General features: G+C 71.8%; 53 protein-coding genes (1 of these 53 only partly in view). 34 read left to right on the top strand and 19 right to left on the bottom strand.

Going from position 1 to position 56,473, the window contains the following annotated elements; genetic code table 11:
* The 9 genes from TR50_RS03790 to TR50_RS46465 all read left to right on the top strand — a co-directional run.
* Positions 1 to 427, top strand: partial view of a gluconeogenesis factor YvcK family protein gene (locus TR50_RS03790; protein WP_236654270.1) — the final stretch only. It extends 530 nt beyond the left edge of the window; 427 of the gene's 957 nt are visible here — the last part of the coding sequence; its start codon lies off the left edge, out of view; its stop codon occupies positions 425 to 427.
* On the top strand, positions 418 to 1,398 hold the full coding sequence (whiA, locus tag TR50_RS03785; protein ID WP_042363807.1) for a DNA-binding protein WhiA: 981 nt from the start codon (positions 418 to 420) through the stop codon (positions 1,396 to 1,398). Before TR50_RS03790 ends, whiA begins: the two co-directional genes overlap by 10 nt.
* Positions 1,399 to 1,695: 297 nt before the next feature.
* The gene (gap, locus tag TR50_RS03780) at positions 1,696 to 2,700 is read left to right on the top strand and encodes a type I glyceraldehyde-3-phosphate dehydrogenase (RefSeq protein WP_042413888.1); all 1,005 of its coding nucleotides are present in this window, start codon (positions 1,696 to 1,698) and stop codon (positions 2,698 to 2,700) included.
* A gap of 157 nt (positions 2,701 to 2,857) precedes the next feature.
* Positions 2,858 to 4,075, top strand: a complete 1,218-nt coding sequence (locus tag TR50_RS03775; RefSeq protein ID WP_042413884.1) for a phosphoglycerate kinase — start codon at positions 2,858 to 2,860, stop codon at positions 4,073 to 4,075.
* A gap of 11 nt (positions 4,076 to 4,086) precedes the next feature.
* Positions 4,087 to 4,884: a triose-phosphate isomerase gene (gene tpiA / locus TR50_RS03770; RefSeq protein ID WP_042414577.1), complete on the top strand. Its 798-nt coding sequence runs from the start codon at positions 4,087 to 4,089 to the stop codon at positions 4,882 to 4,884.
* 128 nt (positions 4,885 to 5,012) lie between these two features.
* On the top strand, positions 5,013 to 5,252 hold the full coding sequence (secG, locus tag TR50_RS03765) for a preprotein translocase subunit SecG (protein ID WP_042363812.1): 240 nt from the start codon (positions 5,013 to 5,015) through the stop codon (positions 5,250 to 5,252).
* Positions 5,253 to 5,494: 242 nt separating this feature from the next.
* Positions 5,495 to 5,782, top strand: a complete 288-nt coding sequence (locus TR50_RS03760; protein ID WP_042363813.1) for an RNA polymerase-binding protein RbpA — start codon at positions 5,495 to 5,497, stop codon at positions 5,780 to 5,782.
* Positions 5,783 to 5,867: 85 nt separating this feature from the next.
* The gene (locus tag TR50_RS03755; RefSeq protein WP_236654247.1) at positions 5,868 to 6,407 is read left to right on the top strand and encodes a PadR family transcriptional regulator; all 540 of its coding nucleotides are present in this window, start codon (positions 5,868 to 5,870) and stop codon (positions 6,405 to 6,407) included.
* 68 nt (positions 6,408 to 6,475) lie between these two features.
* Complete coding sequence (locus TR50_RS46465; RefSeq protein ID WP_052440671.1) at positions 6,476 to 7,240, top strand: hypothetical protein; 765 nt, start codon at positions 6,476 to 6,478, stop codon at positions 7,238 to 7,240.
* A 7-nt stretch (positions 7,241 to 7,247) separates the two neighbouring features.
* Here TR50_RS46465 and TR50_RS03745 read toward each other — a convergent pair whose 3' ends face one another.
* From TR50_RS03745 to tkt, 9 genes are all read right to left on the bottom strand, one after another.
* A complete protein-coding gene (locus TR50_RS03745; protein ID WP_236654246.1) occupies positions 7,248 to 8,690 on the bottom strand; it encodes an APC family permease in 1,443 nt (480 codons plus the stop codon).
* A gap of 111 nt (positions 8,691 to 8,801) precedes the next feature.
* Positions 8,802 to 9,440, bottom strand: coding sequence for a GNAT family N-acetyltransferase (locus TR50_RS03740; RefSeq protein ID WP_042413881.1), 639 nt, complete (start codon positions 9,438 to 9,440; stop codon positions 8,802 to 8,804).
* Positions 9,441 to 9,460: 20 nt separating this feature from the next.
* Entirely contained in the window at positions 9,461 to 9,898 is a 438-nt protein-coding gene (locus tag TR50_RS03735) for a PIN domain-containing protein (RefSeq protein WP_042413878.1), read from the bottom strand.
* Positions 9,895 to 10,149 carry a ribbon-helix-helix domain-containing protein gene (locus TR50_RS03730; protein ID WP_042413875.1) on the bottom strand — a complete coding sequence of 85 codons (255 nt, stop codon included), beginning with the start codon at positions 10,147 to 10,149 and terminating at the stop codon, positions 9,895 to 9,897. Before TR50_RS03730 ends, TR50_RS03735 begins: the two co-directional genes overlap by 4 nt.
* 84 nt (positions 10,150 to 10,233) lie before the next feature.
* Positions 10,234 to 10,974, bottom strand: a complete 741-nt coding sequence (gene pgl, locus TR50_RS03725; RefSeq protein WP_042414569.1) for a 6-phosphogluconolactonase — start codon at positions 10,972 to 10,974, stop codon at positions 10,234 to 10,236.
* Between the two features lie 35 nt (positions 10,975 to 11,009).
* Positions 11,010 to 12,038, bottom strand: a complete 1,029-nt coding sequence (gene opcA, locus TR50_RS03720; protein ID WP_042413872.1) for a glucose-6-phosphate dehydrogenase assembly protein OpcA — start codon at positions 12,036 to 12,038, stop codon at positions 11,010 to 11,012.
* Positions 12,035 to 13,555 carry a glucose-6-phosphate dehydrogenase gene (zwf, locus tag TR50_RS03715; protein ID WP_042414567.1) on the bottom strand — a complete coding sequence of 507 codons (1,521 nt, stop codon included), beginning with the start codon at positions 13,553 to 13,555 and terminating at the stop codon, positions 12,035 to 12,037. The genes opcA and zwf overlap by 4 nt, the downstream gene beginning before the upstream one ends.
* 71 nt (positions 13,556 to 13,626) lie before the next feature.
* Positions 13,627 to 14,745, bottom strand: coding sequence for a transaldolase (gene tal / locus TR50_RS03710; protein WP_042413869.1), 1,119 nt, complete (start codon positions 14,743 to 14,745; stop codon positions 13,627 to 13,629).
* A 32-nt stretch (positions 14,746 to 14,777) separates the two neighbouring features.
* The gene (gene tkt / locus TR50_RS03705) at positions 14,778 to 16,868 is read right to left on the bottom strand and encodes a transketolase (RefSeq protein WP_042413867.1); all 2,091 of its coding nucleotides are present in this window, start codon (positions 16,866 to 16,868) and stop codon (positions 14,778 to 14,780) included.
* A gap of 292 nt (positions 16,869 to 17,160) precedes the next feature.
* Between tkt and TR50_RS03700 the strand changes: the two genes are divergently transcribed.
* Together TR50_RS03700 and TR50_RS03695 are read left to right on the top strand one after the other, a co-directional pair.
* Complete coding sequence (locus TR50_RS03700) at positions 17,161 to 18,102, top strand: heme o synthase (RefSeq protein ID WP_042414564.1); 942 nt, start codon at positions 17,161 to 17,163, stop codon at positions 18,100 to 18,102.
* Positions 18,103 to 18,185: 83 nt separating this feature from the next.
* Entirely contained in the window at positions 18,186 to 18,512 is a 327-nt protein-coding gene (locus tag TR50_RS03695) for a hypothetical protein (protein ID WP_152648234.1), read from the top strand.
* 82 nt (positions 18,513 to 18,594) lie between these two features.
* Here the strand turns inward: TR50_RS03695 and TR50_RS03690 are convergent, their stop codons facing one another.
* Both TR50_RS03690 and TR50_RS03685 read right to left on the bottom strand, forming a co-directional pair.
* Complete coding sequence (locus tag TR50_RS03690; protein WP_042413865.1) at positions 18,595 to 19,566, bottom strand: COX15/CtaA family protein; 972 nt, start codon at positions 19,564 to 19,566, stop codon at positions 18,595 to 18,597.
* A 105-nt stretch (positions 19,567 to 19,671) separates the two neighbouring features.
* A complete protein-coding gene (locus TR50_RS03685) occupies positions 19,672 to 21,003 on the bottom strand; it encodes a thioester domain-containing protein (protein WP_042413863.1) in 1,332 nt (443 codons plus the stop codon).
* 405 nt (positions 21,004 to 21,408) lie between these two features.
* Here TR50_RS03685 and TR50_RS03680 point away from each other — a divergent pair, with 405 nt between their 5' ends.
* The 4 genes from TR50_RS03680 to TR50_RS03665 are packed head-to-tail and all read left to right on the top strand — an operon-like array spanning position 21,409 to position 26,853.
* On the top strand, positions 21,409 to 22,443 hold the full coding sequence (locus TR50_RS03680) for a UDP-glucuronic acid decarboxylase family protein (RefSeq protein WP_063774984.1): 1,035 nt from the start codon (positions 21,409 to 21,411) through the stop codon (positions 22,441 to 22,443).
* Between the two features lie 19 nt (positions 22,444 to 22,462).
* Positions 22,463 to 24,313, top strand: coding sequence for a glycosyltransferase family 2 protein (locus TR50_RS03675; RefSeq protein ID WP_042414556.1), 1,851 nt, complete (start codon positions 22,463 to 22,465; stop codon positions 24,311 to 24,313).
* A 40-nt stretch (positions 24,314 to 24,353) separates the two neighbouring features.
* On the top strand, positions 24,354 to 25,463 hold the full coding sequence (gene galE / locus TR50_RS03670; RefSeq protein ID WP_174514799.1) for a UDP-glucose 4-epimerase GalE: 1,110 nt from the start codon (positions 24,354 to 24,356) through the stop codon (positions 25,461 to 25,463).
* 58 nt (positions 25,464 to 25,521) lie between these two features.
* The gene (locus tag TR50_RS03665) at positions 25,522 to 26,853 is read left to right on the top strand and encodes a UDP-glucose dehydrogenase family protein (RefSeq protein ID WP_042413859.1); all 1,332 of its coding nucleotides are present in this window, start codon (positions 25,522 to 25,524) and stop codon (positions 26,851 to 26,853) included.
* A 251-nt stretch (positions 26,854 to 27,104) separates the two neighbouring features.
* Here the strand turns inward: TR50_RS03665 and TR50_RS03655 are convergent, their stop codons facing one another.
* From TR50_RS03655 to TR50_RS03645, 3 genes are all read right to left on the bottom strand, one after another.
* Positions 27,105 to 28,841 (bottom strand): right-handed parallel beta-helix repeat-containing protein, encoded by a 1,737-nt coding sequence (locus TR50_RS03655; RefSeq protein WP_052440667.1) that lies wholly within the window; start codon positions 28,839 to 28,841, stop codon positions 27,105 to 27,107.
* 124 nt (positions 28,842 to 28,965) lie between these two features.
* Positions 28,966 to 29,685, bottom strand: a complete 720-nt coding sequence (locus TR50_RS03650) for an ABC transporter permease (protein ID WP_042414540.1) — start codon at positions 29,683 to 29,685, stop codon at positions 28,966 to 28,968.
* A 41-nt stretch (positions 29,686 to 29,726) separates the two neighbouring features.
* Complete coding sequence (locus TR50_RS03645; RefSeq protein WP_042413854.1) at positions 29,727 to 30,656, bottom strand: ABC transporter ATP-binding protein; 930 nt, start codon at positions 30,654 to 30,656, stop codon at positions 29,727 to 29,729.
* Positions 30,657 to 30,799: 143 nt separating this feature from the next.
* Between TR50_RS03645 and TR50_RS03640 the strand changes: the two genes are divergently transcribed.
* From TR50_RS03640 to TR50_RS47860, 10 genes are all read left to right on the top strand, one after another.
* The gene (locus TR50_RS03640; protein WP_042414537.1) at positions 30,800 to 31,549 is read left to right on the top strand and encodes a helix-turn-helix transcriptional regulator; all 750 of its coding nucleotides are present in this window, start codon (positions 30,800 to 30,802) and stop codon (positions 31,547 to 31,549) included.
* A complete protein-coding gene (gene sufB, locus TR50_RS03635; protein WP_042413852.1) occupies positions 31,546 to 32,958 on the top strand; it encodes a Fe-S cluster assembly protein SufB in 1,413 nt (470 codons plus the stop codon). Before TR50_RS03640 ends, sufB begins: the two co-directional genes overlap by 4 nt.
* 59 nt (positions 32,959 to 33,017) lie before the next feature.
* The gene (sufD, locus tag TR50_RS03630; protein WP_042413849.1) at positions 33,018 to 34,223 is read left to right on the top strand and encodes a Fe-S cluster assembly protein SufD; all 1,206 of its coding nucleotides are present in this window, start codon (positions 33,018 to 33,020) and stop codon (positions 34,221 to 34,223) included.
* Entirely contained in the window at positions 34,220 to 34,546 is a 327-nt protein-coding gene (locus TR50_RS03625; protein WP_042413847.1) for a non-heme iron oxygenase ferredoxin subunit, read from the top strand. The genes sufD and TR50_RS03625 overlap by 4 nt, the downstream gene beginning before the upstream one ends.
* A gap of 4 nt (positions 34,547 to 34,550) precedes the next feature.
* Positions 34,551 to 35,315 carry a Fe-S cluster assembly ATPase SufC gene (gene sufC, locus TR50_RS03620; RefSeq protein WP_042376018.1) on the top strand — a complete coding sequence of 255 codons (765 nt, stop codon included), beginning with the start codon at positions 34,551 to 34,553 and terminating at the stop codon, positions 35,313 to 35,315.
* A complete protein-coding gene (locus TR50_RS03615) occupies positions 35,312 to 36,568 on the top strand; it encodes a cysteine desulfurase (RefSeq protein WP_042413842.1) in 1,257 nt (418 codons plus the stop codon). Before sufC ends, TR50_RS03615 begins: the two co-directional genes overlap by 4 nt.
* A gap of 33 nt (positions 36,569 to 36,601) precedes the next feature.
* Positions 36,602 to 37,057 (top strand): Fe-S cluster assembly sulfur transfer protein SufU, encoded by a 456-nt coding sequence (gene sufU / locus TR50_RS03610; protein ID WP_042413840.1) that lies wholly within the window; start codon positions 36,602 to 36,604, stop codon positions 37,055 to 37,057.
* Between the two features lie 92 nt (positions 37,058 to 37,149).
* Positions 37,150 to 37,437 carry a metal-sulfur cluster assembly factor gene (locus TR50_RS03605; protein WP_042363931.1) on the top strand — a complete coding sequence of 96 codons (288 nt, stop codon included), beginning with the start codon at positions 37,150 to 37,152 and terminating at the stop codon, positions 37,435 to 37,437.
* Positions 37,438 to 37,522: 85 nt separating this feature from the next.
* On the top strand, positions 37,523 to 38,614 hold the full coding sequence (locus TR50_RS03600) for a hypothetical protein (protein ID WP_042413837.1): 1,092 nt from the start codon (positions 37,523 to 37,525) through the stop codon (positions 38,612 to 38,614).
* Between the two features lie 66 nt (positions 38,615 to 38,680).
* Positions 38,681 to 39,136, top strand: a complete 456-nt coding sequence (locus TR50_RS47860; protein ID WP_052440665.1) for a DUF6343 family protein — start codon at positions 38,681 to 38,683, stop codon at positions 39,134 to 39,136.
* A gap of 136 nt (positions 39,137 to 39,272) precedes the next feature.
* Here the strand turns inward: TR50_RS47860 and TR50_RS03590 are convergent, their stop codons facing one another.
* Entirely contained in the window at positions 39,273 to 40,562 is a 1,290-nt protein-coding gene (locus TR50_RS03590; RefSeq protein ID WP_052440663.1) for an MFS transporter, read from the bottom strand.
* Between the two features lie 240 nt (positions 40,563 to 40,802).
* Here TR50_RS03590 and TR50_RS03585 point away from each other — a divergent pair, with 240 nt between their 5' ends.
* The 3 genes from TR50_RS03585 (at position 40,803) to TR50_RS03575 (ending at position 44,523) form a co-directional block, all read left to right on the top strand.
* Positions 40,803 to 42,506: a hypothetical protein gene (locus TR50_RS03585; RefSeq protein WP_152648233.1), complete on the top strand. Its 1,704-nt coding sequence runs from the start codon at positions 40,803 to 40,805 to the stop codon at positions 42,504 to 42,506.
* A 94-nt stretch (positions 42,507 to 42,600) separates the two neighbouring features.
* Positions 42,601 to 43,743 (top strand): acyltransferase family protein, encoded by a 1,143-nt coding sequence (locus tag TR50_RS03580; RefSeq protein WP_042413834.1) that lies wholly within the window; start codon positions 42,601 to 42,603, stop codon positions 43,741 to 43,743.
* A gap of 105 nt (positions 43,744 to 43,848) precedes the next feature.
* Positions 43,849 to 44,523: a double zinc ribbon domain-containing protein gene (locus TR50_RS03575; RefSeq protein WP_042413819.1), complete on the top strand. Its 675-nt coding sequence runs from the start codon at positions 43,849 to 43,851 to the stop codon at positions 44,521 to 44,523.
* A gap of 22 nt (positions 44,524 to 44,545) precedes the next feature.
* Here TR50_RS03575 and TR50_RS03570 read toward each other — a convergent pair whose 3' ends face one another.
* Entirely contained in the window at positions 44,546 to 46,048 is a 1,503-nt protein-coding gene (locus TR50_RS03570) for an APC family permease (protein WP_042413816.1), read from the bottom strand.
* Positions 46,049 to 46,143: 95 nt separating this feature from the next.
* Between TR50_RS03570 and TR50_RS03565 the strand changes: the two genes are divergently transcribed.
* Together TR50_RS03565 and TR50_RS03560 are read left to right on the top strand one after the other, a co-directional pair.
* A complete protein-coding gene (locus TR50_RS03565; RefSeq protein WP_042413812.1) occupies positions 46,144 to 46,773 on the top strand; it encodes a TetR/AcrR family transcriptional regulator C-terminal domain-containing protein in 630 nt (209 codons plus the stop codon).
* Between the two features lie 188 nt (positions 46,774 to 46,961).
* Complete coding sequence (locus TR50_RS03560) at positions 46,962 to 48,107, top strand: hypothetical protein (RefSeq protein ID WP_042413809.1); 1,146 nt, start codon at positions 46,962 to 46,964, stop codon at positions 48,105 to 48,107.
* A 425-nt stretch (positions 48,108 to 48,532) separates the two neighbouring features.
* Here TR50_RS03560 and TR50_RS03555 read toward each other — a convergent pair whose 3' ends face one another.
* On the bottom strand, positions 48,533 to 50,254 hold the full coding sequence (locus TR50_RS03555) for a PucR family transcriptional regulator (RefSeq protein ID WP_236654245.1): 1,722 nt from the start codon (positions 50,252 to 50,254) through the stop codon (positions 48,533 to 48,535).
* A 196-nt stretch (positions 50,255 to 50,450) separates the two neighbouring features.
* Between TR50_RS03555 and pruA the strand changes: the two genes are divergently transcribed.
* The 3 genes from pruA (at position 50,451) to TR50_RS46460 (ending at position 54,341) form a co-directional block, all read left to right on the top strand.
* Complete coding sequence (gene pruA, locus TR50_RS03550) at positions 50,451 to 52,079, top strand: L-glutamate gamma-semialdehyde dehydrogenase (protein WP_042414523.1); 1,629 nt, start codon at positions 50,451 to 50,453, stop codon at positions 52,077 to 52,079.
* A gap of 167 nt (positions 52,080 to 52,246) precedes the next feature.
* Positions 52,247 to 53,176, top strand: a complete 930-nt coding sequence (locus tag TR50_RS03545; protein WP_042413806.1) for a proline dehydrogenase family protein — start codon at positions 52,247 to 52,249, stop codon at positions 53,174 to 53,176.
* Positions 53,177 to 53,387: 211 nt separating this feature from the next.
* Positions 53,388 to 54,341: a hypothetical protein gene (locus tag TR50_RS46460; protein WP_052440658.1), complete on the top strand. Its 954-nt coding sequence runs from the start codon at positions 53,388 to 53,390 to the stop codon at positions 54,339 to 54,341.
* A gap of 21 nt (positions 54,342 to 54,362) precedes the next feature.
* On the opposite strand, the gene TR50_RS03535 is transcribed toward TR50_RS46460, so the two are convergent.
* Both TR50_RS03535 and TR50_RS03530 read right to left on the bottom strand, forming a co-directional pair.
* Entirely contained in the window at positions 54,363 to 55,166 is an 804-nt protein-coding gene (locus TR50_RS03535) for an NAD(P)-dependent oxidoreductase (RefSeq protein WP_042413803.1), read from the bottom strand.
* 62 nt (positions 55,167 to 55,228) lie between these two features.
* Entirely contained in the window at positions 55,229 to 55,492 is a 264-nt protein-coding gene (locus TR50_RS03530) for a helix-turn-helix domain-containing protein (RefSeq protein WP_042413799.1), read from the bottom strand.
* A gap of 103 nt (positions 55,493 to 55,595) precedes the next feature.
* Between TR50_RS03530 and map the strand changes: the two genes are divergently transcribed.
* On the top strand, positions 55,596 to 56,366 hold the full coding sequence (gene map, locus TR50_RS03525) for a type I methionyl aminopeptidase (RefSeq protein WP_042413795.1): 771 nt from the start codon (positions 55,596 to 55,598) through the stop codon (positions 56,364 to 56,366).
* Positions 56,367 to 56,473: the final 107 nt, after the last annotated feature.

The following is a 56,473-nucleotide window of genomic DNA, read 5'->3' as shown; positions in this document are numbered from 1 at the left end:
GGTGCAGGCGGTGCACGCCGCGGACTGGGTCGTGCTCGGCCCCGGTTCCTGGTTCACGAGCGTCCTTCCGCATCTGATGGTCCCTCAGCTGCGCGACGCGGTGGCCGGGACGCCGGCCCGCAAGGTGCTGGCGCTCAACCTGGTCGCCCAGCCCGGCGAGACCGAGGGCTTCTCGCCGCAGCGGCACCTGGAGGTCTTCCTGGAGCACGCCCGCGGCGTCGAGCTGGACTTCGTCCTCGCGGACTCCGCGGCGGTGGGCGCCGTCGCGGACTGCGAGGCCCTGCGGGACGCGGCGAAGCGCCTCGGCGCCGAGCTCGTCCTCGCGCCCGTCGCGGCGAGCGACGGCGCGCGACACGACCCGGAGCTTCTGGCCGCAGCGTACGACCGGATCTTCAGAACGCATGGAAGGATCGCGCCATGGCGATGACGGCAGCTGTGAAGGACGAAATCAGTCGGCTTCCCGTCACCCGGGCTTGCTGCCGCAAGGCAGAGGTGTCGGCGATCCTCCGCTTCGCGGGCGGTCTGCACATCGTGAGCGGACGCATCGTGATCGAGGCCGAGCTGGACACCGGGGTAGCGGCAAGGCGGCTGCGCAAGGACCTGCTGGAGATCTTCGGACACTCCTCGGACCTGGTGGTGATGGCCCCCGGCGGGCTGCGCCGCGGCAGCCGGTACGTGGTGCGGGTGGTCAAGGACGGCGATCTGCTGGCCCGGCAGACGGGTCTGGTGGACGGGCGCGGACGCCCGATCCGGGGTCTGCCCCCGGCGGTTGTCTCCGGCGCGACGTGCGACGCGGAGGCGGCCTGGCGGGGAGCGTTCCTCGCGCACGGCTCCCTGACGGAGCCGGGCCGCTCCTCCTCACTGGAGATCACCTGCCCGGGTTCGGAGGCGGCGCTCGCGCTGGTCGGCGCGGCCCGTCGGCTCGGCATCCCGGCGAAGGCCCGGGAGGTCCGCGGCGTGGACCGGGTGGTCATCCGTGACGGTGATGCGATCGGCGCGTTGTTGACGCGCCTGGGTGCGCACGAGTCCGTGCTCGCCTGGGAGGAGCGGCGCATGCGCCGCGAGGTCCGGGCGACGGCGAACCGGCTGGCCAACTTCGACGACGCGAACCTGCGCCGTTCGGCGCGGGCCGCGGTCGCGGCGGGCGCGCGGGTGCAGCGGGCGCTGGAGATCCTCGGCGACGACGTGCCGGAGCATCTGGCCGCCGCCGGGCGGTTGCGCATGGAGCACAAGCAGGCGTCGCTGGAGGAGCTGGGCTCCCTCGCCGACCCGCCGCTGACGAAGGACGCCGTCGCCGGCCGCATCCGTCGCCTGCTGGCGATGGCGGACAAGCGCGCGAGCGAACTCGGGCTGCCGAACACCGAGCAGAGCCTGACGGAGGAAATGGTCGCCGGCTGAGGGTTCGCTCCCGCAGGTCGTTGCACTACCCAGGGGCGCGGGGAACTGCGCGACAAGCCACGGCGTGCGGACGGTCCCGCAGCAACAGGGCCATCCGCACGTCACTGGTTTCTCGCGCCGTTCCTCGCGCCCCTTGGGTTTGCAACTGTCTTTACTGCCAAAAGTGCGGTGTCCACAAGCCGGGCGGATGTGCTCAAGAACACCTTGCGGAGGTAGGGTCGTAAGCGGTCGGGGACATCCCAAAATTTCCAGCTCGTCGGCCGGCGAAGGCCGACGTACCAGCGAGGAGATCGGTTCGTGACGATCCGGGTAGGCATCAACGGTTTTGGCCGAATCGGCCGCAACTACTTCCGAGCGATCGCGTCCCAGGGCGCCGACATCGAGATCGTCGGTGTCAACGACCTGACCGACACCAAGACCCTGGCGCACCTGCTGAAGTACGACTCGACCCTGGGTACCTTCCACGCCGAGGTCACCCACACGGATGACACCATCACCGTCGACGGCAAGACCTTCAAGGTCACCGCCGAGCGCGACCCCGCCAACCTGCCCTGGCGCGAGCTGGGCGCGGACATCGTGATCGAGTCCACCGGCCACTTCACCAGTGCCGACGGTGCGAAGAAGCACCTGGAGGCCGGCGCCAAGAAGGTCCTCATCTCCGCCCCGGCCTCGGGCGAGGACATCACCATCGTCATGGGCGTCAACGACGACAAGCTCGACGTGGCGACGCAGAGCATCATCTCCAACGCCTCCTGCACCACCAACTGCGTGGCGCCGCTGGCGAAGGTGCTGCACGAGGCGTTCGGGATCGTCACCGGCTTCATGACGACCGTGCACGCGTACACCAACGACCAGGTCACGCTGGACTTCCCGCACAAGGACCTGCGTCGTGCGCGCGCCGCCGCGCTCAGCATCATCCCGACGTCGACCGGCGCCGCCAAGGCCACCGCGCTGGTGCTGCCGGAGCTGAAGGGCAAGCTGGACGGCACCTCGCTGCGCGTCCCGGTGCCGACCGGTTCGATCACCGACCTGGTGGTGACCCTGCAGCGCGAGGTCACCAAGGACGAGGTCAACGCCGCCTACCAGAAGGCCGCCGAGGGGCAGTTGAAGGGCATCCTCGCCTACAACGAGGACCCGATCGTCTCCCGGGACATCGTCAACTCGCCCTACTCCTGCATCTTCGACGCGCCGCTGACCATGGTCCAGGGCAACCAGGTCAAGGTCTTCGGCTGGTACGACAACGAGTGGGGCTACTCCAACCGCCTCGTCGACCTGACCGTCGCGGTCGGCGACCAGCTCTGACGAGCGAGGACGACGGGTAAGCCGGTGTGAGGCAGGCAGGGTCCGGGCGATATCGTCCGGACCCTGTGTGCGTGCGCTGCACCCATCGACCGAGTTGACCGAGTTGACCGAGAAACGCCCACGCCCCCGAGAACCAGAAGAGGGATTCAGCCCGACCATGCAGACCATCGACGACCTGATCGCCGGCCCCGGTGTCGCCGGCAAGCGCGTGTTCGTCCGCGCCGACCTGAACGTGCCGATGTCGGACGGCCTGATCACCGACGACGGCCGCATCCGCGCCGTGCTGCCCACCATCGTGAAGCTGGTCGAGGCCGACGCCAAGGTGATCGTCGCCTCGCACCTGGGCCGCCCGAAGGGTGCGCCGGACCCGGCGTTCTCGCTGCTCCAGGCGGCCGAGCGGCTCGCCGAGCTGCTGGGCAAGCCGGTCGCGTTCGCCCAGGACACCGTCGGCCCGGCCGCCCACGACGCCGTGAAGGGCCTGGAGCCCGGCCAGGTGGCCGTGATCGAGAACCTGCGCTTCAACCCCGGCGAGACCAGCAAGGACGACGCCGAGCGCGGCGAGTTCGCCGACCAGCTCGCGGCCCTCGCCGACCTCTACGTCGGCGACGGCTTCGGTGCGGTGCACCGCAAGCACGCCTCCGTCTACGACCTGCCCGCGCGCCTGCCGCACGCGGCCGGCCTGCTGATCGGCACCGAGGTGGGCGTGCTCAAGCGCCTCACCGAGAACGTCGAGCGGCCCTACGTCGTCGTCCTCGGCGGCGCCAAGGTCTCCGACAAGCTGGCCGTGATCGACAACCTGCTCGGCAAGGCCGACCGGATCCTGGTCGGCGGCGGCATGATGTTCACCTTCCTCGCGGCCCAGGGCCACGAGGTCGGCAGCTCGCTGCTGCAGGAGGACCAGATCCCGGTGGTCCGGGAGTACCTGGCCCGCGCCGAGCGCGAGGGCGTGGAGTTCGTGCTCCCCGTCGACGCGCGCGTCTCGGGGAGCTTCCCCGACCTCAAGACCAAGGCCCCGGTCGACGACGTCGAGGTCGTCGGCGTGGACGCCATGCCGGCGGGCAAGATGGGCCTGGACGTCGGCCCGAAGACCGAGGAGCTGTTCGCGGCGAAGCTCGCGGACGCGAAGACGGTCTTCTGGAACGGCCCGATGGGCGTCTTCGAGCACCCCGCCTTCGCCGACGGCACCCGCGCCGTCGCGCAGGGCCTGCTCGACTCGGACGCCTTCACCGTCGTCGGCGGCGGCGACTCGGCCGCGGCCGTGCGCACGCTCGGCTTCGACGAGTCGAAGTTCGGCCACATCTCCACGGGTGGCGGCGCCAGCCTGGAGTACCTCGAAGGCAAGACCCTGCCGGGTCTGGCCGCACTGGAGAAGTGAGCAGCCACGACATGACCGACGCCAACGTGACCCGCAAGCCGCTGATGGCCGGCAACTGGAAGATGAACCTCAACCACCTCGAGGCCATCGCCCACACCCAGAAGCTCGCCTTCGCCCTGAACGACAAGGACTACGACGCGGTGGAGGTGGCGGTGCTGACGCCGTTCACCGACCTGCGTTCGGTGCAGACCCTGGTCGACGGCGACAAGCTGAAGATCAAGTACGGCTCCCAGGACATCTCCGCGCACGACTCCGGCGCCTACACGGGCGAGATCTCCGGCCCGATGCTGGCCAAGCTGAAGTGCGCCTTCGCGGTGATCGGCCACTCGGAGCGGCGCCAGTACCACGGCGAGAACGAGGAGATCGTGAACGCCAAGGTCAAGGCCGCGTTCCGGAACGGCATCACGCCGATCCTGTGCGTGGGCGAGGGCCTGGACGTCCGCAAGGCCGGTGACCAGGTCGCCTACACCCTGGCCCAGCTCGACGGCGCCCTCGCGGACGTCCCGGCCGAGCAGGTCGCCACGATCGTCGTCGCCTACGAGCCCGTCTGGGCGATCGGCACCGGCGAGGTGGCCACCCCCGAGGACGCGCAGGAGGTCTGCGGCGCGATCCGGGCCCGTCTGGCCGAGCTCTACAGCCAGGAGGTCGCGGACGCCGTCCGCGTCCTGTACGGCGGCTCCGTCAAGGGCTCCAACGCGGCCGGGATCATGGTCCAGCCCGACGTGGACGGTGCGCTCGTCGGCGGCGCCTCGCTCGACGCGGAGGAGTTCGTCCGCATCGTCCGCTACCGTGACCAGGCGACTTCCTGAGTCCGACCCGAGGCTGTGAAGTGAGCGGCTTTCCCCGTAGGCTGTCGCCTGCCTAAGGTGGTAGGGCTCGACCGTATAGGCTCGAGCCCTGCTGCCAGCAGTCCCGCATCGACAAGATAGGTCCGGCTGTGATCCTCGGTTTCTCCATCGCGCTGATCTTCTTCAGCGTGATGATGGTCATCCTGGTCCTGCTCCACAAGGGCAAGGGCGGCGGCCTGTCCGACATGTTCGGCGGAGGCATGTCCTCCACCGGTGGTGGTTCCGCGGTGGCCGAGCGCAACCTGGACCGCATCACCATCTTCATGGGCGTCGGCTGGTTCGTCTGCATCATCGTTCTCTCGCTGCTGATGAAGGCCAAGAACGGCTGAGTTCCAGCAGCTCAGCGGGGTGAAGTCAGGAGTTCTGACGGAGCGTCGCCTCCACGCCTATCATGGGTGACAGTCGTCACCGACGCGGGTGTGGGGCGACGCTTATGCGTTCCGTACACTAGGACGACCTTCGCCCGGGGCGAGTCGCCGGGACGACTTTCGCAGTACCGCACCATCACGCAGGGAGTCAGACCGTGGCAAGTGGCAATGCCATCCGTGGCAGCAGGGTCGGTGCCGGCCCGATGGGAGAGGCCGAGCGCGGCGAGTCCGCCCCGCGCCTGCGTATCTCCTTCTGGTGCGCCAACGGGCACGAGACGAAGCCGAGCTTCGCCTCCGACGCCCAGATCCCGGACACCTGGGACTGCCCGCGCTGCGGCTTCCCGGCCGGCCAGGACGAGGAGAACCCTCCCGCGCCGCCGCGTACGGAGCCCTACAAGACCCACCTCGCCTACGTGCGCGAGCGCCGTAGCGACGCCGACGGCGAGGCGATCCTGGCCGAGGCGCTGGCCAAGCTCCGCGGCGAGATCTGAGCGGTGCTCCTGCGGAGGCCTGCTCGGACGGGACGTCACGTCCTTCGGGCAGAGGGCCTCTTGTCGGTGCACATACGATTCTCTGGTGGATGCTGAGTCGCTGCCGACGTCGTCGTGGGCCGTGCTCGGTCTGCTCTCCTTCGGGCGGGAGTTGACGGGCTACGAGATGAAGAAGTGGGCTGAGCAGACGCTGTCTCACTTCTACTGGAGCCCCTCGTCCAGCGACATCTACCGGGAGTTGTTCCGCCTCGAGGCGGCGGGCTACGTCGCCGTCGACACCCTCCCGGGTGAGTTGGGCGCCAAGCGGCGCTACCGGCTCACCCTCTCCGGCGAGGACGCCCTGCGCGGATGGGTCTCCCGTGCGCCGCTCCCGGCCGCGTTCCGACTCTGGCTGGGCCACCTCCAGGACCCCGCCCGCCTGCGCGAGTCGCTTCGCGCCGCCCGCGCCGTCGCGGACAAGCTCCGCGCCCACGCGGAGGCGGACGCGCTCAGCCTGACCGACAGCCCCGAACTGTCCCACGCCGCCTGCGCGCTCCGCCTCGCGGCCCGCGCCCACGCCGCCGAACGCGACCGCCTCGACGCCGCCCTGCGGGAGTTGGACGCGCACAGCGACCGCTCGGACTGAGCCGGTCCCTTCCCCTGCCCCGCGTACGGCACTTGAGCCCCCGGGCGGAGATCCCTAGCGTAGGCGCCATGCTTTCTGACGCCACCTCCACCGCCGTGGCGGCCGCGCGGCGGCTCCTGCTGACCGGTGCCTGGGATCTCGCGCTCGCCCTGCTGGAGGGTGTCGACACAGCCGAGGGAGCCGACGGAACCGAGGGAGCCGACGGAGCCGGCGGAGCCGGCGGGGACGGCGTGGCCGCGTTGCGGGCACAGATCCTGGTCGAGCGGCACTGGTGGCGTCTCGACGATCCGGCCGCGGCGCTGGCGGCGGTCGGGGCGCTGCCGGAGGGCTCGCCGCAGGCGTCGTTTCTGCGCGCCCAACTCGCCTACACCTGGCTGCTGTTCGGTGTGGAGGCAGGAGCGGCGGCCGGTGCGGGCGCGGGCGCGGAGGAGGGGACGGCCGAGGCGGGGTTCCGGGCCGCCGCGGAGGGGCCGGCGACGGCCGGGTGGGGGACGTTCTGGCTCGGCGTGCTGCGGCAGAACATCGCCGACGACGACGCGGCCGCGCGCCCGTACTTCGACGAGAGCCTGCGACTCTGCCGCGCGGAGGGCGACCCGCTGCTGGAGTCCTACGTCGTGCGCCACCTCTCCGGCTACGAGCCGGACCCGGTGCCCCTGCTCCGTCGTTCGCTGCACCTGCGGGCGGCGCTCGGCGCCCGCCCACAGCTGGCGGCGGCGCAGATGTCGCTCTGGCAGGAGCTGCCCGAGGGCCCCGAGGGCGACCTGCTGCGGGAGGCGGCGCTGTCGACGGCTCGGGAGCTCGGGCTGACCTGGATGCTGAAGTTCCTCGCGTGACCGGTGGTCAGAGCGCCACCGTCTCCGGCTCCCTCGCGTCCGCCGTCGCGGTGGCGGACGCCGGCCCGGCCGTCGTGTTGCGCCGCCTGCGCCAGGCCAGCGGGAAGTAGAGCAGCGTCGACGCGCCCACGGCGAAGAGGCAGTACGTCACCGCCTGCGTGCCGTTCTGCGCGTACTGCTGCCAGGCCGCCCACGCGCACACGCCGGTCAGGCTCAGCGTGATGAGGGTCAGTGAGAGCGCGCCGCCCGGGATCCGGTACGGGCGCTCCAGCTCCGGCTCCCGGACGCGCAGCGCGATCAGCGCCGCGACCTGGAGCAGCAGGGAGATGTTGGTCAGGAAGACGTCCACGATGATCAGGTTGCTGAAGCTGCTGAGGCAGAACAGGGCGTAGATCACCGAGGAGCCCACGATGGAGACCACCGGCACCTGCCGCCGTGCGCTGCGCTTCGCGACCCACTGCGGGAAGTAGCCGTCCTCCGCCAGGACGAAGGGCAGGCGGGCGTTGGAGGCGAGGAGCGCGGAGAACATCGCCACCGAGGCGAACATGCCGCCGACGGTGACGGTGATCTGGAGCCAGGGCCCGGCGAGGGCCTTGGCGACGTCGGAGAAGGATCCGCTGTCCCAGTTCCGCCACCCGGCCGGGCCGTTCGCGCCGACGGCGAGGGAGGCGAGGGCGGGCAGCAGGTAGCCGACGGCGATGAGGACGACGGAGACGGCGAGGGCCTTGGGCAGGTGCCTGCGCGGGTCCTCCATCTCGCCGGCGACGGTCGACACGCTGTCCCAGCCGCTGTAGTTCCACATGGCGAGGAAGAGCCCGGCGCCGAAGGCGTTCCACATCGACTGGTCCGGGGCGCTGGTCATCGTGCTGACCGGGTCGGTGCCGTGGGTCAGCAGGTGCGCGAAGCCGACGACGCTGAGCAGCAGCATCGGGGTGAGGCAGACGATCGCGAACAGGACGGAGGAGTCGCCGACCCAGGCCGCGCCCATCAGGTTCACCAGGGTGAAGACGGCGATGACGGCGAGGCAGATGAACCAGTTCAGGTCGAAGGCGAAATGGCCGACGGTGAACAGCACGTGCTGGCCGGGGGCGACCCAGGCGGCCATGGACTGGAGGTAGCTGGTGAACAGCACCGGATAGACCGCCATGTCGACAAAGCTGCACAGCCAGCGCAGCACGCCCTGCTGGAAGCCCCAGAAGTCGCCGAGTCCGCGGCGGACCCAGTGGTAGAAGCCGCCGTCGACGGGGATCGCGGTGCCGAGCTCGGCGCAGACGAGCGCGTGCGGGATGCTGTAGATCAGCGGCGTGACCAGGATCAGCAGCAGGCCCATGCCGGGGCCGGAGGTGGAGAAGAGTCCCTCGATGCCGTAGGCGCCGCCCGAGACGCTGAAGAAGATCAGCGCCACCAGCGGCATCAGCTTCACCCGGCGGGGTGAGGGCAGAGACGTCACGGCCGGAACTGCGGCGGTCGGTGGCATTCCCACCCCGATCTAGCAAGTGTCGAACTAAGGAGCGGAAGGATTATCTCCGTGTTTCCGCTGGTCGGGGCAGTTGGCAGCCCGTCAGTCGTCCGTACACATGCGTGACACGTTGTCGGCCGGACGCCACATGGTCGGGATCTCGGGCGCCTCGGGCGGGAGGGCGAGCCGCCCCGTGACACGGAAGCCGAAGTGCTCGTAGAGCGGCACGTTCGCGAGGTTGCTGGACTCGAGGTAGGCGGGCAGTCCGGCCGCGTCCGAGCGTTCCAGCCCGGCTCGCAGCAGCGCGGCGCCGACGCCGCGGCCCTGGAGGTCCGGTTCCACGCCGAGGATGTAGAGGTACCAGTGCGGCTCGCGCGGGTGCGCCTGCCAGCAGGCGCTCTGGAACGCGCTGCCGTACCCGATCCGCCGCCCGTACCCGCGCAGGAAGCCGGGCGCGGTGATCAGCTGCCGGCTCAGCGGATCCCGCCAGTGGTGCGGCGGCAGCCAGACGGCACCGCCGACGACGGCCCCCTGACCGTCCTCGGCGAGCTGCACGCCGCCGTGCCTCAGCGCCTCGTACCGCAGGATGGTGTCGAAGATCCGCTCGATCCGCCGCAGCCGGTCCCGCTGGTCCGGCAGCGACCACAGGAACTGCGGGTCCTCGTAGAACGCCCGCGCGAGCACGCCCACGAGCTCGACCAGGTCCGCATCCGTCGCCTGACGCACCGTCACTTCTCCCATGGGGGAGGAGTCTAGGCCGTTCAGAGGCCGTCGGGCAGCACGCGGAAGGACGGGTGTGCGGTGAGCGGGCGGATGGCCCGGAAGTCACGCCGGTCCAGGGTGAGCACGGCGTCCGTCCGGAACTCGGCGGCGAGGGCCGCGTTGACGGCGTCGGCGAGATCGAGGTCGAGGTCCGCGTACCGGCGCATCACCTGGCGGGCGGTAGCCAGCAGTTCCACCGTCACCTCCGGAACGAGGAAGCGACCGCGCTGGGCCTGGTCGACGATGCGGTCGAGGAGCGCGTCACGGAACTGCGGGCCGCCGATCCGGCGGGCCAGGTGGTCGGCCTCGGCGACGATCAGTGGCGAGATGACGACGAGTCCGGCACTCTCCAGCGCCTTCAGGGCCGCCCCCTGCTCCGGGTGGCTGCGGTCGGACGCGGCGAGGAGCGCGGAGGTGTCGGCGACGACGAGGATCACGAAGGGCTCCGCTTGCTCCGCTCGTACGCGGCCGCCTTCTCGCCCCATACGTCGGAGGCGGTCGCGGCCGGGGCCTCACCGCTGATCATGGGCCAGTCCAACGGCTCGGCCCAGACGCGCTTGGAGAGCGCGGCGAGGTGGATCGCCTCGCGGATTATCTCGGCCTCGGGCACGCCTTCACGAGCGGCGGCCTCCTTGATGACGGCCAGATCCTCGGCCTCGGCGTAGACGGTCGTGCGCTTGAGAACCATATGTGTATGGTAACGCACGCATACATCCGAGGGTCCAAGAAGGCCGCCTCCCGGGATCGGGAGGCGGCCTCTGCTGCCGGAGCCCTACGCGACGTCCGGCGGGTAGAGCTGGGGCGGGATCTTGGATGCCGCCGCGCGGTCGAGGAGCCAGAGGGTGCGCCGGCGGCCGACCGCGCCCGAGGCCGGGGCCTGGATCGGGCCGGGGCCCGAGAGGGCCATGGCGACGGCGTCGGCCTTGTCGTCGCCGGCGGCCAGCAGCCAGACCTCGCGGGCGTGGCGGATCGCCGGGAGGGTGAGCGAGACGCGGATCGGCGGCGGCTTGGGCGAGCCGTAGACGCCGACCACGGTCAGCTCGGTCTCCCGCACGCCCGGGTGCTCCGGGAAGAGCGAGGCCACGTGCGTGTCCGGCCCGACGCCCAGCAGCAGCACGTCGAAGCTCGGCACCGCCACCCGGTCGGTCGGCGACGCCGCCTTGGCCAGCTCCGCCGCGTAGGCGGCGGCCGCCGCGCCCGCGTCGTTGCCGAACAGGCCGCCGGAGGCCGGCATCGGGTGCACCCGCGCCGGGTCCAGCGGGACCGAGTCGAGCAGCTCGGCGCGCGCCTGGGTGTCGTTGCGCTCCGGGTCGCCCTCCGGCAGGAACCGCTCGTCGCCCCACCACAGGTCCAGCCGGGACCAGTCGATGGCGTCCCGGGCGGGGGAGGAGGCGACGGCGGCGAGCAGCGCGTTGCCGTTCCGGCCGCCCGTCAGCACCACCGAGGCGGAGCCGCGCGCGGACTGCGCGTCCACGATCCGGGTGATCAGCCGCGCCGCCGCGGCAAGGGCCATCAGCTCCTTGTCGCGGTGGACGACCAGCTGCGGCGTCACTTCTGCGTCCGCGAGGGCGAAGCGGTCTTCTTCGCCGTCTTGGACGCGACAGGAGCGGCGGCCGCCTCCGGGGCGTCGACGACCTCGCGGGTGGACGAGGAGGAGTGCAGGTTCTCCACGCCGTACCGCACCGCCGACGCGTAGATCAGGTCCGGGTCCAGACGGCGCAGCTCCTCGGCGATGAGCTCCGAGGTCTCGCGCCGCTTGAGCGCGACCATCCGGTCCGGCTGGCCGGGCATGGACAGCTTGGCCAGCAGGCCGTCGGGACGGTCCAGGCAGACGTCGCCGTCCACGGTGTGCATCCGCACGGCCGTGATGCCGGGGCCCTCGCTGACCTTGCGCTCGACCTTGATCTTCAGCCGCTCCGCCAGCCACAGGGCCAGCAGCTCGGTGGAGGGGTTGTCGGACTCGCCCTCGACCGTCGCCGAGTCGACCCGGACGTGCTTCTGGTCCAGGGCCGCGGCGAGCATCGAACGCCACGGGGTGATCCGGGTCCAGGCCAGGTCGGTGTCGCCGGGCGCGTAGGAGGCGGCCCGGGTGGCCAGCTGCTCGACCGGGCTCTCCGCCGCGACGGCGTCGGTGATCCGGCGCTGGGCCAGTGTGCCCAGCGGGTCCTTCGACGGGTTGACCGGCGCGTTCTCCGGCCACCAGACGACGACCGGGGCGTCCGGCAGCAGCAGCGGCAGCACGACCGACTGCGCCTGCGTGGCCAGCTCGCCGTGGAGCCGCAGCACGACCGTCTCGCCGGTGCCCGAGTCGGAGCCGACCCGGACCTCGGCGTCCAGGCGTGCCTGGGACCGCGCCCGGGGCGAGCGCCCCGGACGGCGGATGACGGCCAGGATGCGCGAGGGGTGCTCGCGCGAGGCGTCGGAGGCGGCCTTGAGCGCGTCGTAGGCGCTGCCCTCGTCGGTGACGATGACGAGGGTGAGCACCATGCCGACGGTCGCCGTGCCGATGGCCCGGCGGGCGTCGATCAACGCCGCGTTGATCTTGCTGGAGGTGGTGTCCGTGAGATCGATCTTCATGGCCGGCGCCAGCTCCTGCCGTCTCGTGCGAGCATCTCGTCCGCCTCGGCCGGGCCCCAGGTGCCGGCCTCGTACTGTGCGGGCTTGCCGTGGGCGTCCCAGTACTTCTCGATCGGGTCCAGGATCCGCCAGGACTCCTCGACCTCCTGGTGGCGCGGGAACAGGTTCGCGTCCCCGAGCAGCACGTCCAGGATCAGGCGCTCGTAGGCCTCCGGGCTGGACTCGGTGAAGGACTCGCCGTAGGCGAAGTCCATCGTCACGTCCCGCACCTCCATGGAGGTGCCCGGAACCTTCGAGCCGAAGCGCACCGTCACTCCCTCGTCCGGCTGGACGCGGATGACCAGCGCGTTCTGGCCCAGCTCCTCCGTCGCCGCGGCGTCGAAGGGCAGGTAGGGGGCCCGCTGGAAGACCACCGCGATCTCGGTGACGCGGCGGCCCAGCCGCTTGCCGGTGCGCAGGTAGAACGGCACACCCGCCCAGCGGCGGTTGTTGATCTCCAGCTTGATGGCGGCGAAGGTGTCGGTCTTGGACTTGGGGTTGATCCCCTCCTCCTCGAGGTAGCCCGGCACCTCCTCGCCGCCCTGCCAGCCGTGCGCGTACTGCGCCCGCACGGTGTGCTTGCCCAGGTCGTCGGGGATCTTGACCGAGGTCAGCACCTTGAGCTTCTCCGCCACCAGCGCCTTGGGGTGGAAGGAGGCGGGCTCCTCCATCGCGGTCAGCGCCATCAGCTGGAGCAGGTGGTTCTGGATGACGTCACGGGCGGCGCCGATGCCGTCGTAGTACCCGGCGCGACCGCCGATGCCGATGTCCTCGGCCATGGTGATCTGCACGTGGTCGACGTAGCCGCGGTTCCAGATCGGCTCGAACATCGCGTTGGCGAAGCGCAGCGCCAGGATGTTCTGGACCGTCTCCTTGCCGAGGTAGTGGTCGATCCGGAAGACCTCGTCACGCGGGAAGACCTCGTGCACGACCTTGTTGAGCTCCTGCGCGGAGGCGAGGTCGTGACCGAACGGCTTCTCGATGACGGCGCGGCGCCAGGAGCCCTTCGGAGGGTCCGCCAGGCCGTGGGCCTTCAGCTGCTGCACCACCTGCGGGAAGAACTTCGGCGGGACGGAGAGGTAGAAGGCGAAGTTGCCGCCCGTGCCCTGCTCCTTGTCCAGCTCCTCGATCGTCGCGCGCAGCTTGTCGAAGGCGGCGTCGTCCACGAACTCGCCCTGGACGAAGCGCATGCCCTTGGCGAGCTGCTGCCAGACCTCCTCGCGGAAGGGCGTGCGCGAGTGCTCCTTGACGGAGTCGTGCACGACCTGGGCGAAGTCCTCGTCCTCCCAGTCGCGGCGGGCGAAGCCGACGAGCGAGAAGCCCGGCGGCAGCAGGCCGCGGTTGGCCAGGTCGTAGATCGCCGGCATCAGCTTCTTGCGCGACAGGTCGCCGGTGACCCCGAAGATGACCAGGCCCGACGGCCCCGCGATACGCGGGAGCCGTCGGTCCGCCGGGTCACGCAGCGGGTTGATCCACACATTGGTCTCGCCGAAGTTCTCCGGCGCCACGTCGTCCAGGACGGGGTCGTCGGACACCGCTGCGGGGTCGGTCACTTCGTCGCGCCACCCTTCGCGTCCAGGGACTGCTGCACCGTCTCCAGCAGCTCCTTCCAGGAGATCTCGAACTTCTCGACGCCCTCGTCCTCGAGCACCTGGACGACGTCGTCGTAGGAGATGCCGAGCGCGGCCACCTGGTCCAGGACCGCCTTGGCGTCGGCGTAGTTGGGGGTCACGGTGTCGCCGCGGACCACGCCGTGGTCGGCGACGGCGTCGAGGGTGGCCTCCGGCATGGTGTTGACCGTGCCCGGGGCGACCAGGTCCACGACGTACATGGTGTCGTCGTAGTTCGGGTCCTTGACGCCGGTGGAGGCCCACAGCGGACGCTGCGGCTTGGCGCCCGCGGCGGCCAGCGCCTTCCAGCGGTCGCTGCTGAACACCTCTTCGTACGCCTGGTAGGCGAGGCGGGCGTTGGCGATGGCGGACTTGCCCTTGAGCGCCAGCGCCTCCTCGGTGCCGATCTTCGTCAGGCGCTTGTCGATCTCCGTGTCCACGCGGGAGACGAAGAAGGAGGCGACCGACTCGATCGTGGACAGGCTGTGGCCGTTCGCCTTGGCCTGCTCCAGACCGGTCAGGAAGGCGTCCATGACGGCCTTGTAGCGCTCCAGCGAGAAGATCAGCGTCACGTTGACGCTGATGCCCTCGCCCAGCACCGCGCTGATGGCCGGCAGGCCCGCCTCGGTGGCCGGGATCTTGATGAAGGTGTTCGGACGGTCGACCAGCCACCACAGCTGCTTGGCCTCGGCGATCGTCGGCGCGGTCTCGTGCGCCAGACGCGGGTCCACCTCGATGGAGACCCGGCCGTCGCGGCCGTTGCTCGCGTCGTAGACCGGGCGCAGCACGTCGGCCGCGTCGCGGACGTCGGCGGAGGTCATCATCCGCACGGCCTCGTCGACGGTGACACCGCGCACGGCCAGGTCGGCCAGCTGGGCCTCGTAGCCGTCGCCGGAGCCGATCGCCTTCTGGAAGATCGACGGGTTGGTGGTCACGCCCACCACGTGCTTGTCGCGGACCAGCTCGGCCAGGTTGCCGGAGGTGAGCCGCTTGCGGGACAGGTCGTCCAGCCAGATCGCCACGCCTTCGTCGCTGAGGCGCGCCAGGGAGTCAGTCATTTTGAAGCTCTTTCCTCTGCGATACGTACGGTTCAGCGACCGGCTGCGGCGATGGATTCCTTCGCTGCGGCGACCACGTGCTCGGGGGTGAAGCCGAACTCGTGGAAGAGCACCTTGGCGTCGGCGCTGGCGCCGAAGTGCTCCAGGGAGACGATGCGGCCGGCGTCGCCGACGAAGCGGTACCAGGTGAGCGCGATGCCGGCCTCGACCGCCACGCGCGCCTTGACCGACGACGGCAGCACGCTGTCGCGGTACTCCTTGGTCTGCTCGTCGAACCACTCGACGCACGGCATGGAGACCACGCGGGTCGGGATGCCCTCGGCCTGGAGCGTCTCGCGGGCCGCGACGGCCAGCTGGAGCTCCGAGCCGGTGCCGATGAGGATCACCTGCGGGCTTGCCGCGTTCCCGTCGGCGTCCACGGCCTCGCTGTGGACGTAGCCGCCCTTGGCCGCGTCCTCGTTGCGGACGTAGGTGGGGACGCCCTGACGGGTCAGCGCCAGGCCGTGCGGGGCCGGGTTCGCGGTGTGGCGGCGCGTGATCTCCTCCCACGCCACCGCGGTCTCGTTGGCGTCGGCCGGACGGACCATGTTCAGGCCCGGGATCGCACGCAGCGCGGCCATGTGCTCGACCGGCTGGTGGGTCGGGCCGTCCTCGCCCAGGCCGATGGAGTCGTGCGTCCACACGTAGGTGACCGGCAGCTTCATCAGCGCGGCCAGGCGGACCGCACCGCGCATGTAGTCCGAGAAGGTCAGGAACGTGCCGCCGTAGACGCGGGTGCCGCCGTGCAGCGCGATGCCGTTCATCGCCGAGCCCATGGCGTGCTCGCGGATGCCGAAGTGGATCGTGCGGCCGTACGGGCTCGCCTCCGGCAGCGGGTTGCCGACCGGGAGGAAGGACGAGGAGGCGTCGATGGTGGTGTTGTTCGAGCCGGCCAGGTCGGCCGAGCCGCCCCACAGCTCGGGCAGCACCTTGCCGAGGCCCTGGAGCACCTTGCCGGAGGCGGCGCGGGTGGCCACGGAGGAGCCGACCTCGAAGCCGGGGACGGACTGCTCCCAGCCCTCCGGCAGCGCGCCGGCCTGGATGCGGTCGAACAGGGCGGCGCGCTCCGGGTTGGCGGTGCGCCAGTCGGCCAGCTGCTTCTCCCACTCGGCGTGGGTCTCGGCGCCGCGATCGCCGACCTTGCGGGCGTGCGCGAGCACCTCCGGCTCGACGACGAAGGACTGCTCCGGGTCGAAGCCGAGGACGCGCTTGGTGGCGGCCACCTCGTCCGCGCCGAGCGCGGAGCCGTGGGCGGCCTCGGTGTTCTGCTTGGTCGGGGCCGGCCAGGCGATGATCGTGCGCATCGCGATGATGGACGGCTTGCCGGTCTCGTTCCGGGCGGCGGTCAGCGCGGTGTTGAGCGCGTGCACGTCGATGTCGCCGCTCTCGGCGGGCTCGATGCGCTGGATGTGCCAGCCGTACGCCTCGTAGCGCTGGAGGACGTCCTCGGAGAAGGCCGTCTCGGTGTCGCCCTCGATGGAGATGTGGTTGTCGTCGTAGAGGAAGACGAGGTTGCCGAGCTTCTGGTGGCCGGCCAGCGAGGAGGCCTCGGAGGCGATGCCCTCCTCCAGGTCGCCGTCGGAGACGATCGCCCAGATGGTCTGGTCGAACGGGGAGGCGCCCTCGGGCGCCTCCGGGTCGAACAGGCCGCGCTCGTAGCGGCTGGCCATGGCCATGCCGACCGCGTTGCCGACGCCCTGGCCCAGCGGGCCGGTGGTGGTCTCGACGCCGACGGTGTGGCCGTGCTCGGGGTGACCCGGCGTCAGCGAGCCCCAGGTACGGAAGGACTCCAGGTCCGCAAGGGTCAGGCCGTAGCCGGACAGGTAGAGCTGGATGTACAGCGTGAGCGAGGTGTGGCCGGGGGACAGCACGAAGCGGTCACGGCCGACCCACTGCGCGTCCGCCGGGTCGTGGCGCAGAAAGCGCTGGTAGATCAGGTACGCGGCGGGGGCCAGGCTCATCGCCGTGCCGGGGTGACCGTTTCCGACCTTCTGGACCGCGTCCGCCGCCAGAACGCGCACGGTGTCCACCGCGCGCTGGTCGAGTTCGGTCCATTCGAAGGTGTTACTCGGCGTCGTGCTCACCCTGAATCAGGGCTCCTTCCGTAACGTCTTCCGACTCGCGCCAAGACCGACGACGGCGGCGGTTACTTGTCACAGTGCGTTGACCCTCTTTACAGACGCGAGCCTACCGCTGATGGATGCGTGCGTTCCCGCTGAACGAGGCAGACCGGTTACGGGCCGCGAGCGCTGTTCGCTCCGCGTTCACCCTGCTGAACACGGCGTTTGTCCCGACACGGCCCCCCGCCGCAATAGCGGAGATATGGAGCGTCTAAGGTGGCGTGGTACTGCTGAGCTTCATCAACCAGGGGTGTTCGTGACCGCCGTCGAATCCCGTCCGGCCGGTCTGGTCGAGGGGACCCCCGGGCATCGGCCGCTGACGGCCCGCCTCGGGGCCTTCATCGCACTGACCAAGCCGCGGATCATCGAGCTGCTGCTGATCACCACCGTTCCGGTGATGTTCCTGGCCCAGCGCGGTGTCCCGGACCTGCTGCTGGTGCTGGAGGTCGTCGTCGGCGGCTACCTGTCCGCCGGTGGCGCCAACGCCCTCAACATGTACATCGACCGCGACATCGACGCGCTGATGACGCGCACCGAGCGCCGCCCGCTGGTGACCGGCATGGTCTCCCCCCGTGAGGCGCTGGTCTTCGGCATCGCGCTGGCGATCGGCTCGACGCTGTGGTTCTGGGCCCTGGTCAACCCGCTGAGCGCGGCGCTCTCGCTGGCGGCGCTCCTTTTCTATGTCGTCGTCTACACGATGGGCCTCAAGCGCCGGACGGCGCAGAACATCGTCTGGGGCGGGATCGCCGGCTGCATGCCGGTCTTCATCGGCTGGTCCGCCGTCACGAACTCGCTGTCCTGGCCGCCGGTCGTGCTCTTCCTGGTCATCTTCTTCTGGACGCCGCCGCACTACTGGCCGCTGTCGATGAAGGTCAAGGACGACTACGCGAACGCCGGCGTGCCTATGCTGCCCGTCCTCGCCACGAACGAGGCCGTGGCCAAGCAGATCGTCGCCTACAGCTGGGTCATGGTCGCGGTCTCGCTGGCGCTGTGGCCGCTGGGCCACACCAGCGTGGTCTACCCGGTCACCGCGGTGGTGCTCGGCGCGCTGTGGCTGAAGGAGGCGCACGGGCTGCTGTCCCGCGCGAAGGCCGGGATCGTGGGCGCGAAGCTCAAGGAGATGCGGCTGTTCCACTGGTCGATCACCTATCTGACGCTGCTGTTCGTCGAGATCGCGATCGACCCGTTCCTGAAGTAGTTCTTCCCCCTGGGCCCCGATGTGCAATAACGCACATCGGGGCCCAGTCGTGTGTCGGCATACCGCTGAGTAATCTGCTGTCTATGACCACCGAAGAGACCACCGCCGTCCTGTCTCCCAGGGACGAGAAGCGCGCGCAGCGCATCGCCAAGAACGTCAAGGCCTTCGCCGCCGCGCACGGTGGCAGCGCGGACGGCGTCGTCGAGTACGTCGGCAAGATCGCGACCCGGATCGCGCTCGTCGGCGCGGACGGTCAGTGGGGCGACCAGGTCGCCCCGTCCATGGCCGTGGCGGAGCGCGCGGTGGAGCTCGCGGGCGTCACCAAGCACGACAGCTTCGAGGGCGAGCTGGGCCTGAAGGTCAAGACCGGCGAGTACGAGTGGCGCCGCATGGCCGGCATCCAGATCTGAGAGTCCCCGGACACGCGAGAGCCCCCCGGCCAGCGGTCGGGGGGCTCTCGCGTATCCGGTCGTATCCGGTCGTATCCGGCTGTCAGGCGGTCGCCACCAGCGCCTCGATGTCGGCGGGCCGGTCCAGCGAGCCGACGTGGGGCCGCACGCGCAGCGAGAGGTGCAGCCGCAGCACGGCGACCCAGCACAGCGCCGCGCCGAGCATGTGGATGCCCACCAGCAGCTCCGGCACGTGGGTGAAGTACTGGACGAAGCCGAGCACGCCCTGCGCCAGCAGCACGACGAGGAAGCCCTTGGCCAGGCGGCGCGGAGCGGCCGGGGCGTCCACCGCCATCAGCACGAAGATGAGGGCGACGGCCAGGCCGACGGAGATCATGGCGAAGTCGGCGTGGAACTGGGTGATCTTGTCCCAGTTGAACGGCATCCGCTTGACGTCGCTGCTGTCGCCCGGGTGCGGGCCGGAGCCGGTGACCAGGGTGCCGGCGGCGATCAGCAGCGCCGTCACGGCGACGGTGACGCGGGACAGGTGGATGATCGGGCGGCCGACCGTGCGTACCGGCTCGCCGTCGCCCTCCCGGGTGCGCTGCCACATCGCCAGCGAGGCGAGGATCTGCAGCATCGACAGCAGGAAGTGGCAGGAGACCACGTAGGGGTTCAGGTGCGTCAGGACCGTGATCCCGCCGACGACCGCGTCGCCGACGATGATCCAGAACTGGAACCACCCGAGGCGCGTGACCTCCCTGCGCCACGGCTTGGCGCACCGCGAGGCCAGGATCGCGAGGCCGACCACGATGCAGATGACGTCGGTCAGCATGCGGTTGCTGAACTCGATGACACCGTGGACGCCCATGGCGGACGTCGGCGCGAGCGTCGTCGAGGTGCAGGTCGGCCATGTCGGGCAGCCGAGGCCCGAGCCCGTGAGGCGGACCGCGCCGCCCGTCACGATGATCAGCACGCTGCACACCAGCGTGGCCAGCGCCGCGCGGCGGACCCACTGGTCCGGCACGGTCACCCGCTCGGCGAGGTAGGAGAAGGGGGTACGCACGACGTCCATCGTAGGTGTCGCTTTTCGAGAACTTTGCCCGGGGTGACGCGTCCCACGAAAGCCGATGTCAGGCCGTCGTGGGACGCGTCACGCGCGGGGCGCCCCGCCGGGCCGTCAGGCCGTGTGGCGACCGCGGCGCTTGCGCACCACCAGGACCGCCGCGCCGCCGAGCAGGACGCAGCCCGCGCCGACGCCCGCGATCACCGGGGTCGCGCTGCTGGCGCCGGTCTCGGCCAGCGGCGGGTGCGAGGGCGAGGAGGACGGGGTGGGCGCGGGCGACGGCAGGTGGCTGCCGCCGGTGGGCCGGCAGGTCAGCGCGCCGGTGAAGGTCCTGCTGAAGTTCGGGCCGGTCACGGTGATCGTGTACTTCTGGCCCTCCTTCTCCTTGACCAGCACGGTCCTGGTCGCACCCGGCGCGACGGTCACCGAGGTGGCGCCGACCTTCGCGGTCCAGGGCTGGTCGCCGCCGTTGGTCAGGGTGACGTCGACGCCGCCCTGCCCGCAGTTCTCCTCCGCGCTCGCGGCCGGGACGGATCCCTGCGGGGCCCACTGCGCCTGCGCCGACGCCGTGACCGAGACCGGCGCGGTGCCCGCGAGGATCATCGTCTGGCTGGAGCCGTCGACGGCCTTGAAGGCGCGGCCGACCGGCAGGGCGGTGGTGGTCGACGCGTCCAGCTCGGCGGAGCCGGCCGCGGCGCCCTTGGGCACGTCGACGTAGAGCTTCTCGCCGTTGACCGCGCCGGTGACGGGCTTGCCTGCGCCGTCGACCAGCTTCACGCCGGCCGGGCCGCTGAGCGCGACGTCGACGGAGGAGCCGCTGGTGGTGACGGTCACCGGGCCGAGCATCCCGCTGCGGCCGGCGACGGAGGCGGGGGAGAGGGCCAGCGAGGGGGCCGGCTCGGCGGTGTCCTGGGCGTGCTGCTCCAGCCAGGCGGTCAGCTCGGCGGCGTCGTGGTTCTCCGGCTGCGCGTCGACGTGGTCGGAGTAGTGCCAGATCGCGGCCTGGGTCCCGGCGGCGGCCTGGTCGTCCGTCAGGCCCGGCACGCCGATGTCGCCGCCCAGCACCGAGGGGGAGAGCACCGGGTAGGAGTGCTGCAGGATCCACTGGATCTTGCCGCGGTCCGGGTTCTGCGAGAGCGTCGACTGCGCCCAGCCGGTCTCCCGGTACTGGACCCCGTCCTGCGTGTCGTGGTGCAGGTCGATGCAGTAGACGGCGAGCTGCCGGCCGCCGTCCTGGAGGGCGACCGTGCCGCCGTAGGCGACGCCGCCGTCCACGTCGACCTTGCCGGCGTGCAGGAAGCCGCCGAGCACCGCGGTGGCGCCGCCGTCCTGGTCGGCGTGCGCCGTGCCCGCGACCGCCGGCGACGAACCGAGCGCGAAGACCCCCGCGGTCAGCAGGCCCGCTGCGACGCGGACCGCCCCTCCACGGGCCGAGAATCCCAACATCCTGTTACGTACCTCTCCCCTTGCGCGGACCGAGGCGCCGACCGCTCGGTCCACGCCATGCCCAGGAAGCGTTCTTGGACATGTCAAATCCGGCGGGATGCGGCTGGGCCGTCACAGCGCTCTCGGTGATGGCGGGATCGTAGTGACTCCTGAGTAGTCGTGCGAGCGGTTCGGCAGCTTTTCTGAGGGACTGTTACATGCGTGCCGAAGACGCCCGATCTGACGGGTTGTCCGCCGGCGTGAAGATAACAAATGGACTCAATCGTTCCGGACAAAAGGGATATCCCACGACGATTGCGACCGCAGAACGTTGACACTTCGTTCACATCTTCCTTACGTTCCAAGCTCGCGGTGGTGCGTGTGAGGCTGCCGTTGCACCTGAGCACGACAAGGGGAGGCGCGGTCATGCGCGTACTGGTCACCGGCGGGGCAGGATTCATCGGCTCGCATCTGTGCGAGCGACTGATCGCGCGCGGGGACCAGGTGGTCTGCGTGGACGACCTCTCCTCCGGCCGTCACGACAACATCGCCGACCTGCTCGGCTCGGACCGCTTCGAGTTCCTGCACCAGGACATCACCGAACGGCTCGACGTCGAGGGCTCGGTGGACGCGGTGATGCACCTGGCCAGCCCCGCCTCCCCGCCGGACTACCTGCGCCGGCCCCTGGAGACCCTCGCCGTCGGCAGCCGCGGCACCGAGAACGCCCTGCGCCTGGCCCACCGCCACGGCGCGCGCTTCGTGCTCGCCTCCACCAGCGAGGTCTACGGCGACCCGGCGATCCACCCGCAGTGCGAGGACTACTGGGGCAACGTCAACCCCGTCGGCCCGCGCAGCGTCTACGACGAGGCGAAGCGCTACGCCGAGGCGGTCACCTTCGCCTACCGGCGCGCCCTCGGCGTGGACACCGGCATCGTCCGCATCTTCAACACCTACGGTCCGCGCATGCGCGCCGACGACGGCCGCGTCGTCTCCAGCTTCCTGGTGCAGGCGCTCAGCGGCGAGCCGCTGACCATCTACGGCGACGGCAGCCAGACCCGCAGCTTCTGCTACGTCGACGACCTGGTCACCGCCCTGCTCGCGATGATGGAGAGCGGCGAGGCCGGTCCCATCAACTGCGGCAACCCGCAGGAGCGCACGGTGGCCGAGCTGGCCACGCTGGTCGGCGAGATCGCCGGATGCCCGGTGGTGACCGAGCATCACGACCTGCCGCAGGACGACCCGACGCGCCGCCGCCCCGACATCGCCCTGGCCCGCACCCGCCTCGGCTGGTCCCCGCAGATCGAGATCGAGGACGGACTGCGGCGCACCGCCGCCTGGTTCGCTTCCCGCCCCGAGGAGGTCGCGGCCGCCGCCGCCGACCTGCGCGGCGGTCAGCTGGGCGCGCCGCACGACGCCCAGCCCGGCGGGCACGACCAGCACGCCGCCCTGCTGGCCGGCTGAGCCGGGGCCGTCCGTGGTGATGTCGTCGCCTTCGCGACAGGACGAGAGCCGCCGGTCCGCGTCCGACCCGCTGGCCCTGGAGATCCGCGAGCTGTCCGGCGGCAACGTCAGCGACATCCGGCCCAGCGGCCCCACCTTCGGCGACAAGCTGGAGCTCCGGGCCCTGGACGCCGGCCTGATGACGCCCGCGCTGCGGCGCGGCGACCGGATCCAGATCGCGCTGATGTCCGTCGGCTGGATGGTCTGCTTCGTCTTCTTCTGGCAGTGGTGGCTCCAGCCGCAGAACCGCAGCAGCTGGACCGGCATGGTGCTGAACAGCGCCGTGCTGCTCTACGTCACCGCGATCCCGCTCTACTTCCTGCTGTCGGTGGCCTGGCTGCGCAAGCCGGACCCGAAGTCGCCGGTGCCGGAGCTGCGGGTGGCGTTCGTGGTGACCAAGGCGCCGTCGGAGCCCTGGGAGACCGCGCGCCGCACGCTCGAGTGCATGCTGGCGCAGGACTACCCGCACGCCTACCACGTCTGGCTGGCCGACGAGGACCCCACCGACGAGGTCGTCCAGTGGTGCCGGGACCACTACGTGGGCATCTCCACCCGCAAGGGCGTCGAGGCGTACCACCGTGCCACCTGGCCGCGGCGCACCCGCTGCAAGGAGGGCAACCTCGCCTACTTCTACGACGGCTACGGCTACGAGTACTACGACGTGGTCGCCCAGCTCGACTGCGACCACGTGCCCGAGCCCGGCTACCTCGCCGCGATGGTGCGCCCGTTCGCCGACCCCGCCGTCGGCTACGTCGCGGCGCCCAGCATGTGCGACGCGAACGCGGACGTCTCCTGGGCCGCGCGCGGCCGCCTCTACCGCGAGGCCGTCTGGCACGGTCCGGTGCAGCTCGGCCACAACGGCGGTCTCGCGCCGATGTGCATCGGCTCCCACTACGCGGTGCGGACCCAGGCGCTGCGCGAGATCGGCGGCATCGGTCCCGAGCTCGCCGAGGACTTCTCCACCACCTTCCTGCTCAACTCGGCGGGCTGGCAGGGCGCCTTCGCCATCGACGCGGAGGCGCACGGCGACGGTCCGCTGACCCTCGCGGACGCGCTGACCCAGGAGTTCCAGTGGTCGCGCAGCCTCACCACCGTGCTGTTCGGCCTGCTGCCGCGGCATCTGCCGCGGATGCGCGGCGCGCTGAAGGTGCGGTTCGGCTTCTCGCTGGTCTACTACCCGCTCAACGCCACGGTGCTGACGTCCGGGCTGCTGCTGGCGCCGGTCGCGGTGCTGCTGGGCATCCAGTGGGTGCACATCGACTACCTGTCCTTCGTGCTGCACATGGCCTCGGTCTCGGTCTGGCTGCTGCTGCTGGTCCGGCTGCTTAGGCGGCGCGGCCTGCTGCGGCCGGCCTCGGCGCCCGTGCTCAGCTGGGAGAACTGGCTGTTCACGCTGACCGGTTGGCCGTACGTGGTGCGCGGCGTGGTGGCGGGGGCGATGAGCGTGATCCGCCCGAAGCAGATCACCTTCAAGGTCACCCCCAAGGGGTTCGACGGCATGCCCGAGCTGCCCGCCAAACTGCTCACCCCCTACCTGGCCTTCACGCTGTTCCTCTCGTCGGTGGCCCTCTACGGCGAGTACCGCGGCCACGTCCTCGGCTACGTGCTGCTGTGCATCTTCGCCGCGACCTCCTACAGCGCGGTCAGCGTCCTGGTGCCGCTGCTGCACATCCGCGAGGCGGCGCGGGCCGCCGGGGCGCGGTGGAGCAAGGCGCTGCGCACCGCGCGGCTGCCGCTCGCCCTGGGCCTCGCCACCCTGGTTCCGCTCGGCTTCGCGGTGGCGCACTACGTGCCCCACATCGCGGCCGTGCTGAACGTGCACCTGCCCTAGTCGATCCCACCGGCCAGAACTCCGAGAGGCCAGACCAGAGATGTCAACGCGTTCCGAGTCCGCCCCCACGGTGCTGGTCACCGGCGGGGCCGGTTTCATCGGCAGCCACACCTGCGTGGAGCTGCTGCAGCACGGCTACCGGGTCGTCGTCGTGGACGACCACTCCAACAGCTCGCCCGAGGCGCTGCTGCGGATCGAGAAGACCGCCGGCCGGTCCCTGGACGCGGTGCACATCCTCGACATGCGCGACGCCCGGGCCCTCGCCGAGGTCTTCACGGCGCACCGGATCGACGCGGTGGTGCACTTCGCCGCGAAGAAGGCGGTCGGCGAGTCGGTGCAGATCCCGCTCGACTACTACGAGGTCAACGTCGGCGCGACCGTCTCGCTGCTACGGGTGATGCGGGAGCACGGCGTGGAGCGCCTGGTCTTCTCCTCGTCCTGCTCCATCTACGGCGACGCCCGTCCGGTGCCGCTGGACGAGAACGAGCCGGCGCGCCCCACCAACCCGTACGCCCGCTCGAAGTGGATGTGCGAGCAGGTCCTCGCCGACACCTGCCGGGCCTGGCCTGAGCTCTCCGCGCTGGCGCTGCGCTACTTCAACCCCGTCGGGGCCCACCCGTCCGGCCTGCTCGGGGAGGACCCGCGCGGCGTCCCCAACAACGTCATGCCCTTCGCCATGCAGGTGGCGGTCGGACGCCGGGAGCTCCTGAGCGTCTTCGGCGGCGACTACCCGACCGAGGACGGCACCGCGGTGCGCGACTACATCCACGTCGTGGACGTCGCCGACGGTCACCGGGTGGCGCTGGAGCAGTTGGGCGTCCGGCCCGACGGGGACGGCACGTCCGGCACGTCCGGCACGTCCGGCGCGTCCGGCCCGGCCGGAGCGGCCGGCGCCGGCCTGCGGGTGCTGAACCTCGGCACCGGCGTGGGCACGTCGGTGCTGGAGCTGGTCGCGGCCGTCGGCCGCGCCTGCGGACAGCCGATCCCGCACGAGATCGTCGGACGCCGCGAGGGCGACGTCACCCGCCTGGTCGCCGACCCCGGCGCGGTCGCCGCCGCATGGGGCTGGCGGACCACGCGCACCCTCGACGACATGTGCGCCGACGCCTGGCGCTTCCAGCAGGCGAACCCCATGGGCTACGGCGCCTAGCACCGCGCCCGCCTCTCTGCGAACCATCCGCCTGAACCACCGGCTGAGGAGAACAACCATGCGGATCACCGTCATCGGGACCGGCTACCTGGGCGCGGTGCACGCGGTCTGCATGGCCCAGGCCGGTCACGAGGTGCTGGGCCTCGACCTGGACGCCGCGAAGATCGACGCCCTGTCGTCCGGGCGGGCGCCGTTCTTCGAGCCCGGCCTGCCGGAGCTGCTCGCCGAGGGGCTGGCCTCCGGCCGCCTGGCCTTCACCACGGACCCGGCCGAGGCCGCCGCCTTCGGCGAGGTGCACTTCCTCTGCGTCGGCACCCCGCAGCAGCCGGGCTCGAACGCCGCCGACCTGCGCTACCTGCACGCCGCGGTCGAGTCGCTCGCGCCGCACCTGCACCGGCCCTGCCTGGTCGTCGGCAAGTCCACCGTCCCCGTCGGCACGGCCGCGGCCCTCGCGGCGAAGCTCGCCGAGCTCGCTCCGGTCGGAGCCGAGGCCGAACTGGCCTGGAACCCGGAGTTCCTGCGCGAGGGCTTCGCCGTGGAGGACACCCTGCGGCCGGACCGGCTCGTGGTCGGCGTCACCGGCGAGCACGCCGAGGCGGTGCTGCGCGAGGTGTACGCCCCGGTCCTGGCGCTCGGCACGCCGTGGATCAGCACCGACCTGGCCACCGCCGAGCTGGTCAAGACGGCCGCCAACTCCTTCCTGGCCACGAAGATCTCCTTCATCAACGCGATGGCGGAGATCTGCGACGCCACCGGCGCCGACGTCACCACGCTGGCGGACGCCATCGGCCACGACGCCCGCATCGGCCGCCGCTTCCTGGACGCCGGGCTCGGCTTCGGCGGCGGCTGCCTGCCCAAGGACATCCGCGCCTTCCACGCGCGGGCGCAGGAGCTCGGCGTCGGCTCGGCGCTGGACTTCCTGGGCCATGTCGACACGATCAACCTGCGGCAGCGCACGCGTACCGTCGACGCCGCCCGCGAGCTGCTGGGCGGCGGGTTCGCCGGTCGGCAGGTCACCGTCCTCGGCGTCACCTTCAAGCCGGACAGCGACGACATCCGTGACTCGCCGTCCCTGCACGTCGCCCGGATGATCGCGGCCGAGGGCGCGGAGGTGCGCGTGCACGACCCCGAGGGTCTGGCCAACGCCAAGTCCGCGCACCCCGAGCTGGAGTGCGTCGACTCGGTCGAGGACGCGTGCGCGGGCGCCGACCTGCTGCTGCACCTGACGCCGTGGCGTCAGTACCGCGAGCTGGACCCGGCCGAGGTCGCGACCTGGGTACGCGCCCCGCGTCTGCTGGACGGCCGCAACGCCCTGGACGCCTCCCGCTGGGCCGCGGCCGGCTGGACCCTCCGCCTCCTCGGCAAGCCCGCCCCGTCCCCGGTCGGCTGACCCCGCCTCAGCACCGACCTCGGCCCGGCCCCCGCCTCCCGGCGGGACGCCGGGCCGTGTCGCGTCCGCCAGGCGGCGATTCGCGCCGGGCCGGAGTCGGCCGGTGGGGGAGACGGCCCTGTGGGAGACGCTCCGCCGAATCCGAGGGCCCCGGATTGCGGCTTCGCCGCGCCGCGGCCCCCGTCGCCCCAGCCCCTCGTCGCCTCGTGGCGGGGGCCGGGGCCTCGGCAGGTGGTCCGCCCGTCAGGGCGTCAGCTCGTGGGCTGGGCCGCGCCGACCGCGGTGGCCTCGGTGATCGGGGTGCCGAAGTAGTCGGACGGGCCCGGGTCCTGCTCGAAGAGGGCCTTCAGGTCCAGGCCGGCCGTGCCGAGGGCGGAGCCGGCGGGGAGCTCGGGGGCCAGGGTGCGGGTCGGGTCCCAGGACGCCGCGCGGGTCCACAGCAGCTTGGCCGGGGCGATCGTCGCGGAGGGCTTGCCCTGGGCGAGTTCCTGGCCGTTCGCGGCGCGCCAGGCCGTCAGCGAGGCGTAGGTCTGCGCGCCCCAGGTGACCTTCCAGGACGCGGCCGGGGTGTCGTACTCGTTGCCCTGGAGCACCAGTTCCGACGTGGTGTACGCCTGGTGCGAGTCGGCGACCTCGCCGCCGCGCGGTGAGAGCAGGTTGTCCCGGACGGTGGACTGCGTGATGTGCAGGCCGAACTTGAGCAGCGGGGCCCTGGAGCCGGCCTTCGTCTGGACCACGGTGTTGTGGTGGACGTCGATCCCGCTCAGCCAGCCGGACAGGTCGACGGAGCCGTAGCCGGCGAACTTGCGGGAGTCGTCCTTGCTCACGTTGTAGCGGATCGTGTTGCGCAGTGACGGCTGGGTTTTCACCGCCGAGAAGTCCATGTAGCCGGGGCCGTCGTTGTCGAAGGAGAGGTTGGCCTGGACGACGGAGTCGGTGGTGTTGCGGTCCAGGTCGAAGCCGCCGCCGTCGGCGCTGCCACCGGTGTGGTTGTCGTGCGCGACGTTGTGCTGCATCACGACGTGCGTCGCGTCGTAGGCCCAGATGCCCACCGGGCCGTTCGCGGCCACGCCGTGGGTGCCGTTGCCGTAGGCGACGCAGCCCTGGACGGTCGCGCCGTCGGCGCTGCCGACGGCGATGCCGCTGCCGGAGTTGCTGGTTTTGTTGTGCGGGTCGCCGAGGTTCGCGTACGCCTGGACGCCGGTGATCCGCAGGTCCTGCACCGCGTACCGCGGCGCGGCGGGATCCAGCGGGGCGCCGTAGCTGACCAGTCCGTTGTCACGGTTGGCGTGCAGGGTGCTGTCGCTCACCTCGACGTCGCGGAAGCCGACCGCGTCGGTCCCGGCGCTGACGGCGATCCCGTCGCGGAAACCGGAGACGTCGACGCGCGCGACGGCGACATGGGCCAGCCGCTGACCGGTGGTCAGGTCGGAGAAGACGTCGATGCCGGCCGCCAGGCTCGTGCCGACCCCGGGGCCGGTCAGCACCAGGTCGTGGATCTCCACGCCGGCGGTGTCGAAGACCGACACGGCAGGGGTGTCCGTCCCCACGACGGTGGCGCGGCCGCTCCCGTACGAGCCGACCTCGACGGGCTTGGCGGCCTGGCCGGCCTCCCCGGCCTTGAGCGTCAGATGGCCGGTGAACCGGTCCCCGCCGTGCAGCAGCAGTCGCTCGCCGGGTTTGAAGTCGTGCTGGTCGACGCGGGACAGCGTGCGCCAGGCGGTCGCGGGAGAGGTGCCCGCAGCGTCGTCGCTGCCGGTCGCGCTGACGTAGTACGTCGGCTCCTGCGGCCCGGTGGACGCGGCGCTGGCGTCGCCGTGGTTCTCGATGGCGAGGTTCACGCCGAGGACGGCCAGTCCCGTGCCGACCAGCAGCACCAGCGTGCGACGGCGGGGATTGCCGCGAAAGGGTTGGAACCAGGCGTGCCGACCCGACGGTCTCGGACCGTCCTGGGTGCCACCGCGCTCCGGGTGAGAGGACTCGGTCACCGGTGCCACCCTCCTGAACGTGCTCCGGGCGCGGGCAGTTTTTCAGGTCACCGCAGCGGCCGTCAACGCGGGTCCGAACGCCGGTCCATATGACGTGAGCACGGCTTTTGCCGTGAGGGCCGTCCTACTCCCAGCGGAAGAAGCGCGCCGCCGCAGCCAGTCCGACGACGGCCCAGACGGCCAGGATGCCGAGGTCCCCCCAGGGCATCGCCGCGCCCTGCTGGAGGACGGCGCGCAGGCCGTCCGAGAGGGCGCTGATGGGCAGCGCCTCCAGGACCGGGCGGACGGCGGAGGGGAACTTCGACAGCGGGACGATCACGCCGCCCGCGAGGAGCAGCAGGATGAAGACCAGGTTCGCGGCGGCGAGGGTCGCCTCCGCCTTCAGGGTGCCCGCCATGAGCAGGCCGAGGCCGGAGAAGGCCGCGGTGCCGGCGACCAGCAGCAGCAGGACCGCGAGAGGGTTGCCCTGCGGGCTCCAGCCCAGGGCGAAGGCGATGGCCGTCAGCAGGACGACCTGGAGCACCTCGGTGACCAGCACGCTGCCGGTCTTCGCCGTCATCAGCGCCCAGCGCGGCAGCGGGCTGGCGCCGAGGCGCTTGAGGACGCCGTAGCGGCGCTCGAAGCCGGTCGCGATGGCCTGGCCGGTGAAGGCGGTGGACATCACGGCCAGCGCCAGCAGGCCCGGCGCGAGGAAGTCGACGCGCTTGCCGGGGCCGGTGGTGGTGACGATGTCCACGGCGCTGAACAGCACCAGCAGCACGCTCGGGATCACGACGGTGAGCAGCAGCTGCTCGCCGTTGCGCAGCAGCAGCTTGGTCTCCAGCGCGGTCTGCGCGCGCAGCATGCGGCCCAGCGGGGCCGCGCCCGGGGCGGGGGTGTAGGTCGTCACGCGCGCAGGTCCCGTCCGGTGAGTTCGAGGAAGACGTCTTCGAGGGTGCGGCGCTCGACCGAGAGGTTCTCCGGGAGCACGCCGGCCTGGGCGCACCAGCTGGTCACCGTGGCGAGCAGCTGCGGGTCCACCGGGCCCTCGATCAGGTAGCTGCCGGGGGTGAGCTCGGCGGCGGAGGAGCCGTCCGGCAGGGCCTTCAGCAGCGCGCCGAGGTCCAGGCCCGAGCGGCCCTGGAAGCGCAGGGTGTTCGCGGCTCCGCCGCGGCAGAGCTGCTCCGGGCTGCCCTGCGCGATGACCTTGCCGCCGTCGACGATCGCGACGTCGTCGGCGAGCTGCTCGGCCTCGTCCATGTGGTGCGTGGTGAGCACGATGCTGACGCCGTCGCGGCGCAGGTCGCGGACCAGATCCCAGGTCGCGCGTCTGGCCTGCGGGTCGAGCCCGGCGGTCGGCTCGTCCAGGAAGACCAGCTCCGGGCGTCCGACGACGGCCATCGCCAGCGCGAGCCGCTGCTGCTGGCCGCCGGAGAGCCGCCGATAGACGGTCCGCCCGCAGGAGCCGAGGCCGAGGCGCTCGGCGAGTTCGTCGACGTCGAGGGGGTCCGCGTGCAGCGTGGCGGTGTGCCGCAGCATCTCCATCGCCCGCGCGCCGGGGTAGACGCCACCCGACTGGAGCATCACGCCGATCCGAGGCCTCAGCTGCGACGCCTGGGCCACCGGGTCGAGACCGAGCACGCGGACGGTGCCCGCGTCGGGGCGGCGGTAGCCCTCGCAGGTCTCGATGGTGGTGGTCTTCCCCGCGCCGTTCGGCCCGAGGACGGCGGTGAGGCTGCCACGGGCGACGGTGAGGTCCAGCCCGTCGACGGCGGTCTTGGCGCCGTAGCGCTTGGTGAGACCCCGGATCTCGACGGCGGGGGCGTGGTCAGGCATGGGGACGAGTCTACGAACCGCCGGGCCGCGTCCGGCAGATTAGGTAACCCTTAGTGACGGAGTGCACTTTCCGCGCCGACCAGCGCCGCTTGTCTGTCCTGAAGGAATTACGCAACAATGGTGTTGTGAAAAACGTGCGCGAGATGGCTGAGGGGCACGAGGCGGTCGATGCGACCGCCCGCGTCACGTCGTCGCGCGAACGTGTGGCCCGGTCCATCCTCGACCACGGCCCCTCCAGCGCCGCCGACCTCGCGGAGCGCCTCGGCCTCACCCAGGCCGCCGTCCGCAGGCACCTCGACGCGCTGACCGCGGCCGGCCTCGTCACGTCGCGCGAGCAGAAGGTGTACGGCCACCGCGGTCGCGGACGCCCCGCGCGGGTGTTCCTGCTGACCGACTCCGGCCGCAGCACCTTCTACCAGGCCTACGACCAGCTCGCCGCCGACGCCCTCGGCTTCCTCGCGGAGGCGGCCGGCGGCGGCGAGAAGGGCAAGGAGGCCCTCGCCGCCTTCGCCCGCGCGCGGCTCGCCCGCGACGCCGAGCGCTACCGCAGCACCCTCGGGGACTGCGGGGACGCCGAGGCCAAGGCCCAGGCCCTGGCAGGCGCGCTCACCGAGGACGGTTACGCTGCCACGGTGCGCAGCGCGCCGCTCGGGGAGCAGCTCTGCCAGCACCACTGCCCGGTCGCGCACATCGCCGAGCAGTTCCCGCAGTTCTGCGAGGCCGAGACGGAGCTGTTCTCGCAGCTGCTGGGCACCCACGTGCAACGCCTGGCGACGATCGCCCACGGCGACGGGGTCTGTACGACCTTCGTCCCCAGGGCGGCCCCGCCACCGCATACCGAGACCACTACGACGAACGACGCAACCGCCGCTCCCGGGAGGAACCCCGCATGACCACCACCGCTCACCCGGAGCTCGATGGCCTGGGCAAGTACGAGTTCGGCTGGGCCGACTCCGACGCGGCTGGCGCCGCTGCCAAGCGCGGTCTGAACGAGGACGTCGTCCGGGACATCTCGGAGAAGAAGAACGAGCCCGAGTGGATGCTGAAGCTCCGCCTCAAGGGCCTGAAGCTCTTCGACAAGAAGCCCATGCCGACCTGGGGCTCCGACCTCACCGGCATCGACTTCGACAACATCAAGTACTTCGTGCGCTCCACGGAGAAGCAGGCGGAGTCCTGGGAGGACCTGCCCGAGGACATCAAGAACACCTACGACAAGCTGGGCATCCCGGAGGCGGAGAAGCAGCGCCTGGTCGCCGGTGTCGCAGCCCAGTACGAGTCCGAGGTGGTCTACCACCAGATCAACCAGGAGCTCGAGGCGCAGGGTGTCATCTTCATGGACACCGACACCGCGCTGAAGGAGCACCCGGAGCTGTTCCAGGAGTACTTCGGCACGGTCATCCCGGTCGGCGACAACAAGTTCGCCTCGCTGAACACGGCCGTGTGGTCCGGCGGATCGTTCATCTACGTGCCGAAGGGCGTGCACGTCGAGATCCCGCTGCAGGCCTACTTCCGGATCAACACCGAGAACATGGGCCAGTTCGAGCGGACGCTGATCATCGTCGACGAGGACGCCTACGTCCACTACGTCGAGGGCTGCACCGCCCCGATCTACTCCTCGGACTCGCTGCACAGCGCCGTCGTCGAGATCATCGTCAAGAAGGGCGGCCGCTGCCGCTACACGACGATCCAGAACTGGTCGAACAACGTCTACAACCTGGTCACCAAGCGCGCAGTGGCGTACGAGGGCGCGACCATGGAGTGGATCGACGGCAACATCGGTTCCAAGGTCACCATGAAGTACCCGGCCGTGTACCTGATGGGCGAGCACGCCAAGGGCGAGACGCTCTCCATCGCGTTCGCGGGCGAGGGCCAGCACCAGGACGCCGGCGCCAAGATGGTGCACATGGCGCCCAACACCTCCTCCAACATCGTCTCCAAGTCGGTGGCGCGAGGCGGCGGCCGCACCTCCTACCGCGGCCTGATCGAGATCGGCGAGGGCTCCAAGGGCGCCAAGTCCAACGTGCTCTGCGACGCCCTGCTGGTGGACACGATCTCCCGCTCCGACACCTACCCGTACGTCGACGTCCGCGAGGACGACGTCTCCATGGGTCACGAGGCGACGGTCTCCAAGGTCTCCGAGGACCAGCTCTTCTACCTGATGAGCCGCGGCCTGACGGAGTTCGAGGCGATGGCGATGATCGTCCGCGGCTTCGTGGAGCCGATCGCCAAGGAGCTGCCGATGGAGTACGCGCTGGAGCTCAACCGGCTGATCGAGCTGCAGATGGAGGGGGCTGTCGGGTAACGGCCTGACGTCTCCGATCTGCCCTTAGTCCTTTCCAGAAAGCGAGTAGCACGACAGCCATGGCTGACGTCACCACCACCCCCGGAGGGTCCACCACCTCCGGCTCGATCCAGGTCGCCGGTGTGCCCGGCGAGTTCTCCACCTCCCAGCCGGGCGACGCCCGCAACGAGGCCGTCGCCTCGTACGACGTCGCCGACTTCCCGGTCCCCGGCGGCCGTGAGGAGAACTGGCGCTTCACGCCGCTGCACCGCCTGGGCGGCCTGCACGACGGCACCGCGGAGGCGACCTCCGGCGCGATCAAGGTCGACGTGACCGCCCCCGAGGGCGTCCTCGTCACCGCGGTCGAGCGCGACGACGCCCGGGTGGGCGCCGCCGGCAAGCCGGTGGACCGCGTCGCGGCGCAGGCGTTCTCCAGCTTCGGCAAGGCCGGCCTGGTCTCCATCCCGAAGGACGCGCAGCTCACCGAGCCGGTCCGGATCACCATCCACGGCCAGGGCGGCGTCGCCTACGGCCACCAGGTGATCGAGGTCGGCGCGTTCGCCGAGGCCGTGGTCGTGATCGAGCACACCGGCGACGCCGTGCTCGCCGCCAACGTCGAGTACCTGATCGGCGACGGCGCCAAGCTGACCGTCGTCTCCGTCCAGGACTGGGAGGACACCGCCGTCCACGTCGCCCAGCACACCGCGCTGGTCGGCCGCGACGCGACCTTCAAGTCCGTCGTCGTCACCTTCGGCGGCGACTTGGTGCGCCTGCACCCGCGCGTGGTCTACAACGGCACCGGCGGCGAGGCCGAGCTCTACGGCCTGTACTTCGCCGACGCCGGCCAGCACCTGGAGCACCGCCTCTTCGTCGACCACGACACGCCGCACTGCCGCTCCAACGTCGCCTACAAGGGCGCGCTGCAGGGCCAGGACGCGCACGCGGTGTGGGTCGGCGACGTGCTGATCCGCGCCGAGGCCGAGGGCACGGACACCTACGAGCTCAACCGCAACCTGCTGCTCACCGACGGCGCGCGGGTCGACTCGATCCCGAACCTGGAGATCGAGACCGGCGAGATCGTCGGCGCCGGCCACGCCTCCGCGACCGGCCGCTTCGACGACGAGCAGCTGTTCTACCTGCAGTCGCGCGGCATCCCGGCCGACGAGGCGCGCCGCTTGGTGGTCCGCGGCTTCTTCGCCGAGCTGGTCCAGCAGATCGGCCTGCCGGAGCTCCAGGAGCGCCTGATCGAGAAGATCGACGCCGAGCTGGAGGCCACGGTCGGATGAGCAGCAACGGCTTCGTGCGCGTCGCCGCGCTGAGCGAGCTGGAGGAGGACACCCCGAAGCGGGTCGAGATCGACGGCGTCCCCGTCTCGATCGTCGCCGCCGAGGGCGAGGTCTTCGCCGTCAACGACATCTGCTCGCACGCCAACGTGTCGCTGTCCGAGGGCGAGGTGGAGGACTGCATGATCGAGTGCTGGCTCCACGGCTCGCGCTTCGACCTGCGCACCGGCAAGCCCTCGGGCCTCCCCGCGACCCGGCCCGTCCCCGTGTACCCCGTAAAGATCGAAGGGGACGATGTGCTCGTCTCCGTCACCCAGGAGTCCTGAGTCCATGGCAACGCTTGAAATCCGCGACCTGCACGTCTCCGTCGACGCCGAGAACGGCCCGCGCGAGATCCTCAAGGGCGTCGACCTGGTCGTGAAGCAGGGCGAGACCCACGCGATCATGGGCCCGAACGGCTCCGGCAAGTCGACCCTGGCCTACTCGCTGGCCGGCCACCCGAAGTACACCATCACCTCCGGCGAGGTGCTGCTGGACGGCGAGGACGTGCTGGCCATGTCCGTGGACGAGCGCGCCCGCGCCGGCGTCTTCCTGGCCATGCAGTACCCGGTCGAGGTCCCCGGCGTCTCGGTCTCCAACTTCCTGCGCACCTCCGCCACCGCGATCCGCGGCGAGGCCCCCAAGCTCCGCACCTGGGTCAAGGAGGTCAAGGAGGCCATGGCCGACCTCCAGATGGACCCGGCGTTCGCCGAGCGCAACGTCAACGAGGGCTTCTCCGGCGGTGAGAAGAAGCGCCACGAGATCCTGCAGATGGAGCTCCTCAAGCCGAAGATCGCGATCCTCGACGAGACCGACTCCGGCCTCGACGTCGACGCGCTGCGCATCGTCTCCGAGGGCGTGAACCGCGTCCGCGAGACCGGCGAGGTCGGCACCCTGCTGATCACCCACTACACGCGCATCCTGCGCTACATCAAGCCGGACTTCGTCCACGTCTTCGCCGGCGGCAAGATCGTCGCCTCCGGTGGCCCCGAGCTGGCCGACCAGCTGGAGGAGAACGGCTACGAGCAGTACGTGAAGGGCGGTGCAGCCGAGTGATCCCCACCTCTCGAACGCTGGACGTGGACGCGATCCGCAAGGACTTCCCCGTCCTGTCGCGGATCCTGCCGAACGGCAAGCCTCTGGTCTACCTGGACAACGCGGCCACCTCGCAGAAGCCCAGGCAGGTCCTCGACGCGCTGACGGCCTACTACGAGCTGCACAACGCCAACGTCCACCGCGGCGTGCACACGCTCGCCGAGGAGGCCACGGCGCTGTACGAGGGCGCGCGTGACGCCGTCGCGTCCTTCATCAACGCGCCGAGCCGCGACGAGGTCGTGTTCACCAAGAACGCGTCCGAGTCGCTGAACCTGGTCGCCAACATGCTCGGCTGGGCCGAGGAGCCGTACAAGGTCGACGCCGACTCCGAGATCGTCATCACGGAGATGGAGCACCACTCCAACATCGTGCCGTGGCAGCTGCTGGCGCAGCGCACCGGCGCGAAGCTGAAGTGGTTCGGTCTGACCGACGACGGCCGCCTCGACCTGTCCCACATCGACGAGATCATCACCGAGAAGACCAAGGTCGTCTCGTTCGTGCTGGTCTCCAACATCCTGGGCACCGTCAACCCGGTCGAGGCGATCGTCCGCCGCGCCCAGGACGTGGGCGCGCTGGTCGTGATCGACGCCTCGCAGGCCGCCCCGCACATGGTGCTGGACGTGCAGGCGCTGGAGGCCGACTTCGTCGCCTTCACCGGCCACAAGATGCTGGCCCCGACCGGCATCGGCGTGCTGTGGGGTCGCCAGGAGCTGCTGGAGGACCTCCCGCCGTTCCTGGGCGGCGGCGAGATGATCGAGACCGTCTCCATGCAGTCCTCGACCTACGCCCCCGCGCCGCACAAGTTCGAGGCGGGCACCCCGCCGATCGCGCAGGCGGTCGGGCTGGGCGCGGCCATCGAGTACCTGAACGGCGTCGGCATGGACGCGATCTGGGCGCACGAGCACCGGATCACCGAGTACGCCCTGCAGCGCCTCCAGGAGGTCCCGGACCTGCGGATCATTGGCCCGACCACGGCCGAGGACCGCGCTGCCGCGATCTCCTTCACCCTGGGCGACATCCACCCGCACGACGTGGGCCAGGTGCTGGACGAGCAGGGCATCGCCGTGCGTGTCGGCCACCACTGCGCGCGCCCGGTCTGCCTGCGCTACGGAATTCCGGCGACCACGCGAGCGTCGTTCTATCTGTACTCCACCGAGGCGGAGGTGGACGCCCTGATCGACGGGCTGCACCACGTCCGCGCCTTCTTCGGTTAGTCGGCTGGTCAGTCGGATGAGGAGCGGCGGTCGATGAAGCTCGACTCGATGTACCAGGACATCATCCTGGACCACTACAAGCACCCGCACGGCCGTGGCCTGCGCGACGGCGACGCCGAGGTGCACCACGTCAACCCGACCTGCGGCGACGAGATCACGCTGCGGGTCAAGCTCGACGGGAACGTCCTCGCGGACGTCTCCTACGAGGGCCAGGGGTGCTCGATCAGCCAGGCCAGCGCCTCGGTGCTGAACGACCTGCTGGTCGGCAAGGAGCTGGGCGAGGCCCAGCAGATCCAGGAGGCGTTCCTGGAGCTGATGCAGTCCAAGGGCCAGATGGAGGGCGACGAGGAGGTGCTGGAGGACGCGATCGCGTTCGCCGGCGTCTCCAAGTACCCGGCGCGCGTCAAGTGCGCCCTGCTGAGCTGGATGGCTTGGAAGGACGCCACGGCTCAGGCCCTGGCCGGAGCGCCCGTCAAGGAGAGCGCATGAGCGAGACCACCGACACGTCTGCCGCTCCGGAGGAGACGGCGGCCGAGTCCTTCGAGAGCGTCAGCAAGGGCTCCGTCGCGGTCGACGACCTGATGGAGGCCCTGATGGACGTCGTCGACCCGGAGCTGGGCATCGACGTCGTCAACCTGGGCCTGATCTACGGTGTCCACATCGACGAGGGCGACGTCGCCACCGTCGACATGACGCTCACGTCCGCGGCGTGCCCGCTGACCGACGTCATCGAGGACCAGGCGCGGACGGCGACGGACGGCCTGGTCAAGGACCTGCGGATCAACTGGGTCTGGATGCCGCCGTGGGGCCCGGACAAGATCACCGACGACGGCCGCGACCAGCTGCGGGCCCTCGGCTTCAACGTCTGAGGTTCGTCAGCGGTTTGTCGTACCGAAACGGGCGTGGGGCTCTGCGGAGTCCCACGCCCGTGGCGTTTGCAACACAATGTGACTCATGAGGTCTCTCTCCGTCGTCCTCGGCGTCGTGCTGCTCGCCACCGTGATCAGCAGCGTGCTGCGGACGCTGGTGGTGCCCCGGGGCCTGTACTCGGCCCTGGTCTTCCGCCTCACGAAGTCGCTGCGCACCGTCCTGCGCTGGACCGCCGCCCCGCTCGGCACCTTCCGGGCCATGGACCGCGCGCAGGCGTGGCTCGCGCCGCTGGTCCTGCTCGGCATGCTGACCGCCTGGCTCGGCGGGATGCTCGTCGCCTACTCGCTGCTGCTGTACGGCGCGTCCGGGCTGAGCCTCGGCACGGCCTTCCAGGAGGCGGGGTCGAGCCTGTTCACCCTCGGCTTCGCCAGCGGGGCCCGGCTCAAGCTCTCCGGGCTGGACTTCCTCGCCTCGGCCAGCGGTCCGCTGGTCATCGCGCTCCAGATCGCCTACCTGCCGACCCTGTACAGCGCCTACAACCGCCGCGAGACGGAGGTGACGCTGCTGGAGTCCCGGGCCGGCGAGCCCGCCTGGGGCCCCGAGCTGCTGGCGCGGCAGTGGCTCGTCGACACCCAGACGGCCCTGCCCAGCCTCTACCGCGACTGGGAGCGGCTCGCCGCCGACATCGGCGAAAGCCACTCCAACTACCCGCTGCTGCTCTCCTTCCGCTCGCCGAGGCCCGCCCGCAGCTGGGTCGTCGCACTGCTGGCGGTGATGGACGCGGCGGCGATCCAGCTCTCCATCGCGCCCAAGTCCGCGCCACCCGAGGCCCGGCTCGTCCTGCGCGCGGGCTTCAGCTCGCTGCGCGACATCGCCCGGACGATGCGGGTCCCGTTCGACCCGGACCCGGAGCCGTCCGCGCCGATCCGGCTCACCTTCACCGAGTTCGACGCGGCCGTCGCGATGATCGTCGCGACGGGCTTCGCCAAGGAGCGCACCGTCGACGAGGCCTGGCAGCACTTCCGCGGCTGGCGGATCAACTACGAGGGCATCGTCTACGAGCTCGCCCGGTGGACCGACGCGGTCCCCGCGCTCTGGAGCGGCCCGCGCGACTTCCCGGCCACGCCGATCCCGCCGCGCCGCCCGCAGGACCGCCGCCCGGTCGAGCGGTACTGAGGGCTCCGCTCCTGAGGGTGTTCGAGCCCCGGTCCGGCGGGTAGGGGCTCGGAGGAGGAGGCGGCCATGCACTTCGCTCTCGGCCGAGTCCACCACGGCGGTCCCGGTCGCCCCGCGCTCACCCCCGCTGGGGTGCAGCCCACGCCTGCGCGTGGGACCCACGTCCGGACCCACCGCCGCTGGCTCGCCCGCACGGGCAGCGAGCCGAGCACGGCGCTCAGCGATCTTCCCGCGCGGCGGATGCTGGCCGGCATCTTCGGCCCCGTCTACGCGGCGGGCGCGGTGCTGTTCTCCTGGATGGCGGCGGTCGCCAAGCCGGGCGATGTCGCGGCGCGGAACACCTGGATCGGCTTTGCCGCGGTCTGCGCCGTGCTGGCGCTGATCGCGGCGGTGGACCTGCTGGTCATCCACGCCCGCATGGCGGCGGAACGCCGCGCGGGCCTCGCCTGGCGTCACGACCGGCCCTGGGTCGTCCGCGGCGACGTCGTGCGACGCCGGGAGGACCGGTCGGACCGGTCGTGAGGGGCGCGCTGCTCTTCCGCCGTGCGGCGCCTCCCCCAGCCTTCGGCCGGGAGGCGCCCCATCCCACGCGAGGTAGAACCCGCACGCGCAGGGCCGTCCGCATAGCGTTGGTTGCTCGCGCAGTTCCCCGCGCCCCTCAAGCGCGCTGCGCGCGCAGCGTCGCCGCGCCGAGGGTGAGGCAGGCGGTGGCCGCCACCGCGGCGAACGTGGCGAACGCGGGCAGGATCCCGTAGGCGCGGGCCAGGAAGCCCACCCCGATGATCGGCAGGGAGCTGCCCAGGTAGACGACCACCCACAGGGTGCTCAGCTGGGAGGCGCGCAGGTCCGGTTCCAACGCCGCCGACGCCCGCGTGAACAACGCGCGGAAGGCGAGACCCTGCGACGCGCCCGCGAGCACGCTGCCCGCGAACAGCAGGGCCGGGACGTGCGCGAAGCCCGCGAGGACGACCAGGCCGAGGCCGAGGGCCAGGCCCGTCATGCCCAGCGCCGGGACGGCGCGTGCGCGGGTGGGACGGGCGAGCAGCTGCGCCGCGGCCGAGCTGCCGAGCAGCAGGGCCGCCACGCCCGCGCCCGCGAGTGGCGCGCGGGTGTGCAGGAGTGATGCCGCGTAGCTCGGGGCCAGGCTGAGGTACACGCCGAAGACCGCGTAGGAGACGAAGCCCGTCGCCGCCGCCAACAGGAAGACGCCGCGGCTCTGCCGCGGCAGGCTCAGCGCGCGCGGGCGCAGGCTGGTGCGGGAGACGGCGGGCGCCGCGACCGTGTCGTGGCCCGGGGAGCGCGGGTGCAGCAGGGCCAGCGGCACGCACAGCGCCAACAGGGCGATCGCGTGCAGCAGGAACGGGGTGACGACCGGGTCCTTGCCGCCCGCCAGCGCCGCGCCCAGCAGCGGGCCGAGGGCGACGCCGCCGGCGGACGCGGCCAGCGTCAGCTTCGCGGCGACGGAGGGGCGGTCGGGCAGCAGGTCGGCGAGGGCCGCGCCCGCCGCGCCGGTGGCGAGGCCGACGGCGATGCCCTGGACGGCCCGGCCGAGCGCCAGCTCGCCGAGGCTCGAGGCGGAGGCGAAGACCAGGTCGCCGGCGGAGGCCAGCACGACGGCGGGCAGCACCAGGGCCCGTCGGCCCAGCTGGTCGGACCAGTGGCCGACGGCGGCGAGGACGGGGACGAGCGCGAAGACGTAGACCGTGAACAGGACGGTCGTGTCCACCGGGGTCAGGCCGAGGCGGGCCTGGAGCGCGGGGTAGAGGGGCGTCGCCAGGTTCGCGCCGATGAGCAGGAGCAGCAGGACGGCGACGGTCAGACCGACACGGACGCCGCGCAGTGCGTTCCAGCGGCTCAGCGAGCGGAGGCGCAGGCGTTCGCGCGGGGCGAGTTCGAGAGGGAGCAGGGCCTCGGTCAGACGCGTGCCGACCGGGGTCAGGTCCGCCATGGCAGGGTTCTCCTGGCGTCGGGGCTCCGGGCGGCTGCGGCGGGGTGTGCCGGTCACCGTCCGGTTGGAGCGGGCGTGCGGGGGCGTGCGGGTCGTCAGCGCGTGGGTGTGCGCTTCAGCCCAGCGGAGGATACGTGCTGGTCACACGTCAAGGGAAACGACGCCCGGCCGCGCCAGGGACTACCCTCGGCGTCAGGAGCGGTGTTTGTGCGTCACCAGGTGCGAAGGACGGTCGGGAAGATGGCAACGCGCAGTCGTAAGGACGGCCCCGTCGGCGAGGGTGTGCCCCTGCCCGCCGACCTCGATCTGGAGACCCTGTACGGCGCCGGTGCGGTGGCGGAGTACGCCGACGAGACGGACCCGGACGCGACGGACGAGGAGGATCTCGTCCTCGTGCCGCCGGTGCGGTTGGCCCCCTCCGAGCAGCTGGCCGCGTCCGCGCTGGCGGCGCCGCTGGTCGGGCACACCCTGAAGCTGGCGCGCTGGGTCGGCGACGGCAAGCCGGTGGACGAGTGGGGCGAGCTGTCCGAGGAGCAGGCGGCCGAGGCGGCCGCCGCGATGGGCGTGGAGCCGGACGACGTCGCCGAGGTCGAGCGGGCCTGGGCGCTCGCCGTCGACCTGGAGCTGATCGTGCTGGAGTCCGGCGCGGACTCGGCCGAGGACGCCCCCGAGCGCGCGCTCGCCGGTCCGGAGCTGGCGCGGCTGGAGGCGGGCGAGCCGGACGCCGTCCTCGACGCCTGGTTGACCGCCGCGTCGGTGATCGCGCAGACGGCGGTCGAGGCCGCCATCGAGGACATCGAGGCCGCGCAGCGCGAGGACGAGGACGAGGACGACGAGGAGGCGGGGGCCTCCGTCGAGGAGACGGGCGAGGCGGACGAGGCCGACGCGGCGTCCGCGGCCGACGAGCTGGAGGCCGAGGACGAGTCGGAGGAGGAGTACGCGCGCCTGGAGGAGGCCCGCGAGGAGGCTCAGGGTCTCCTCGACGACGCCCTCCAGGTGCTCTACGAGACGCGGGCGCTGGCTCCCACCCCGGTCGAGCAGACGCTGCCGCTCGGTGTGCTGGCCGCGCTGCTCGTCGTCCCTGAGGGCGAGGACCCGACTGAGGAGCTGCTCGGCGAGATCACCGAGACGATGGTGCTGCTCGACCCGATGCTCCAGGAGCTGGCCGACCTCGGCATGCTCGACTACCGCCCGATCGACCCCAGCCTCTTCGAGGAGAGCGAGGAGGACGGCGCGGCCGAGGGTGTGGAGCTGGAGGAGCTGGACCCGGAGGAGGTCGACCGGTTCGGCCACGTCCGGCTGACCGACCTCGGTCTCTTCGGCGTCCGCGAGTGGCTGCTGGAGGACGGCATCGACGCCCCGCTGGTGGGCGCGCACGCCCAGGGCGACGCCGCGGAGTTGCTGCGCGGCATCTGCGAGTCGGCGAACGTGCTGCCGGAGGAGGAGATCGTCGAGTGGCTCGAGGGCAAGGAGCCGCAGGCGGCCGCCGCCGAGCTGCTGGCGGCGGCGCGCGGTGACGACCTCGTCGCGCCGGTCCGCCGGCTGTACTGCCAGGTGGCGCTGCGCCGCCTCGGCGAGCCCGCGGTGCCCGCGGTGCGGGAGGTGCTGGGCGACCCGGAGCTGGTCGGCATCGCCGGTGCGTGGCTCACCGAGCTGGGCGCGACGGACCTGCCCCAGCCCGAGCGGGCCACCGTCCTGTGGACCACGGTGGACGCGCTGGCCGCGCAGCTGATCGACACCGGTGGCCAGGCGGAGGCGATGCGCGAGCTCGTCGAGATGCTGCCTGGCCCGGACGGCCCGGACCGCTTCTTCGAGGACCTGTGGCGCGTCGACCACACCTACACCCGCGCCGTTCTCGAGGCGGTGGGGGAGCTGCATCCGGACAAGTCGGTGGCGAAGATGGCGCGCAAGGCGGCGTACAAGGCCAAGTCCCAGGGCAGGTAGTCGCGTTCGACGCGTGGCCGGCCGCTGGGAGCCCGCTGTGAAGAGGTTCGTTACCGCGTAGTAATATGCCGGGGTCGAGTAGGAAGAGAGCGCTTTGCCCCGGTCTGCCGTCGTCGAAGAGCCGCCCGCGACGCCCGTCGTCGCCCCCTCGACCCCGCGGATCGTGCTCGGGGCGAGACGGCCGCGGCTCTACGCGCTCGACGGGCTGCGTCTGGTCGCCGCGCTGATGGTGGTGGTGTTCCACTACGCCGGTTACGACCACGCCGGGTCGAACGGCGCCTGGGGGCAGGACGTGGCGTCGGTCTTTCCGACGCTGCACCCGATCGCCTCCTACGGCTGGCTCGGGGTCGAGTTCTTCTTCCTGCTCAGCGGTTTCGTCATCTGCATGTCCTGCTGGGGCCGTTCCGTGCGGGACTTCGCGGTCTCCCGCGTGGTGCGGCTCTATCCGGCGTTCTGGTGCTGCGTCCTGCTGACGGCCGCCGTGCTGTGGGCGACCGGCGACCGCACCATGACGGGGGACCGGATCCTGACGAACCTGACGATGCTTCACGAGCCGTTGGGCGTCCCGCACGTGGATCCGGTCTACTGGTCGCTCTGGGCGGAGGCGCGGTTCTATCTGCTCTTCTCCGTCGTGGTGCTGATGGGGCTGACCTACCAGCGGGTGCTCGCCTTCTGCGCGATCTGGCTGCTGGCCTCGGTGCTGGCGCCGGCCTCCGGCGTCCCGCTGCTGGTGACGCTCTGCCAGCCGGACTACGCGCCGTACTTCGTCGGCGGGATCGTCGTCTTCCTGATGTACCGCTTCCGGCCGAGCCCGCTGCTGTGGCTGATGCTGGCGATGTCCTGGCTGCTGGCACAGCATCAGCTCGTCGGGCTGCTGCGCGAGGAGGGCAGCTGGTCCGCGCACATGACCCTGACCTGGCCGGTGGGCGTCACGGTCATGACCGCCTGCTACGGCGTGCTGCTGGCGGTCGCCCTGGGCCGGTTGGGCTTCCTCAACCGCCGCTGGCTGGTCACCGCCGGTGCGCTGACCTACCCGCTCTACCTGCTGCACGAGGAGATCGGCTGGACGGTCATCGAGCGGCTGCACGGCCGGGTCCCGGCCGCGGTGCTGCTGCCGGCGCTCGTCGCGGTGATGCTGGTGGCCGCCTGGCTGGTGCACCGACTGGTCGAGCGTCCGCTCAGCCGACGGCTGCGGCTGTGGCTTGCGCCCTCGCGCCCGCCAGCGCCCGCCCGTTGACGTCCGCAGCCGCCTGGTCAGGTGGTTTCCGCGCGAACGGAACTGGCCCCCGTCCGAGCGCGTGTGCCACAGTGTGCGCCGGTTCAGTGGAGGGGGCGAACAGGGATGAACGGCCAGAACTCGCCGGGCGAGATCTACTTCAGCAACAACTACCACGACCTGTGCCAGCAGTACGGCACCGGTGCGGGCTTCCAGTTCGAGTTCGGCTGCTCACGCTGCCATGACACCTGGCGTTCCGCGTTCCAGCCGTACGCCAGCGGCCGGGTCTCCGGCTGGCTGGACAAGGCCGTGGGCAGCGCCTGGGGCGCGCTCGGCCGGGCCGGCAGCGAGGCGTCCGCGGCGCTGGACGGGCTGGTCGGCGCCAACTGGGGTCCGGCGAAGGACGCCGCCTTCCGGCGGGCCATCGCGGACGCCCAGGGGCACTTCAACCGCTGCGCCCGGTGCACGAGTTACGTCTGCGAGCGGTGCTTCAGCACGGCCCAGGGCCTGTGCCACGGCTGTGCGCCCGACACCGCCGCCGAGGTCGCGGCGGCCCAGCAGCGCGGGCTGAACGACGCGGCCACCTCACGCGCGTACGACCTGGGCGGCAGCCAGGGCGCACAGTACGACCTGGACCGCCCGTTCCAACTGGTCTGCCCGCAGTGCCACACCGAGACCCACGGCGCCAACTTCTGTCCCGCCTGCGGCCACCGGCTCGGCGGGCAGGACGCCTGCGCGTCCTGCCACGGCGACGTGCCTCAGGGCGCCGCGTTCTGCCCCCACTGCGGCACACGACGCTGACGGGGCCGGCCCTTCCGGTGGACTACAGCACGGCGGGGGCCAACTCGTCGCCCAGGGGGCGGTCCTGGTCCCCGTCGCGCATGCGGCGGTCGGGGCGGCGTGCCAGCAGGTAGGCGCCGCCCGCGAGGGCGACCGTGCCGACGCCGAGGACGGCGGCCCAGATCTGGTACCAGGGCGCTCCCGCCGGAGCGAGGATGCTGCGCGGCCAGCAGATGTTGACCACCTCGAATCCCGTCCACAGCACCGCGAGCAGGTTGAGCGGGGTGCCGAGGCGTCCGTAGCCGACCGCGCCGGCCGGCTTCCACACCCCGCGCAGCCGCGCGACCAGCGCGACGAGGCTGAGCAGGAAGAACGGCACGAAGGTGGCCGCGCTGCCGAAGGTGATCAGGCTGCCCATGGCCGAGGTGCTCAGGCCCAGCGGCAGCGCGGCGCAACTGATCAGCGTCGCGGCGACCAGGCCGCCGATCGGCGCCTTGTGCCTGTTGACCTTGCGGACGTGGCGCGAGAACGGGAAGACGTCGTCGCGGGCGAGGGAGTAGAGCCCGCGCGCGGCCCCGCCCTGGGAGGCCATCAGACAGGCGGTGAAGCTGACCAGGACGACCACGACGAAAGGCTTGTCGGCCCAGCCGCCGAACGCGTGGGTGACGGCCGTGGTCACCGGGTCGAGGTCCTTGCCGGAGACGACGTCGGCCGGGTCCGGATGGGCCAGCTCGACCGAGATCGCGTTGAGGATCACCACCAGTCCGACGCTGAGCAGCGACCACCACATCGCCTTCGGCACCTGCCGGGCCGCGTCCTTGGTCTCCTCGGCCGTCGAGACGCAGGCGTCGAAGCCGATGAACGCCCAGCCCGCGACGGCCACGGCGGCGAGCAGCGCGCCGGTGTCGCTGACGCCGAGCCCGGCCGGGGCGTGCAGGAAGTCGGTCAGCAGCGAGAAGCCGTGCTGCCGGAAGACCAGCAGCAGGGTGAACCCGACCACGACGGACGCGACCGCCTCGGCGGCGATGCCGAGGCTGACGAACCAGCGCAGGAAGTCGATGCCGTAGGCGTTGACGAAGGTGCAGAAGAGCATGAAGCCGACCGAGGCCAGCACCTGCTCGGTGGGCGTCGGGACGGCCCCGAAGAGCGAGAAGAGCCAGGGCGAGGCGAGGTAGGCGACGGTGGTGTTGCCGAACATCACCGCGAACTGCCACATCCAGCCGCTCAGCCAGGCGACGGCCGGGCTCGCCAGCCGCCGGCTCCACTGGTAGGCCCCTCCCGCCAGCGGCCACTGCGAGGCGAGCTCCGAGTACACGGCCACCACCAGGCACTGCCCGAGCAGGCACAGCGGCAGCGCCCAGATCCACGCCCCGCCCGCGATGCTCATCCCGACCTGCGCGGCGGCGTAGAGCCCGACGACGGGCGAGACCACGGCGAAGCCCATGGAGATGTTGCCGAGCACGCTCAGGCTGCGTCTCAGCTCCTGGCGGTAGCCGAGGGCGGCCAGCCGGTCGGCATCGGTGGGGTCGTGCTCGTGGTCGGCCATGCGCGGCGCCTCCTGAAAAACTAACTTAGTTAGTCACTGGTGTTGAGGTGGGACGATAGCCGCCGAAAGCGGAGAGCGGAAGAGGGGGTTTCGGCGTGGGCCGACCGAGCAGGGCGTTGCTGACCCGCGAGCGGATCGCGCTGGCCGCGCTCGCGGTGGTGGACGAAGCGGGCCCGGACGGCCTCACCATGCGCGCGCTCGCCGAGCGGCTCGGGGTGAAGGCCGCGTCGCTCTACAACCACGTCGAGAGCAAGGACGCGCTGGTCGACGCGGTCTCGGAGCTGGTCAACGAGGAGATCGACCACACCCCGCTGGCCGACCCCGACTGGCGCGCCGGTCTCGCCGCGTACGCGCGCGGCTACCGTGCGGTCTTCCTGCGGCACCCCAACACCATCGCCCTGCTCGCCCGCCGCCGCGTCGAGGCCGCCCGCGCCCTGCGCGGCTACGACGCCCTGCTCGCCCTGCTCGGGCGCGCCGGGCTGGACGCGGCCGACGCGGCGGAGGTCGCGGCGGCGCTGGACTACCTGGTGCTGGGTTCCGCACTGGAGACGTTCACCGCCGGCTTCACCCGCGCGCCGGACGTCTACCGACCGGAGTACCCCGCCCTGGCGGACGCCCTGGACGCGTCCTTCACCCGGGGCGGCGGCGCTGCGGGCCTGGACGACCGGGGGTTCGAACTGGGCCTGCGGCTCCTGCTGGACGGCGTCGGAGGGCGCACGGCATGACCGCCCGCCGCCGCTCGGCACCCGCGGCACCCGCGGCACCGGCGGCGCGAGTCGCGCTGACGCGGCGGCGGCCGACGTGCGGAGACGCCGGCGTGCGTCAGCCGATCGGGGGAGGGGTATCGAAGAGCATGGTGCGCACGGGGCCTGAAGGTCCCTAGGGTGGACCGCGCGGACGAAGGGGAGGCACGGTGAGGTATCGCAGCGGCGGGTCCGGCCCGGTCGACGGTCCGGACGACCTGTGGCGTCAGGCCGCCGGGCGGGACGAGGAACTGCTGGCCGACGCCGCGTTCCCGCTCTACGCTCCCGCCGCGCCGCCGCTGTCGCCCGCGGCCCTGACCGAGTACCAGCTGACCAACGGCGAGTTGGTGAAGGTGCAGCTCTGCCGGGGCGACTGGTTCGCCGCCGCGGGGCCGGTGGTCCAGGTCGCCACGATCCGTGCGGTCGACCCGGGCGTGCCCGACGTCTGGGCGGCGCTGGAGCACCTGGTCGCCGCCGAGCGCGAGCGGCTGCGGACCTGGGACACGGAGCCCGGCGGAGCCGCCGAGGCTCCGGCGGAGCTGGTCGTGGACGGCGCCGCGCTCCCGGCCGAGCTGCGGCGCGAGGGGCGGCTCTGGGTGGCGCGGCTGCGCCCGCCGGGAGGCCGGGTCGTGCTGGTGGTCACCGCCCGGGGCGTCGCCCCCGCGGACGTCGAGCTGGAGGCGGTCACCGACCTCGCGCCGTACACGCAGGGGCGTCAACTCCTGCTCAACGAGATGGCGCTGCGACGTGCGGCGCAGCGGAAGCGGCAGGACGAGACGGGTGGTCCGGCGGCCGAGGAGCCGCTCGGGCTGGCGGACCACCGCCGCCTGGTCGACTACTCCGTCGCCGAGGCGCTCCGCCTCGAGGCGGACGTCCGCACCCACGGGTACCCCGTTCCGCGTCCCGAGCCGACGGGCGCGGAACGCCGCGCCCTGTGGGACAAGGCGGTGCAGCAGCAGATGCGTCTGGCCGGGGAGGAGCGCAACGAGGCGGAGGAGTCGGTGAGCGCCCTGGTCAACCAGATGGTCGCGCTCGCCCAGGCCGCCGACTGGTTCGCCGCTCCGGCCACGGGCGGTTCGCCGGAGGCGGCGGAGGCGGCCGTCGAGGAGAGCATCCGCTTCACCGCGCTGGCCAGCGAGGTCGCCAGTGCCCCGGCCCAGCGGGCGTGGCTGCGTCAGTGGCACCGCCTCGACGAGCCGCCCTTCCCGGAGTCCCCGCAGGCCACCCCGGAGGAGCTCCGGCTTCGCCGCGAGCTGACCCTCCAGGCCCGCGCGAGCTGGCTCGACCTGTGGCGGGTGTGGTTCTCCCAGCGGTGAAAGGCTGCTGACGCTACGTCGGCCGCGTCCACAGGGGGCATGATGCGGCGCCTCGACCACCTCGCCGTTCGTGCCGCGGCAGCGGGATCTGCGCTCCCGCGCCGGGGCCGCTTCGTTCGTGACCGCGCCGTCCGGGAGCCGCCTGCTCAGGCCCGCGCGCGGATAGCCCCGTCAGGCGCCCGGCGCGAAGCGGGCCACGCCGCAGGCGACCAGTTCCTCGTCCGAGAGTTCGCCGTCCGAGAGTTCGTCGTTGATGTAGGCCTGCGTGTCGGCCTGGGCGGCCGGACTGGGCTCGAGGCCCTCGGCGCAGTGAGCCGGCTACCGACGCCGCGGCGTCGCGCCCGGCCGTCCCGACGAGGCGCTCGCACCGCTCGACGCAGAGCGGGACGGCGGCGGACTGGGCTTGCCGGTGGGCATCCGTCCGCTCACGCGTCCGGCGGCAGGCGCAGCTGGAGCATGGCGAGCAGGCGTTCCTCCGGGCGGGAGAGGTCGAGGGAGGTGAGCTGTTCGGCGCGGCGGACGCGGTAGCGGAGGGTGTTGGGGTGGATGTGGAGCGCCGCGGCCGCCGCGCGGACGTCGCCGATGGCGTCGAGCCAGGCGAGGACGGAGGCGGCGAGGTGGCCGCCGTGCTCGGCGTCGTGGGCGAGCAGCGCCGTCAGGCGCGGGTCGCGGACGGTCGGGGCGTCGGCCAGCAGGCCGAGGGTCTCCGCGAGCAGCACCTGCGCGCGGACCTGCGTGAGGTCGGCGACCTGCGCGTCGACCCGCCCGGAGACCATCGCGTCGAGGATCCGGTCCGCCTCGCGGCGCGACGCCGCGGCGCCGGAGAGCGCGGGGGTGACCTCGCCGACCGCGCCGCGGACCAGGACGGGCGGTGAGCCGGCCGTGGAGAGGTGGCGGGTCGCCGCCTCGGCCAGCTCGTTCGCCCAGCCGAGCAGCGTCGTCGGGGCCAGACCGCGCGGGAGCTCCGGCAGCAGCACGTAGACGCGCTCGTCGACCGCGGCCGTCAACGCGCTGTGGTGGCGCGCGGCCGCGTGGACGGCCATCAGGCTCAGCGTCTCCTCGCGGTGCAGTTCGTCCGAACCGGGCCCGGAGCCCGGCAGGGCGAAGCCCAGCACGGCCGCGGCGCGCTTGGCGTCCAGGCCGAGGTGTCCCGCGAGCGACTGCGCGCCGGTGGTGCCCTCCAGCACGCCGGAGAGCAGGCTCTGGGTGAGCCGCAGTTCGGAGCTGACCGAGCGCCGCCGCCGCATCAGCTGCAGCGCCGCGACCCGCGCCGCGCCGAGCAGCGCCTGGTCGGCGCGTTCGGCGAGGGGCGTCGCGCCCTCCTGCACCCAGATCGTCCCCAGCTGCCGTTCCCCGGAGCGGATGGCGACGACGAGGCGGCGGCGCAGGCCGTACTCGGGGTGCTCGTCGATGGAGACGACGGAGTCGCCCGCCCGCAGCTGCTGGAAGACGCCCCACTCGCGCAGCTTCGACAGGTACGGCTCGGGCCCCTGCCAGCCCAGGATGGTGAGCCGGCGCAGGTCGTCGATCTCGTCGGAGTCCGCCGAGCGGGAGTAGGCGAGGATCCGGTTGGCGGTGTCCTCGATGCTGACGATGCCGCCGGTCAGCACGGCCGTGGTCTGGGCGAGGGCGAACAGGTCGCCCTCCTCCGCGCCGCCCTCGGCGGGCAGCGGACGGCCGCTGCCGAGCGCGGCGCGCGCCAGCGCGTCGAGGTGCTCCCAGCGGACCTCGCGGCGCACCGACAGCAGGGCGATGCCCGCCCGTTCGGCGAAGTCGCGCAGCGTGTCGCGCTGGGCGGGGGAGTCGATCCGCACCGCGACGGCCGCGGCCCCGGCTGCCGCCGCGGCCCGCAGCGCCGGGATCGCCGCGCGTCCGCGCACGCCGATGGCCAGCACCAGCTCGCCCGGCCGGGCCGCCGGAGGATCCTCCGGGTCCAGCAGCCCGACGTCGACGGCCTCCACGTCGAGCCCGGCCGGCGCGCACTGGAGCTCGACCACCGGCTCGCCCAGCGACATCAGCAACTGCCGCAGGGTGATCCCCGCGGCGGCCGGTCCCGGGAGGGGGAGGTCGTCCCCGGCGTCAGCGGGGCCGTCTGCGCCATCGCCGGCAGCGCCGCCCGTGTGGTTGTCCGATCCGACATGCTCCATGTCTGGATGCTATGCGACCGGACAAAGAGCAGCCGTGGGTGTCGGGCTTAGCGTGAGCATCGACGCGGGAACCGCGTCGTCCAGATCCGTCCGCGGACGTCCACCGCATGCACCACGACTGCATGCGGAGGACATCCGGGGGTCCGATCCTGAGGACAACTCGACACCTCCCGACCCGATGAGGAGCACGCGCGTGTTGGACGCTGTGACCCAGATTCCGACGCCGGTCAACGAGCCGGTGCACAGTTACGCTCCGGGCTCCGCCGAGCGTGCCCGCCTGGAGGCGGAGCTGAAGCGTCTGGGCGGTCAGGCGCCGGTCGAGCTCACCATGACCATCGGGGGCGTCAAGCGCCTCGGTGGCGGCGAGCCGATCGACGTGGTCCAGCCGCACCGTCACGCCGCCGTCCTCGGCACCATGCGCAACGCGACCAAGGACGACGCCCGCGACGCCGTCGAGGCGGCCCTCGCGGCCGGCCCGGCCTGGCGCGCCCTCTCCTTCGACGACCGCGCCGCCGTCTTCCTGCGCGCCGCCGACCTGCTGTCCGGCCCCTGGCGCGAGACGCTGGCCGCCGCGACCATGCTCGGTCAGTCCAAGACCGCGCAGCAGGCCGAGATCGACACCCCGTGCGAGCTCGTCGACTTCTGGCGCTTCAACGTCCACTTCGCCCGCCAGATCCTGGCCGAGCAGCCGATCTCCTCGCCCGGCGTGTGGAACCGCACCGACCACCGCCCGCTCGAGGGTTTCGTCTACGCGATCACGCCGTTCAACTTCACCGCCATCGCCGGCAACCTGCCGACCGCCCCGGCCCTGATGGGCAACACGGTGGTCTGGAAGCCGTCCCCGACGCAGCAGTTCGCCGCGCACCTGCTGATGCAGCTGCTGGAGGAGGCAGGCCTGCCCAAGGGCGTCATCAACATGGTGACCGGCGACGGCCTGGCCGTCTCCGAGGTCGTGCTGCCCCACCGCGACCTGGCCGGCATCCACTTCACCGGCTCGACCGCGACCTTCCAGCACCTGTGGAAGTCGGTCGGCGAGAACATCGCCTCGTACCGGACCTACCCGCGCCTGGTCGGCGAGACCGGCGGCAAGGACTTCCTGATCGCCCACCCGTCCGCCGACCCGGCCGCGCTCGCCACCGCGCTGGTCCGCGGCGCGTTCGAGTTCCAGGGCCAGAAGTGCTCGGCGCTGTCCCGCGCCTACGTCCCGGCCTCGCTCTGGGCGCAGATCAAGGACGACGTCAAGGCCACCACCGAGTCCCTGACCATGGGCGACGTCGCGGACCTGTCCAACTTCATGGGCGCGGTCATCGACGCCCGCTCGTTCGCCAAGAACGCCGCCGCGCTGGAGCGCGCCGCCGCCGACCCGCAGGTCGAGGTCCTGGCCGGCGGCACCGCCGACGACTCGGTGGGCTACTTCGTCCGTCCGACCGTCCTGGTCTGCGCCGACCCGGAGGCGGAGTACTTCCGCGACGAGTACTTCGGCCCGATCCTCGCCGTCCACGTCTACGAGGACGACGCGTGGGCGGCGACGCTCGCGCAGATGGAGTCGGTCTCCGCCTACGGCCTGACCGGCGCCGTCTTCGCCACCGACCGCGCGGCGGTCGCCGAGGCCGCCTCGGTGCTGCGCTTCGCGGCGGGCAACTTCTACGTCAACGACAAGCCCACCGGCGCCGTCGTCGGCCAGCAGCCCTTCGGCGGCGGGCGCGCCTCCGGCACCAACGACAAGGCCGGCGCCGCGCAGAACCTGCTGCGCTGGACCTCGGCGCGCTCCATCAAGGAGACCTTCGTCCCGCCGACGGACCACCGCTACCCCCACATGGGCTGACGCCCCGCCGGGTCACCCCCGCCGGGTCACCCGCGTCGCGTCACCCGCCCCTCGTCGCCTGACGGCGACCCCTGAGCCGCCGCGCCCCCTCAACTCCCCCCGTGGAGGGGGCGCGGCATCCAGGCCCCCACCTGCTACTTTCTCCCCCGCGCCATGGAGTTCTTGACATGCTCCGTTCCACCCTGCTCGCGGCCTCCCGCTCCCCGCGCTCCCGCAAGCTCATCGAGCAGCTGCCCCCCACCCGCGCCATCGTCAACCGCTTCGTCGCGGGCGAGACCCTGGTCGACGGCGTCTCCGTGACCCGTGACCTGGTCGCCACCGGCCGCCGGATCACCCTCGACCACCTCGGCGAGGACACCTCCGACGCGACCCAGGCCGCCGCCACCGCCGAGGCCTACGAGAAGCTGCTCGCGGCGCTGGCCGAGAGCGGCCTCGCCGACCGTGCCGAGGTCTCCGTCAAGCTGTCGGCGGTCGGTCAGTTCCTGCCCAAGGACGGCGAGAAGGTCGCCCTCGACAACGCCCGCCGCATCTGCGAGGCGGCCGAGGCGGTCGGCACCACGGTGACCCTCGACATGGAGGACCACACCACCACCGACTCCACCCTGGGCATCGCCCGCGAACTGCGCGCGGACTTCCCCTGGCTGGGCGTCGTCCTCCAGGCCTACCTGCACCGCACCGAGGCCGACTGCCGCGAGTTCAGCGGCCCCGGCAGCCGCGTCCGCCTGTGCAAGGGCGCCTACCAGGAGCCGGCGACGGTCGCCCACCAGAAGAAGTCCGAGGTCGACCTCGCGTACGTCCGCTGCCTCAAGATCCTGATGGCGGGCGAGGGCTACCCGATGATCGCCTCCCACGACCCGCGCCTCATCCGCATCGCGGGCGAGCTGGCCGCAGCCGCCGGCCGCGCGGCGGACTCCTTCGAGTACCAGATGCTCTACGGCATCCGCCCGGAGGAGCAGGAGCGCCTCATCGCCGAGGGCAACACCATGCGTGTCTACCTGCCCTACGGCAACGAGTGGTACGGCTACTTCATGCGCCGCCTCGCGGAGCGCCCGGCCAACCTCACCTTCTTCCTGCGCGCGCTGGCGACCAAGAGCTGACCGTCAGTGTGCTGTTGCGACCTGCGGCGGAGTCGGATTCGACTCCGCCGCAGTCGCGTGTGACCGGTCGGGCAGTTTGCAGAGCGCTTCCCATCAGCGCCTGCGGGCCTCACGCTTCCGAGTGAGTCGAAGGCCGTCATCACCACGCCGGGGCCGGGGTTGCGCGACGATGACGTCCTCCGGGTACGAACGGCGTTGACGGGAGATCACCATGACGAATCCGCCCGACTGGAGACGCCTGGTCGACCATGTCGAGTCGATCCCCGAGCGGGTCTACGAGCACTGGGTGCCCGGGACGGGGTGGGACAACATCACGCAGTTCGGCGCCGAGTACGGGTGGAACGGCGTGCCGTGGTGCGCGATCTTCGAGTGGTGCATGTTCCATGACGTGGGGCTGGATGCGATCGTGCCGAAGACGGCCGCCGTCGCGGAGTTGGCGTCGTGGGCGCAGGCCCGCGGGCAGTGGTCGGAGTATCCGTCGGTCGGGGCGCTGACGGTCTTCGGCGGGGACGTGCACACCGAGATCGTGACGGGGTTCGACGCCGACGACGTCTACACCAAGGGCGGCAACTCCGTGCAGGCCGGGGCCACGGACAATGGCCAGGGGAACGGGGTGTGGTCGCACCAGCACGCGCGGCGGGATCCGTATGTGACCGGCTATCTCGCGCCGCGTTTCCCCGACGGGGTGTGCCCGCCGACCGCGGACCCCGCGGACCCGCGGGGTGGGCGGGCCGTGGCGGCCTGGCGGTGGAGTCCGCTTCCCGCGCCGACGCCGACGCCGACGCCGACGCCGGCACCGGCGCCGGTCCCCGCGCCGCAGGCCGCGCCCGGGTATGCGGAGGAGACGGTGCTGGCGTACCTGCCGCCGATTCCGGCCGGTGCCGACACCGACGTGCCGGTCGAGCCGGCGGGGACGGAGGCGGCGCCGGGCGGCGGATCGCGGAACGGGCCGATGTGGCTGTGCGTCACCCCGCAGGGAGCGGACGGCAGCGTCGCGGTGTCGATGCGGACGGGCGGCACCTGGGGTCCGCCGGTGGCGCATTCCGTGGCCGTCGCGGCAGGCAAGCTGGTGCTCCCGCTGCCCACGGACGGCTCGGTCGACGTGGTGCGGTTGCGTCCGACGGTGCCGCTGCAGGGGTACGTGACCGGGCGTCAGGTGGTCTGACCGCCCGGCGGGCTCACGGGGTCATCCATGCAGGGCTGCGGTGAGGAACCGTGCGGAGGCGGTGTCGAGCTCCCGGGCGCCGGTGTTGCCGGGCAGGGCGGCCCTCAGCAGCCCCATGTCCTTCAGCAGGTTGGACGCATCATGGGCGAAGGCCTGCGGCGACGGGAGGGTCGAGAAGATCTCGAAGCCGAGACTGCGGCCGACGCTCACCCCGACCACGTCGATCAGCTGTGCGCGGTCGAGATCCAGCGCGGCGCCTGCCTCGAGCGCTGCCATGGCGACGCCCATGTGGGCCGAGAGCATGGCGTTGGTAATGATCTTGGCGCATTGCCCCGAGCCGACAGGCCCGAGCAGCAGGATCGATCGACCGAAGGTGCGGAACACCGGCAGTGCCGCGTCGAGGGCTTCCTGTCGCCCGCCGCACATGAGGGTGAGCTCGCCCGCCTCCGCTGCGGAAGGGCCACCGCTGACCGGCGCGTCGATCAGCATGATCCCCTTCTCGGCGCAGCGGCGTTCCAGGTCGATGACGGTTGCGGGCAGCACCGTCGAATGGACCGCGATGCGACTGCCGGATCTCATCGCCGGGATCAGTGCGTCGGCCACCTGCACGACGTCCGAGTCGTCGACCACGCAGATGCCGACGTGTTCGGAGAGTGCGCCGAGCTCGGTGATGTCGGCGGCGATGCCTGCGCCCTTGGCGACGTAGGGGCCGAGTGCTTCGGGGTGCCGCGCCCAGAGCGTCAACGGCAGGCCGGCATCCACGATGCGATGCGCCATGGGGCCGCCCTGGCTGCCGACGCCGATGAAGCCGATCATTTCGGGCATACCAGATCGTAGCCTCGGCCCCGCGAGCCGTGCGTCCGGCGCGGCCGGGGGGTGAGGGGGTGTCAGCCGGCCAGTTGGGCCGTCGTGCCGAGCCAGATCTGGGCGGCGGTCTGGATCGGGAGCTGGAGCGCCTCGCAGAGGCCGACGACCGTGCCGAAGCCGGGGCTCGGCATGCGGCCCGCCTCGATCTTGCGCAGGGTCTCCGGTGAGATGCCCGCGGTCCGGGCGATCAGCTCCGGATCGCGGCCCGCGCGGGCCTCGCGCAGCAGCGCGCCGAGTCGGCGGCCTGCTTCGACCTGCTCGGGGGTGAGGGGGATGCGGACCATGTCCCCAGTCTAGTCGGTATTAAAGTACCGGGCCTGTGCTACGCTCGAGGCTAGCGAGGTATTTAAATACCGAACCCAGCTGCGAGCACGAAGAGGGGGCTCGATGATCGAGCTGAAGTCCGCCGAGGCGATCGACAAGATGGCGGTCACCGGCCGATTCGTCGCCGACACGCTGGCGGAGCTGTCCGCCCTGGCCCGCCCCGGCGTGAACCTGCTCGACCTGGAGCGTCGCGCACGCCGTCGCGTCGAGGAGCGAGGTGCGGTCTCCTGCTACTGGGACTACGCGCCCTCCTTCGGCCGGGGGCCGTTCCGCAACGTCATCTGCCTGTCGGTCAACGACGCCGTGCTCCACGGCCGTCCGCGCGACCAGGTGCTGCGCGACGGCGACGTGCTGAGCCTGGACTTCGCCGTCTCCGTCGACGGCTGGGTCGCGGACTCGGCGGTGACCGTCCTCGTCGGCACGGCCCGCCCCGAGGACGTGCGGCTCGTCGAGTCGACGCGGGCGGCACTCGACGCCGGCATCGCGGCCGCGGTTCCCGGCGCGCGCATCGGGGACGTGTCGGCGGCGATCGGCGCGGTGGCCGCGGCGCACGGCTACCCCGTCAACCTGCAGTTCGGCGGCCACGGGCTCGGCCGGACCATGCACGAGGACCCGCACGTCCCCAACGCGGGCCGTCCCGGGCGCGGTCTGAAGCTCCAGCCCGGCATGACGCTCGCCCTCGAACCGTGGTGGTCGGCCGACACGGACGAGCTCCGCGTCGACGAGGACGGCTGGACCCTCCGCTTCGCGGACGGCTCGCGCGGCGCGCACTCCGAGCACACCGTCGCGATCACGGAGGACGGGCCCCGGGTCCTGACCGGGACGACGCGGTAGCAGGAAGCGCGGTCGTGGGAACACCGGGCGCGGGGAACCGGCGGGGGTGGGGAACCAGTGGGGGCGGCCGGGAATGTCCTGGCTCCGGGGGGCCGGACGGGATCCTC

This window comes from Streptacidiphilus anmyonensis (genome assembly GCF_000787855.1).
GTDB lineage: Bacteria > Actinomycetota > Actinomycetes > Streptomycetales > Streptomycetaceae > Streptacidiphilus > Streptacidiphilus anmyonensis.
Note: the sequence above shows the minus strand (reverse complement) of the source record. Positions and strands in the feature narration are given on the sequence as shown.

Bases quoted from the DNA above. Each gene is read 5' to 3' on its own strand.
- whiA (WP_042363807.1), top strand. From the start codon at position 418: ATGGCGATGACGGCAGCTGTGAAGGACGAAATCAGTCGGCTTCCCGTC.
- TR50_RS03775 (WP_042413884.1), top strand. From the start codon at position 2,858: ATGCAGACCATCGACGACCTGATCGCCGGCCCCGGTGTCGCCGGCAAG.
- tpiA (WP_042414577.1), top strand. From the start codon at position 4,087: ATGACCGACGCCAACGTGACCCGCAAGCCGCTGATGGCCGGCAACTGG.
- TR50_RS03760 (WP_042363813.1), top strand. From the start codon at position 5,495: ATGGGAGAGGCCGAGCGCGGCGAGTCCGCCCCGCGCCTGCGTATCTCC.
- TR50_RS46465 (WP_052440671.1), top strand. From the start codon at position 6,476: ATGCTTTCTGACGCCACCTCCACCGCCGTGGCGGCCGCGCGGCGGCTC.
- TR50_RS03740 (WP_042413881.1), bottom strand. From the start codon at position 9,440: ATGGGAGAAGTGACGGTGCGTCAGGCGACGGATGCGGACCTGGTCGAG.
- TR50_RS03730 (WP_042413875.1), bottom strand. From the start codon at position 10,149: ATGGTTCTCAAGCGCACGACCGTCTACGCCGAGGCCGAGGATCTGGCC.
- pgl (WP_042414569.1), bottom strand. From the start codon at position 10,974: ATGGCCCTTGCCGCGGCGGCGCGGCTGATCACCCGGATCGTGGACGCG.
- opcA (WP_042413872.1), bottom strand. From the start codon at position 12,038: ATGAAGATCGATCTCACGGACACCACCTCCAGCAAGATCAACGCGGCG.
- tal (WP_042413869.1), bottom strand. From the start codon at position 14,745: ATGACTGACTCCCTGGCGCGCCTCAGCGACGAAGGCGTGGCGATCTGG.
- TR50_RS03695 (WP_152648234.1), top strand. From the start codon at position 18,186: ATGACCACCGAAGAGACCACCGCCGTCCTGTCTCCCAGGGACGAGAAG.
- TR50_RS03690 (WP_042413865.1), bottom strand. From the start codon at position 19,566: ATGGACGTCGTGCGTACCCCCTTCTCCTACCTCGCCGAGCGGGTGACC.
- TR50_RS03685 (WP_042413863.1), bottom strand. From the start codon at position 21,003: ATGTTGGGATTCTCGGCCCGTGGAGGGGCGGTCCGCGTCGCAGCGGGC.
- TR50_RS03680 (WP_063774984.1), top strand. From the start codon at position 21,409: ATGCGCGTACTGGTCACCGGCGGGGCAGGATTCATCGGCTCGCATCTG.
- TR50_RS03675 (WP_042414556.1), top strand. From the start codon at position 22,463: ATGTCGTCGCCTTCGCGACAGGACGAGAGCCGCCGGTCCGCGTCCGAC.
- galE (WP_174514799.1), top strand. From the start codon at position 24,354: ATGTCAACGCGTTCCGAGTCCGCCCCCACGGTGCTGGTCACCGGCGGG.
- TR50_RS03665 (WP_042413859.1), top strand. From the start codon at position 25,522: ATGCGGATCACCGTCATCGGGACCGGCTACCTGGGCGCGGTGCACGCG.
- TR50_RS03650 (WP_042414540.1), bottom strand. From the start codon at position 29,685: ATGCTGCGCGCGCAGACCGCGCTGGAGACCAAGCTGCTGCTGCGCAAC.
- TR50_RS03645 (WP_042413854.1), bottom strand. From the start codon at position 30,656: ATGCCTGACCACGCCCCCGCCGTCGAGATCCGGGGTCTCACCAAGCGC.
- TR50_RS03640 (WP_042414537.1), top strand. From the start codon at position 30,800: ATGGCTGAGGGGCACGAGGCGGTCGATGCGACCGCCCGCGTCACGTCG.
- sufB (WP_042413852.1), top strand. From the start codon at position 31,546: ATGACCACCACCGCTCACCCGGAGCTCGATGGCCTGGGCAAGTACGAG.
- sufD (WP_042413849.1), top strand. From the start codon at position 33,018: ATGGCTGACGTCACCACCACCCCCGGAGGGTCCACCACCTCCGGCTCG.
- TR50_RS03625 (WP_042413847.1), top strand. From the start codon at position 34,220: ATGAGCAGCAACGGCTTCGTGCGCGTCGCCGCGCTGAGCGAGCTGGAG.
- sufC (WP_042376018.1), top strand. From the start codon at position 34,551: ATGGCAACGCTTGAAATCCGCGACCTGCACGTCTCCGTCGACGCCGAG.
- sufU (WP_042413840.1), top strand. From the start codon at position 36,602: ATGAAGCTCGACTCGATGTACCAGGACATCATCCTGGACCACTACAAG.
- TR50_RS03605 (WP_042363931.1), top strand. From the start codon at position 37,150: ATGGAGGCCCTGATGGACGTCGTCGACCCGGAGCTGGGCATCGACGTC.
- TR50_RS03600 (WP_042413837.1), top strand. From the start codon at position 37,523: ATGAGGTCTCTCTCCGTCGTCCTCGGCGTCGTGCTGCTCGCCACCGTG.
- TR50_RS47860 (WP_052440665.1), top strand. From the start codon at position 38,681: ATGCACTTCGCTCTCGGCCGAGTCCACCACGGCGGTCCCGGTCGCCCC.
- TR50_RS03590 (WP_052440663.1), bottom strand. From the start codon at position 40,562: ATGGCGGACCTGACCCCGGTCGGCACGCGTCTGACCGAGGCCCTGCTC.
- TR50_RS03585 (WP_152648233.1), top strand. From the start codon at position 40,803: ATGGCAACGCGCAGTCGTAAGGACGGCCCCGTCGGCGAGGGTGTGCCC.
- TR50_RS03575 (WP_042413819.1), top strand. From the start codon at position 43,849: ATGAACGGCCAGAACTCGCCGGGCGAGATCTACTTCAGCAACAACTAC.
- TR50_RS03570 (WP_042413816.1), bottom strand. From the start codon at position 46,048: ATGGCCGACCACGAGCACGACCCCACCGATGCCGACCGGCTGGCCGCC.
- TR50_RS03555 (WP_236654245.1), bottom strand. From the start codon at position 50,254: ATGGAGCATGTCGGATCGGACAACCACACGGGCGGCGCTGCCGGCGAT.
- TR50_RS03545 (WP_042413806.1), top strand. From the start codon at position 52,247: ATGCTCCGTTCCACCCTGCTCGCGGCCTCCCGCTCCCCGCGCTCCCGC.
- TR50_RS46460 (WP_052440658.1), top strand. From the start codon at position 53,388: ATGACGAATCCGCCCGACTGGAGACGCCTGGTCGACCATGTCGAGTCG.
- TR50_RS03535 (WP_042413803.1), bottom strand. From the start codon at position 55,166: ATGCCCGAAATGATCGGCTTCATCGGCGTCGGCAGCCAGGGCGGCCCC.
- TR50_RS03530 (WP_042413799.1), bottom strand. From the start codon at position 55,492: ATGGTCCGCATCCCCCTCACCCCCGAGCAGGTCGAAGCAGGCCGCCGA.
- map (WP_042413795.1), top strand. From the start codon at position 55,596: ATGATCGAGCTGAAGTCCGCCGAGGCGATCGACAAGATGGCGGTCACC.